The organism is Paenisporosarcina macmurdoensis, assembly GCF_042658845.1.
Classification (GTDB): Bacteria; Bacillota; Bacilli; order Bacillales_A; family Planococcaceae; genus Paenisporosarcina; species Paenisporosarcina macmurdoensis.
Map to the genome: position 1 here is coordinate 1 of NZ_JBHSRI010000002.1, position 57,671 is coordinate 57,671.

The window sequence follows — 57,671 nt, forward strand, 5'->3', positions numbered from 1 at the left end:
TCTTTTCTAACCAAACTTGTTCTTTTTCTTTTCTTTTCAAATAAAATCCCCCCAGAAAATCAAATCTGGGAGGAGTATCTCATGAATCTTCTTCTATTAGAATGTGTGCACTATTTGACGCTCACTGTTGTCCACTCAATATGATTTATTGTCCATTCAACTTGGGATTTCGTCCACTCGCGTGTTCTTTCTGTCCATTCGCTTGGAGACGGACACCATTCCTTCTGAGGAAGACACTAATTCCACTGACCAGAGTTGGATTTGAGTGGCATATTGTCATTTTTGGAGTAGGGCTAGTTTTCTCTATTATTATTCAAAAACATGCCAGAAATTGGCGGAGTTTGTTCGATTTCGTTTAGCGGTTACGCTAGTCTGCATACATAATCCGCCTATTCTATGCGGTATATGGTAAGATAAAGAGTAGTCTGAATTTAGAGAACTAGATTCTGTTATATGAAACTACATCTATTAATTTTTTCCGCTGGTCCGATTACTTCTATATAGATATAAAAATATTACTACCTGGAGGTTCTACTATTTACACAATTGGATTTGTCATAAGCCATAAGAACAATGAGAAAAGAAGAGCGATACTACCAAAAGACTTACCGAAAATAAAAGCGGTTGCACAATTATACTTTGAAGAAGGATATGGTACTGATTTAGGCTATTCTGATGAAGAATATAAAAATCATGGCGTTCATATCGTTTCTAGAGATCGTGTATTAGAATGTGACGCAATTGTCGATGTTAAATTAGGCGATGCTGATTATTTTGATAAGTTGCCACCTGGTAAACTGTTGATCGGCTGGGCACATGCAGTTCAGGACATTAAATTCACAGATGCAGTACTAGCAGGAAATCATACAGTAATTGCTTGGGAAGAAATGTTTGATGGCGGAAGATATATCTTCTATCGCAATAGAGAAATAGCTGGGGAAGCTGCTATTATCCAAGCATATCAATACTGTGGCAAGATGCCGTATGAAACCAAAGTTGCGATTCTAGGGAATGGCCATACTGCAAAAGGCGCTCTACGAATTCTCCACGGATTAGGCGCAGATGTTGACGTTTACGGTAGAAAATTGGAATCTCTATTCAGAAAAAATATGAATGACTATGATGTTCTAGTTAACTGTGTCATGTGGGATACTAGCAGAACAGATAGAATCATCTATAAAGAAGATTTGAAAAATCTGAAAAAAGGCGCGATGATCGTAGATGTAAGTTGTGATCCTAATTTAGAAATTGAGACTTCACGTCCTTCAAGCATCGACGATCCAGTCTATACGGTTGACGGAGTTGTCCATTACACGGTGGATAATACGCCTGCCATGTTCCCTCATACCGTTACAAAAGTTTTGAGCGAAGAGTTTTGTGGAATGGTAGATATGCTCTCTGAAGGCACTTGGTCGGATATGGTTCGTAACGCAATTGTCATCGATAAAGGTCATATTCTTGATAAGCATATTACAGAATTCAGAGAAGCTAGAGGCTTGTTAGTTAAATAATAAATCGCAAACCTATAGAAAGGAGCAATGTGAGATTTAATCACTTTGCTCCTTTTTTTCATTAATTTCTATTAAAAATCAAGAAATTTTTAAAACGAAATCACTATTTACTAGTAATAAAGTTGTCTTTTTAATTAACTTCGGGTCAAATGGTTTAAGTTTATGGGAGATGAGGTAAATAGAAAGAAATAGATGTAAAAAAAGAAGGAGGACGTTTCACCTATGAAACTTATTCTTCATGAAATCAGACGATTAGAACAAGATTATTACAACTGCGATATTTCTTTTATAAAAGAACTGATACTGAGTGATATCAGACTTTTAATTAAAGCAGTATATATTATTGAAGAACCAATATAAACTTACATTTACTTTTTAATAGAGAGTTAAGAAATTATCCAAGAATGACATACAGAGGTGCACCTAAGTTTTGAGGTGTTTTCTGTATGTCATTTTTGTTGCGTCTATAGGTAACTAACCGGGAATCTAGCAGCGTTCGAAAGCTTCATTTCGGACGCTATTTGTATGTAATGGACTAGAATATTTATCCATTTCACAAGAAGGTTTTAGCAAAAGTATTTAATTTAGCTGAATTCCTACATATATTTACAGAATAGATTAAACTGAAGAGAGATGATTGTGTATATGCTTTAAAGGAGAGAAAATATAATGCAGATTAATATTCATATTATCATGGGGTTAAACGAAGATTCACTTGGAACAGCGAGCTATTTACAACGATGTAATGAAGTGGTTTATATTTTTGATAGATCCATCGAAGGAGTACAAAAGCTCCAAGATTTCACTCATGTCGATCAACAATTTATCGATTCGATTGATCACACTTTATTCAAAGTATTTGTTTATGATCCGCCGTATAAAAAAGGACAACTTCTTCGAGCAAAAAAATCGTTTATGACGGAGAAGAAGGTACTTGGTGAAGATGAGCAATAAATAATAAAGGAATGAAGTATATGAATATACAGTATGAAGTGATAACGGATGAAAAGATTGAATGCTGTAGGGATATGTGCAATGAACTCATGGCCTTTCAAAAGTCGAAATCACACATAAAACCGGAACTGTTTGACAACATGAACTTTGACACACGGATGATTCCTTCCATAAAAAACGCACTAAATAATTATACTGTGGTCGTTAAAGATGATGAAGAAATAGTAGGTTATGTATATTCAAATATCTCACCAAAAGAAACCTATTCAAGTGATTTTGCCACTTTTTTTGACATGTCTTCCGTTAGCAAAAATAATGTCGGTTGTTTATCTCAATTTTATATTAAAGAAGACTACAGACAATATGGGATTGGTTCGAAGCTTTTCACTATGTCGATGGAGTGGTTGGAGCAATTTGAAGATGTAGATGATTATTTTATCTTTGTCTCAAATGGCAATGACAGCGCCTTGGAATTCTATAAACGTAAAGGTTTTTTAGAAAGCCATGACATATTGGATGGGTTTATTACTGTTTTACGGAACAAAAACCAATGACGGTGAAGAAGTTAGTACTATTTAAGATAAGTGTACATATCATGTTTCAGATTGTAATTACTTAAAAAATAGAAATTACAGAGGAGAAACATAATGAATTTGTTTTCAAAAATCCCCAATATTGCGGAGTCATTAAATCTTGATAAATTACACATGACGAAACATGGGCTTGAAGTTCGTTTAAAAGAAGAGCAGTTAGAAAGTTGGATGGTTGAGAAAATGCCATCGAATATGAAAGGTTTTACAGTTCAATTTTCAGACGACGACACATTGAAAATTAAAGGACAAATATCTAAATTAGGCATACCGGTCAAGTTTAGCATGACTCTGAAACCCGAGGCAGTTAACGGTCGTGTTGCAACTTTTCAAATTGTTGAGTTCAAACCACTGAACGCAGAGAAGTTGAAGCAGAAAGTATTAAACCGTCCTCCTTATCTTCAATATGCTGCGAATCTAGTGCATATTGATCTAAACGGACACCCAACTTTAAAGAAGGTTCCTATTGGTTCGATTAAGAGCATAACGATTGAAGAAGGCGAAATGAATATTGGATTGTCGATCAAATAAAATCTAGTATCCCATTGGTATAACATAGTTTCATAGAAGGAGCCCCTAATCATGCCTTTAGAAATCGTCAGAAACGACATAACAAAAATGGATGTAGATGCAATCGTCAATGCGGCAAACTCAGAACTTCATATGGGTGGAGGTGTTTGCGGGGCGATTTTCAGAGCCGCTGGAGCACTTGAGTTGCAGGAGGCATGCAATGAAATTGGTCATTGCGAAGTTGGAGAGTCTGTTTGGACAGATGGCTTCCAGTTACAGGCGAAAACCATTATCCATACAGTTGGTCCAATTTGGCGAGGTGGTAGCCATGACGAGGAAAAGCTTCTTCATTCCTGTTATGTACATTCGTTGGAAACAGCTACATCTCTTAACTGTGAGTCAATAGCGTTCCCACTCATTTCGTCTGGCGTTTATGGGTATCCGAAAGAGCAGGCCTTGCAAGTAGCGATTTCTGCCATCCATGAATTTTTAATGGACCATGAGATGTTGGTTTACCTGGTTGTTTTTGATAAACAATCATTCGGCTTCAGTGAAAAACTATTCAATTCCATTCATCAGTATATCGACGAGAATTATGTCGAAGAACATAACTTGAATTACTCGCGAAACCGGGCGGAGCTTCAACAAGAGATACAATCTCAGTATCATTTCGAGGAAGAGTCGTTACATGAAATAAAGAGAAAAAGTTTAGTGGATGTATTGGGACAGATTGATGAATCCTTTTCAGAGAGACTGTTTTACTATATTGATGAAAAAGGGATGACGGATGTAGCAACCTATAAAAAAGCGAATCTTGATCGCCGCCTTTTTTCAAAAATCCGCAATTCACCCGATTACACACCGCTGAAAAAAACAGCTATCGCTTTTGCCATTGCTTTGGAATTGGATTTGGATGAAACGAAGGATTTACTGGAGAAGGCTGGCTATACTTTGTCACAAAGCAGTAAATTTGATGTCATCATTCAGTACTTCATTAAAGAAGAGAACTACAATATTTATGAAATAAACGAAGCGTTGTTTGCTTTTGACCAGTTGTTGCTCGGAGCTTAATTGTCGCTTTAGAAGCGACCTTTTTGTTTTAGAAAAAGCTTATTCTTAAGTTGTAAAGGGTAGTTATCCTAGAAAACTTAAGGAGGAAAATAAAATGAATTCGAAAAGTACTGAGTTGGTTTTTATTCTAGATAAAAGCGGTTCTATGGCAGGGCTTGAGAGCGATACAATTGGTGGATTCAATGCCTTGATCACTAAGCAGAAAAAAGAACAGGGTGATGCGCGGGTCACGACGGTCCTGTTCAATCATGACTATGAGTTGCTGCATGACCGGATTTCAATTAAAGGTATCGCGCCGATTACGGATAAGGAATACGAAGTGAGTGGCACAACTGCCTTACTTGATGCGATCGGTTCGACCATCCAAAAGATCGGCAATGCTCAAAAAAGAACAAGTGAAGAAGAACGTGCAGGAAAAGTCATGTTTATCATCACCACAGATGGACATGAAAACGCCAGCTATGAATACGATTACAAAAAAATAAAGTCGATGATTGCGCATCAGAAAGACACTTACAACTGGGAGTTTGTGTTTTTAGGGGCTAACATTGATGCAGTGTCCACAGCAGAAAAATTCGGAATCGATGAAGACTTCGCAGTAAAATACCATGCCGACACTGAAGGCACCCAACTCAATTATAAAGTGTTGAATGAAACCGTCGGTTCTTTCCGGATGGGCAATAAACTGGATCGCTCGTGGAAAGCAGATATTGAAGCAGATTTTGAGCAGCGGAAGTAATGTTAGGCATAGTGGGAAGAAACAACCTTTAGTAAGATGAAATTCAACCAAGAGAGTATCGAAGTGTCACTTTGATACTCTTTTTCATTCTTTAATTTCAGTACTATTAGAGTGCGTCATTGACCCAGTAGACTTTCTGGAACTCTCAGATCAAAGAAGTTCCCCTGTTCCAACCATTTGTCCAAATACATTCAAACATGGTACGCTTTTACTAGGATGTTAATGGAAGCAGGTGAAGTGCTTTGGTAGGACGTAATGACCCTTGTACTTGCGGGAGCGGGAAGAAATACAAAAAATGTTGTGGCAAGAACAATGTTGTCGAATTGTCATCAGTTATCAATGGAGAACTTGCACGAATTTCGAATGGCTTTATAGAAAATGGACTAAGTCCTCGTGAATATGGGGAATTGGATATACGCACACGTCAGTGGCATTCGGAACTTAGAGACCTCTTTGAAGAAGAATTAATCGACGTATTAGCACTGGATAGCTATTATTATTTGGATCGAAATGAATTATGGACAAACTATTTAAAAAAACAAATTTCGAAACATCCACGGAAACAAGTCATTGACGTGCTAACGTCATGGCAACAACCGTTTCTTTTGTTCGGTCAAATAACACAAGAGTTAGAGACTGAGCTCATCGTAAAAGATGACCTGAAGGATATCACGTATTCAATTCCTGGAAAAATAACGGAGTCTCATATTGGAGAATGGATGCTAGGAATCGTCCTGCCTGATGCACGACATGGAGATTTTGGCCTTGCCGGAACAGACGGCATCATTTTCATTCCAGACGATTCCACAGGTTTAGTTGGCCAAATTCGTGCCATCATGAAATCACCTGATATGGATGTATTGAATATTTATCGACTGTTTGTTCAAATGGAACACGTATTTGACCTTACTCCTTTTCAACAACAAGTGGTGGACTTGACTCAGCAATATTTGGCAGACCATAGTTACGAGGAACAGATTGTGCTACCTATGCTATCGGCATTTTTGTTGAAAAACGAAGTCAAAGCGAAGAAACCAAGTGCAGTAGCGGCAGGTATGATTCAAGTTGCGCATGATTTTCAACTAATCGGTTCTAGTTATTCCACATTAAAAGAAGTCGGCGAATACTTCAATGTGTCGAGTGCTACCGTCTCTAAGTACCGAGAACAAGTGGGAGATTTTATGATGGCCACCATGGCTCAGGTAAACAAGGAAGACTCTGAACAACAATCGTTCCAGGTACTATCAACTGATATGGGGGCTGACCCACGGGCTACGGAAAGATTTATGTGGGAAATGGTCATGCGGTCTAAACAGCAGTCTTTTGATACGATTGAAACCTTAAATGCGCATATGAAAGAAAAAATGGATGAAGAATACGAACCTATAAATGAAGATGAGCAAGCACAGTTACTTTGCTATAAAGCGTATGAAGCTGAAACTGAAGAATTACGTATACAACTTACTAATGAAGCGGCAGCCATTCAACCTAATAATGCGGACGTGCACCTGTTATTGGCACAACAGTGTACAAATAAAGTAGAGCAAGAAAATCATTACTTGAAAGGAATCATTGCCTCCCTCAAAATGGCTGAGCTTTCTATCGAACAAGCATGGCAAAATGTCCTAAACCGACCCTATTTACGGGCTCTTTTTAGCTATGGAGCATGGCTTATGACAGAAAAAAGACATAAAGAAGCCGTGGAGAACTTTCATCATATCCTTGAGGTAAATTCAGATGATCATCAGGGCGTTCGCTGGTTGATGGCGGCTGCTTATGTAGATTTAGGATTATCTGTAGAAGCGGAACGAGTTTTGAACGAAATGGATTCAGACGATCATCAAGCTATTTTTTATTATATTGAAAGGGCTATTGATCGAAGTGAATCAGATTTAGCGAGTAACAGTGCCGACTCGAAATATGGAGAAAACTTAAATAAACATGTAAATGCTATGTTAGCAGAAGGAAAGCACCCTGGAGCATTTCCAAGAACACTTAACCTTCAATCTGGAAGTAAGGATGAAGCCAAACTGATTTATTGGTTGCTGAGTGAATTACTCTAGTTGTTTGTCATCGATAGATTTGAATTTAACGATGGACAACATTGCAGCGAAGTTGAGAAAATAGAATAATAATGTAAAAGTAGTGACCGAATATGCATTTTCGGTCGCTTTTTTAATTTAGAATGGATGTATTTACTATAGTACTATTTCTATAAATGGTTAATTTATTATATTTATCCCCCGATACACATTTCGTTTAGAGAGATAAGATAAACATTTGGTAAAGTCATTATTAATAAAAGTATTTAAAATCGATTTTTATTCTTCGGTTACGGATGGGTTAAAAAAATGCGAATGAAGGTGTCACCCACAGAAAAGGATTTTGGCTACAGCCAAAATCAGTAATAAAGGTTTTGAACTTCTTCTATATTTCATTGTAAATCGTGCCATTGCGTCCTTGTTAACGTCATAGAGGCATAGTTCAATTTGATGTGTATATCGTAAATAGACAGCAGTTTATTGTTACTAGAGAGAGCAGTATATCGTGACTAGTGAGAAAGATATCGTGACTAGTGAAATAAATATTGATAACTAATCAAAGTCACCACAAATTCGCCCAATATAGCTGACACTCTAGGCAAGCTTATCCTTTCCATCCCTTTGTCCGTTATAATAGAAGAAAGAGATTGTTTGTTACGGAAGAGGTGCTTTTGTTAGATGAAGGAATTTCAAGATTATGAAATGCTTGATGTGATTGGGGAGTTGTTTTCGGATGAAATCTCGATCGCTCTATCAGACGATGAACGATATGTGTATTACCGTCCAAGCGTCCGAGTGGATTTGAAAATAAAGGCGGGCGATTTGGTGAAATCAGGATCACTTGCTCACAAGGCGTTAAGCTCTGGACATAAGGTATCTGACTTCATCAACCGTGATGTATTTGCTGTTCCTTACCATGGCATGGCCATTCCTTTTCACCGGGATGGGAAAATCGTTGGCAGTGTGACAGCCATTTATCCTTCATTCACGGAAGGTAAGTCTGTGGTAATGGTGAAAACTCAAGACGGCTGGATGCCTGTACCCTTTACTGACGTGAAGTATTTGGAAGTGCGTGGGAAGAAAACGCATGTTGAGGCTAATGGGGTTTCGGGTTCACATCGTAATTCTCTTCAGTCTTTTGAATATGTATTGCCGCGAGAGTTGTTCGTTCGCTGCCATCGATCGTTTATCGTCAATGTGCACCATATACGTGAAGTCTTTCCAGATACGCATTCAACTCTTTTGCTGTTGATGAGTGACGGCACTAAAATTCCTGTGAGTCAATCGTACGCTAGTTATTTCCGGAAATTGCTTGATTTCTAATAGACTGTTTCAGCTAGGGGTTTACCTGTTTCAGCGGGTAAATCCCTGTTCTGTTCCTTGAAACGCTCATTACCATCTATTTTTGTTAGAATTATTAAAAAGTTATGAAATAGAGGTTGAGCGCATGGAAACAAAAATGAAACGAATCAAGCATCCGAAGTTAAAAAGTCTCGTTGTAACGCCAGAGGAAGCAGCGTCGTGGATTAATGACGGAATGACACTTGGTTTAAGCGGCTTCACAAAAGCGGGCGATGCGAAAGCGGTTCCTTTTGCGCTAATCAAGCGTGCCGAAACTGAAACATTTAAAGTAAATATTTATACAGGAGCCTCTCTTGGGTCAGATGTCGACACAGCGTTTGCTGAAGCGGGTATTGTCGGAAAACGACTGCCATTCCAAGCAGATCCAGTGATGCGTAGCAAAATAAATAATGGCGATATGCTGTTTGTTGACCAACATTTGTCCCATACAGCGGAACTTATTCGTGCTGAAGTAATTGGTCCGATTGACTTCGCTATATTGGAAGCGGTTTCAATATCTGAAGATGGCTTTATTATTCCAACGACTTCAGTTGGGAATTCAGCAATTTTCGCGGAACATGCCAAGCACATCATAGTGGAAATAAACATGGCGCAGCCAGAAATCCTTGAAGGTCTACATGATATTTATGATACTGGCAAGCAAGGTGAACGCCAACCTATCCCATTAACGAAACCAGACGATCGTATTGGGACAACAGGAATAAAAGTTGATCCTGCAAAAATTAAAGGCATCGTGTTTACTAACCAATTGGACTCACCGTCTACAATTGTGGCTCCAGACGCTGAAACTAAACAAATGGCTGACCATTTATTAGACTTTCTTCGTTTGGAAATTCGTCAAGGGAGACTGACTGAAAAGCTAGCTCCACTACAATCAGGAATTGGCTCAGTTGCTAATGCCGTGCTACACGGAATGGTTGATTCGGAATTCACGGATCTCGATATTTACTCGGAAGTGTTACAGGATTCAGTATTCGACTTGATTGATGCTGGAAAAGTAAGGTCTGCTTCATGTTGTTCCATTACATTGTCAGAGGATAAGATGGACCAGGTGTTCGGTAATTTTGAGAAATATCGTGACAAAATTATTATGCGTCCTCAAGAAATTTCCAATCACCCTGAAATTATACGTCGCCTCGGATTGATTTCTATTAATACGGCACTTGAGTTCGACATCTATGGAAATGTTAACTCCACTCACGTGTCAGGGACCAACATGATGAACGGCATCGGTGGCTCCGGCGACTTTGCTCGGAACGCACGTCTTGCGATTTTTGTCACAAAATCAATTGCAAAAGGTGGTAAGATTTCAAGTGTCGTGCCGTTTGTATCACATGTTGACCATACGGAACACGACGTTGACATCGTTGTCACTGAGCAAGGTTATGCCGATCTTCGCGGCTTAGCTCCACGAGAACGAGTACCGTTAATTATTGAAAACTGTGTGCACCCGACCTATCGAGCACAGATGTGGGAATATTACACGGAAGCGTTGGGACGTGGCGGGCAGACCCCCCACGTACTAGAAAAAGCTTTCCTTTGGCACACGAACCTTAAGCAACAAGGGACGATGCTGCAGGAAGTGGGACAATTAGTATAAAATTTAACACATCCAATCATTTTGATTGGATGTGTTTTTTATTGTGGATATCGTGAGTAGTTAGGGATATATCGTGAGTAGTGAGCAGGATATCGTGACTACACAAAATCAGCACAATTGAACATGCTTGAAATGGTGACATTTGGCCAGCCAAATGTCACGTTGCTGTGGTGAGCAGTTGAGCAAGAAGCGCGGGGGTTTATCGTGAGTAGTGAGAATTATATCGTGACTAGACTGCACGATATCGTGAGTAGTCATCACTATATCGTGACTACACAAAATCAGCACAATTGAACGTGCTTGAAATGGTGACATTTGGTCAGCCAAATGTCACGTTGCTGTGGTGAGTAGTTGAGTAAAAACGCTGCCAAAGTAAAGGTTTGAACATCATAGTTTATTTGTGTCGAAAATTGACATAAATATTACTAAAAATAGGCTAATGGATACAAGAAAATGAAATAAATTTTACCTATAATTAATTGAGTTTAAGAGAGAGGGAGTTTGTTTCAGTGAACAAGTTAATAAAATTAGTAATGGCTTTGATCGTAAGTTTATCTATAGTGTCACTTCCTACAGGGAAGGCACAAGCAGCGGGTTTTCCTGATGTTACAAGTTTTAAAAAGGAAATAGATTATTTAACCGAACAAAAAGTAATAAGTGGATTTAAAGATGGGACATTTCGTCCGTCAGTTAAACTTACGCGTGCGCAAGCAGTTGTCATGATTATGCGTGCAATTGGCATGCCTGAAACGCCAGTGGAAAACCCAGGATTTTTAGATGTAAGCACAACAACATTTGGCTATAAAGAAATTGCCTATGCAGTTAGCTTAGGTATCATTAATGGGAAAAGCCCAGAGCAATTCGATCCTGCAGGAAACATAACGCGAGCAGAAATGGCAACAATTCTAGTAAATGCCTTTGAAATGGGCGGTTTATTTCCACCAGGATTCAAAGATGTTTCAACTAAGTCATGGGCATACCCATACATCTCGTCATTAGCTGCAAACAATATTACAGTTGGCTATGATGATCAAACTTTCCGCCCCAAAAATCCGATTGACCGTGCACAATTCTCAGCATTTTTAGCACGTATTCTTAATCCTGAATTCCAACCTTCATCTCCGCTGGTAAAAGATTCTCTTGTTGATATGACAGCAGAAGCAAATATCGTTGATGTTGTGAAGAATCCGGATAAGCCTATTATTTACTTTATTGATGCGCTATCAAATTCTCTTGTTATGTTGAATTTAGAAACATACGAAGAACAGTTTGTTGACCTTAAATATCCTGCTGAAAAACTTATCATCAAAAACGGCAAGATTTTTGTCACGCAACTCCTTCAAGGAAGAAGTTCATATAACTTTATCGACATGCAAAAAGGACTTATTAATGTCTATGATGCGAATGATCTTACTTTATTAAAAGAAGTGAACGTGAATATCGATCCTTATGACATTGCTGTCGATGATTCAGAAACTCTAATCATTTCTTCGGGTTCTGGTCAACATACAGAAGTCCAAACATACAACTGGAAAACGTCTGAAGAATTATCATCTGCCTTTATTAATGATCGTAAGTTGATTGAATTGTCACCTACCATCAATAAAGTATACTCGGTAGATACTCACCACTATACGGGGAAAATAGAGTCATACACGTTGCTTGATGGGAAAATCACGAAGGACGTGATGGAACCTCGCTTCTTTGGAAATGAATTACGAGGATATATTCAATTTACTCCAGACGGCAAGTATATCTTCAATGGAAATGGAACCATATATACATCAAGTAGCCAGAAATCAAGTGATTTGTCGCCACTTGGACAATTAGCAACTCCGTTCTCAACCATAACTTTCGATTTGGCTGGCAATGGAATGTTCTTGGCTGATCGTTCAAATGAAATTATTGCCTACGACTATGAATTACTAGAACCGGTTTATTCAATGGAGACATATGGGAAAATTGATCACCTCTTCTACGTAGAAGAGACAGGTGAACTATATGCCTTCACTAAATTAAAAATGAATAACTCAGCCATAGAATATACTGCGTTAGAACGTATTTATTTAGGCGAATAAATAAAAAGTGCCCTTGCTTCCTAATGACTCACGTCATCGAGGCGGCAAGGGCTTTTTTGATCAATGGCCGTTCTTTCTAATGGCGATATCGTGACTTGGCAGCAGTATTTCGAGACTAGACAAGGATATATCGTGAATTGTGGGCTGGATATCGGACTAATAAGAGTTATATCGTGACTAGCCAGCAATATATCGTGACTAAACATATTTCTTTATCACAAAAAGCGAATGCCCTTAACGGCATATCGCTTTTTTATATTCCTACTGTGAAAAAAACTTTTTCTGCCATTGAATATAAATTCGTTTATGTGTATAATAATGAACATTAGAATTTATTGGAAATGGGAGTTGGTGAATTGAAAGCTACTATAGTAGGTGCTACAGGGTATGGTGGTTTAGAACTCATGCGAATACTAAATAATCATCCTTACATAAATATTCATTCTGTCGTATCGAACTCTTATGCCGGGAAAGACGTAAAAGATGTTTATCCTCATTTGTCAGGTGCGAACTTGCCTGTTCTCGCAGCGATGAATATGGAGAATTTAGAGGACGGAGCAGACATCGTCTTTTTCGCAACACCTTCTGGAGTCAGTAAGGAATATATTCCGCAACTTATTGAAAAAGGAATCAAGTGCATTGATTTGTCGGGAGATTTCCGGCTTACATCACCAGCTGTATATGAGCAATGGTATATGCATCCTTCCGCTTCACAAGACTATTTGAATAAAGCCGTGTATGGACTGAGTGAAATGAATGAAAAGGTAATCGAAGGAGCACAGTTGATTGCAAATCCAGGCTGTTTTCCGACGGCATCTTTGCTAGCGATGATCCCAATAGTTAAGACAGGCTGGATCGACGAGAACTCCATCATCATTGATGGCAAGACAGGGGTGTCTGGAGCTGGTCGAGGAGTATCACTCGGTACTCATTTTTCCGAAACGAATGAAAATGTAAAAGCATATAAGCTTGGCAAGCATCAGCATATTCCAGAAATGGAGCAGGTGCTGTCTGACATCGTCAGCAAACCTATTCAATTAACATTTAGCTCACATCTGGTACCCATGACGCGGGGAATCCTATGTACGATTTATATGAAATTAACTGAAACGGTAACGCTGGAGATGGTCGTTTCGATGTATAAAGAATTTTATCGAAATCGTCCGTTTGTGCGAATCCGAACTGACGGGACTTACCCATCGACGAAGGAAGTGTATGGTTCCAACTACTGTGATATTGGGTTCGCGCTAGATGTTCGAACGAATCAATTAATCATCGTTTCTGTGATTGACAATGTAATGAAAGGTGCGGCGGGTCAAGCTGTGCAAAATGTGAACATCATGATGGGCTGGACGGAAACAACCGGATTAGAGTTATCACCACTTTATCCATAAGGAGGCAAAACAATGGAGCAGACGCTTATTCATAAAAATCTTAAACTGAAAACAATAGAAGAGGGATCCATTTCATCGCCAATGGGATTCAAAGCAGGGGGTCTGCATTGCGGACTCAGAAGAAAAGCACTGGATCTAGGCTGGATTTACTCGGAAGTACCTGCAATTACCGCAGGCGTTTACACGACCAATTTATTCCAGGCTGCCCCTTTGACTGTGACAAAAGAAAGCATTGCGGTTGAACATAAAATTCAGGCCATCCTTGTGAATTCTGGTAATGCCAACGCATGCACCGGAGAGGAAGGAATGAAAAATGCTCTTGAAATGAGAGACCACTTTTCTTTATCACTCGGAATTCCACAACATTATGTTGCGGTCACTTCAACAGGTGTGATTGGCCAACAATTACCAATCGACAAAATCCATAACGGGATTAAGGAAATAGACGTAACGAACAGCCAAGAGGGTCATTTTGAGCAAGCCATTTTAACAACCGATACTACGGTAAAACATCTCGCTGTTAGCTTAGAAATTGACGGGAAAAAGGTGGTGATTGGTGGAGCTGCAAAAGGGTCTGGCATGATTCACCCAAATATGGCGACGATGCTTGGTTTTGTTACGACTGACGCAGCAATTGCACCGGATGCTTTACAGACAGCTTTGAAAGAAATCACGAATCAAAGCTTTAACATGATTACCGTAGATGGCGATACGAGTACGAATGACATGGTGTTGATTTTAGCGAATGGTCTGGCAGAGAATTATGAATTATCCCCAGCTCATCCACAATGGAATGTTTTCATTTCAGCCTTGAAAATGGTCTGTGAGGAACTTGCCAAAAAAATCGCGCGTGACGGAGAAGGAGCCACAAAGCTAATCGAGGTTGAGGTTACGGGTGCTCTTGAAAAAGAAACGGCAGAAGTGATCAGTAAGACGATCGTTGGCTCAAGTCTAGTGAAAACAGCAATCTTCGGAACAGACGCGAACTGGGGAAGAATCATTTGCGCAGTCGGTTATAGCGGGAAAATGATTGATCCATTAAAAGTTACGGTTAAAATTGGTCCAATAACAGTAGTTGAAAACGGCTTACCTCAAGATTTTAGCGAAGAACTAGCAAAACAGTATCTTCAAAACGAGCATATTAACATTATGGTCGATTTACAAGAGGGAGATGAAAGCGCAATTGCATGGGGCTGCGATTTAACGTATGACTATGTTCGAATTAATGCATCGTATCGAACTTAAAAAGGAGGCATTCAAATGGAATATCTAGTCATAAAGTGTGGTGGGAGCGTGATCGATGAGGTTCCCGCATCCTTTTATCAAGAGTTGTGTGACATACGAGCCTCTGGGAAGTACATGCCGATTATCGTCCACGGTGGTGGCAAATTAATTACCAGTCTGCTTGATCAATTAAAAATTCCTACTGTTTTTGTGGAGGGGTTGAGGGTGACTACAGATGAAATGTTGGATGTGATTGAAATGGCACTTAGTGGATACATGAATAAATCAATCACTCGTAGGATTTTACAGGCCGGCGGGCAAGCGGTTGGAGTCAGTGGGATAGATGGCTGGCTATTAGAAGCACAACAGGCCGATGTAAATCTAGGTTTTGTGGGAAATGTGAAATCAGTAAATGACACATGGCTCAAACAGCTATGCGACTTGAACTATATCCCAGTAGTATCGCCACTTGGAATGGACGAAAGTTGGCAAAGATACAATATCAATGCCGATACAGCTGCGGCCGCCATTGCAGGAAAGTTAAAATGTCCATTGGTATTAATGAGTGACATCCCTGGTATTTACGAAGAAATAAACGGTGAAAAACAAACCATACCCACGTTAACCACCGTCGAGCTTGATGTCCTCATCGACAACGGGTCAATCACTGGCGGAATGATTCCGAAAGTGAACGCTGTGAAGGATGCCCTTAATAAAGACGTGAAGGAAGTCGTCATCATGGACGGTCGACAAAAGAATGGATTAACCCTTTATTGTAATGAAGAAGTCATTGGTACCAAACTATACATAAAAGAGGAGCTGCTCCATGTCTAATCAAATGAATGTTACGGTTGATCAAACTTCGGTGATGAAAACATATGCTAGATTTCCGGTCACGATGGTGAAAGGGAAGGGCAGTTATATATGGGATGATAAAGAAGACAAATACTTGGATTTTACCTCTGGAATCGCTACTTGTAATTTAGGTCATGTTCCAGATTATGTACATGAAAAGGTGCAGGAACAGCTGTCATTATTGTGGCATTGCTCAAACCTCTATCATATCCCTTCTCAGGAAAAACTCGCCCAGCTGTTAATAGAAAACAGCTTTGACGGACAGGTTTTTTTCTGCAACAGCGGAACAGAAGCCAATGAAGCTTTGATTAAATTAGCACGTAAGCATGCAGAAATGAGCGGCAAAGATAGCCGGAAAATCATTACCTTTAAGCAATCCTTTCATGGGCGAACGCTAGCTGCCTTATCTGCAACTGGCCAAGAAAAACTGCAACAAGGTTTTGCTCCTTTAGTAGAGGGCTTTCAGCATCTGGAATTTAACAGCTTTGAAGCATTAAAAGAGTTGGAAAATATGGATGCGTGCGGAGTATTGCTAGAACTCGTCCAAGGAGAAGGCGGGGTCATTCCGGCAAATAAGGAATGGGTATTGAAGCTTGCGGAATTATGTAAGAAGAACGATTTATTATTAATGCTCGATGAAATACAGACGGGCATGGGCAGAACGGGCACATTATTTGCGTATCAACAATATAATATTGTCCCCGATATAGTGTCACTTGCAAAAGGACTTGGCTCTGGCTTTCCGATTGGCGCACTGATCGCGTCAAATGAAGTGGCTAAAGCTTTTGAACCTGGAAGTCACGGTAGCACATTTGGCGGAAATCCTTTAGCAACCAGCGCTGGACTTGCCACTGTCCAATATTTAGTCGAAAATGAAATCCCCAAAGATGCTCAACAACTTGGCATCTATTTATTCGGGAAATTGGAAGACTTACAAAAAGAATATCCTCAAATTAAAGAAGTCCGAGGTTTGGGCTTATTACTAGGCGTCGTTTTCGAAGGAAGTGCACTTGATGTAGTTAAACAGTTACTGGCTGAAAAGGTGCTGACACTCACAGCCGGAAAACATGTCTTGCGCATCCTGCCACCATTAACTGCTTCGATTGAAGAAGTGGATTTATTTGTTAAAACGTTGGGAGATATACTGGCAAGTGGAAATAATTAACTATATAGGGAGAACGGAGGAGCAAGTGACGATGTCACTCGCTCCTCTTTTTCTTATATGTAGGGTGTCACCCACAGAAAGTCATAATCAGCTATTGTTGTAAAGTTCTTCGGTCGCTAGTTCTATGTATAGGGAAAGAAGTTATTTCTTGCGTTTCAAAAAAAGGAAATAAAAAATAAAGACTCCGGTGCAATACCCGAAGTCTTTGTAATTAATTAAAAGGAAGGTGTGAGCATAATTGTCCAGCCTTCCGACCCATCTATATACTGACCAAATTCAATGCTAATTTGATACTGTTCCGCGTTCAGTAGGTTTGGTGAAAAGGAAAAAACTGATGAATCAAAGGCTTCATCCAAAGGACCTAGCGCAGCAAATGCATCAATTGGAACAGCTAATTTTTCACCAAATAATTGCTCGTATAGTATAGAATCTGTTGTGGAATAATTACCAATTGGAATAAATTGGGTTCCTATACGGTTTATGAGTGTGGCCATCTCTTCTAGCCGATTGTTTATGGTTAACTTATGGACGCCATTCTCGGTACGGTAATCATTGATTTTTTGTAGTAGTAGTTGTTCTTGTTCATCCCCTTGTTGCTCAGTGAGCCAGACAGTTTTAGGTCTTGGCATTTCTAAATAATCCTCGGGTATGAATTGTAAATTGTATTTATTAAAATCCCTGTCTAATGTACGTGCATAGAGCCCGGCGAATTCCTGGCGTGTGATGGCTGAATAGGGCTTGAAAGTTTTGTTAGGATATCCCACTGTTATCCCAGCGTTGGCTAATGCACTAATATTTTTTTGGTTCGACATGGTAGCAGGTACATCTTTGAAATTATAATCGATTCGATAAAGCGGAATGTCGTAGGCTTTAGTCAAAATGATCGCCATTTCACCTCTTGTCAAATTTCCATTTGCATCGAAGTAGCGCGATCCATCTTTAGCAATTTTACCTTGGATAACACCCATATCAACTAATTTTGCTACATATGAATAATAAGCATGCCCTTTTTTCATATCAGTAAATCCGGGATCAGGGTCATTCCCAAGTATGACGCGAAGCTCGCGAATCAACATAATAACGGTTTGAAGGCGAGTAACGGGTTCATCTACACCAAATGTTCCGTTAGTTAAGCCTTGGATAATATCCCGAGATGACAAATACGAGATTTCATCTTTAAAAGCTGAACCAACGTCCGGGAAGGTTTCTGCGGCATTTACTGACAAGGGGAGACTAAGCGATAGCGCCAAGGCGGATGCGACAACTGTCTTTTTCCAGTTTTTCATGGTAAACCTCCATTTTCTTATCGTTATTGGAATAGATAAAATTATAACACATATTCCATTAAAACCATTATTACCCAATCATTTTATTGAGGAAGGATGTTATTGCCAAAGAAAGGAAGATTTCGTGATTATTCAAGTCAGCATATTTAAAGTGCATCTTCATTTATTTAATCATTAAATTGGTATAGACAACTATACCAATGTTAGCTATAGTGAAAGTAACAATAAGAAAATAGGAGTGAATGGAAGATGTTTAACTTTTTAAAGAAAAAGGGGCAGTCTGCTCAAGATGACACGCTTCAAACAGCGAACAAAAATGGCGAGTCAGATGTAGTGCAAAAATCAATTATGACGATGGAACTTTTACAAACAGATTTTGCTATGCCGATTGACGGGAAAATCATTCCTCTTTCTGAAGTTCCGGACGAAGTGTTTGCACAAGGCATGATGGGTCAAGGTTTTGCAATTGTGCCATCAGGAAATACGCTTTATTCTCCGATTGCCGGACAAATCGTCAGCATTTTCCCAACAAAGCATGCGATTGGACTAGTAACGAATACGGGCCTCGAAATATTGATTCATGTCGGTGTGGATACGGTGAAACTAAAAGGACAAGGCTTTGACTTGCTTGCTGAAGATGGTCAGTTCATTAAACGTGGAGATGCATTATTGAAAATCGATTTGGCTTATATTGATGGGAATGCTCCTTCCTCGATTATCCCAATTATCTTCACAAACTTAACTACCCAAAAGGTGAATTTATTAAAAAATGGAGTTCAACAAAGTGGAGAGACTGGCATTTTGAATATCCAATAATCAAAAGAATCATACTAGGTTTATTTCAATTCGCGCTAATCGCTAAGGAGTGAAACGTTATGAGTAAAACAATGATGCTTTCAAATTTCACAATTGCTGATTCAACGAAAGACAGTTTCGTCGGAGACATTTATGTAGAAGATGGCAAAATTATAGAAGTTGCAGCTTCTCTAGATAGATTGGCAGATATTCACCTTCAAGATGAAGGTAGAAAGTGGTTTGTCGTTCCTGGATATATTGAGATGCACATTCATGGTGCAGCAGGTTTCGATACAATGGATGCGACGCAGCAAGCTCTAGATGGCTTAGCAAGCGCACTTCCTTGTGAAGGGACGACTAGTTTTTTGGCAACGACAATGACACAATCGGAAAGTGCGATTTCAAAAGCTTTGGTTAATGCAAGTCTGTTTCAAGCGAAAGACAATCAAGCAGAAATGCTAGGCGTTCACTTGGAAGGTCCTTTCATTTCTCCAGATCGAGCTGGCGCACAACCAATCGAACATATTCGTAAACCCTCTACTTCTCTTTTTGAGCAATGGCAAGAACAAAGTGGAAACCGTATTAAACTTGTCACCATTGCTCCTGAAACAGAGGGAGGACTAGCCTTTATCGAAGAATTAAGTAAATGTGGAGTTCTCGTATCAATCGGTCATTCGAATGCAACAGCGGAAATCGTCAGTAAAGCGGTTGAAGCGGGTGCTCGCCATGTCACACATTTATACAATCAAATGAGTCCCTTTCATCATAGAGAACCTGGTGTAGTGGGATCCAGTTTGTTAGAAGATAACTTGAGTGTTGAATTGATTGCCGATTTCATTCATAGTCATCCGAAGGCACTTGAACTTGCGTTTCGTCAAAAAAAAGCACAACGGGTTATCTTAATCACAGATGCAATGCGTGCGAAAGGGCTCCAACCAGGCACCTACGATTTAGGTGGGCAAGATGTCCATGTGAATCATAACGAAGCGCGCCTTGGTGATGGAACGCTCGCCGGAAGTGTACTGACAATGGAAAATGCAACGAAAAATATGAAATCCGCAACGGGTTGTACACTATCGGAACTGGTGGCCATGACATCGACAAACGCGGCAAAAAAACTTGGACTTTCAAATAAAGGAAGAATCGAAGCTGGAAAAGACGCGGATTTCACCATCATTGATGAAAACTGGAATGTCCAAATGACCATTTGCAGAGGCACGATAGCTTATATAAGGGAAGAAAACATATGAAAGTGATTTTAGTTAGTAATTACTCTGAGATGAGTGAAAAAGCCGCACGAATAATAGAAGAACAAATCAATAAAAACGATCATTCTATACTTGGATTTGCAACGGGTTCGACACCACTTGGGCTCTACGGGAATTTAATTGAAGGTCACAAAAAGCACGGAGTTTCCTACAAAAATGTACAATCCTTCAATTTGGATGAATATCTTGGTCTGGATAAAAATCATCCAGGAAGTTACCATACCTTTATGTATGAGAACTTATTTAAAGACATAGACATCTCGATGGAGCACATCCAAATCCCACATAGTTCGTCCCTTTCAATGGAACAAGAATGCAAACGTTACGACCAAGTAATTGATCGCATCGGCCCAATCGATCTGCAAATACTAGGAATTGGATCGAATGGTCATATCGGATTTAATGAACCAGGGTCAAATCCAAACAGTACAACCCATGTCGTCGAACTTGCAGCATCTACACGAAATGACAATACTCATTTTTTCGGTTCGCTTGAAGAAGTACCGACCCATGCCATCACAATGGGAATTAAATCGATTTTAAAAAGCAAACGAATTCTTCTATTAGCATCTGGCAAGCGCAAAGCGGAAGCTGTTAAGCGTTTGTTGAGTGGAGATATTAGCGAAATGTTTCCAGCATCGCATCTGTGGAATCATCATGATGTGACACTGATTGTCGACCAAGAAGCATACAAATTGGTAAACCAGAAAGGCTGTGAAGAAGTTGATCGATAAACAATCCACAGTACCGATGTATGTCCAAATCGAAGAACATTTAAAGCTTCGAATTCTCCAAGGTGAATTTTCAGTTGGAATAGCCATCCCTTCCGAACGTGAGTTAACGGAAATGTTTGGTGTTAGTCGCATGACGGTACGCCAGTCAATCACGAATATGGTGAATACTGGTCTACTTTATCGGGAAAAAGGACGTGGGACATTTGTAGCTTCGTCGAAAGTTGAACAGCCGCTCAGTGGACTGACGAGCTTTACAGAAGACATGCTTTCTCGAGGAATGATACCGAGCAATATCCTAGTTGGTTTTGACAAAATAATTCCCGAGCTTGATGTAGCAAACAAGCTACAGTTAAGTGAAGGGGAAAAGGTTTTTCTTGTTAAACGAATTCGCTATGCTGACGATAAACCAATGGCTATTGAAAAGACATATCTTCCTGTGAAGCTAGTTCCAACACTAGATAAAGATGCGTTAAATGGATCACTTTACGCATTTATCGAAAAGGATGAACAAATGACGATTAGTCATGCCATGCAGCGAATGGAAGCAGCCTTAGTAAATGAAGAAGATGCAGAATTTCTTCAAATTGATGTACCTTCCGCTATCATGATCATCGAACGGATTAGTTATTTAACAAACGATGTGCCGTTTGAAATTGTTCACAGTTCTTACCGAGCAGATCGTTATCAATTCCTTAGCGAAATTCAGAGATAGTTTGATGGAAAAAAGGTGAGAAAGACGGGGCTGTCACAAGGGCAGTTCCCTTTTTTACACCAAAATTCCCATTAGAAAACCCGCCAAGCGACGCGAGTGGGGAAGTTCAAAAACTTTTCTTTGCTAAACATCACGAGTAAAGACTAGATTACGGCTTTTGGCCGACGCCAAAAGCCATTTCTATTAGTGACATCCTTCGTTCTTAATTCCATAATATAACTATTACAACTAAAGTCGTGATTTTTACAACTAAAGCTCTCAAAATTACAACTAAATGCTCAATAATTACAACTAACCTAGCAAAATTTACAACTAACCATAAAAAAGTGAGAAATATCCTCTATATTGCCTGTAAATTTTGTCTGCATTCGATCAAAATCATTGCTTCATACCATAAATCATGATAACAGGGAGCTAAGTGACATGGTCACTTAACTCCCTACGCATTTTAGCGCAACTTACGATAAAGAAAAGTAAAGACACAGACTAATTTTTCAAATGTTGAACGACTTGATGTGTATCAATAATACGTTCATAAACTTCTTGTCCGCGTTTAGAGCATAAGCCTACAAATAACGCATCAATAATCGCCAGTTGTGCAATACGTGCGGTCATTGTGCCGATGCGAATATTATGTTCTTCTTCAGACATGGTTAACACCAGGTCAGCCAGTCTGCGAGCAGGGGATGGACCATTTTGAGTCAGCAAAATACAGCAAACATTTCTCTCCTTGGCAATGGATAACATATCGACTACTTCTTTAGTTTTCCCTGAGGTGGACACAACAAAGATTACATCTTTTTTAGTCGCATTAGCGGTCATAACCATTTGTAAATGACTATCATCTGAACGAAAGACATTGACGTTAATGCGAAGTAATTTTTGAGCAAAATCACGGACGACAACAGCTGAACCACCAACACCGTATACATAGACACGTTCTGCCTTGTGAAGTTGGTCGATTGATTCAGATAGCGTTTTTATAGAAATCATTTTTTCTGTATTTTGGAGAGCTTGAATGGAATTAAAGATGACTTTCTGCATAATAAGTTTCGGATCGTCGTCAAGTTGAAAGGGAGAATCCACTATTTCCGGAGTCCCCACACCTTTTGTGTGAAGCTCTTTAGCAAGTTCAAGTTTCATTACCTTAAAACTTTGGATACCGATGCGTTTACAAAAACGCATAATTGCTGCTTCGCTACTTTGACAAGCACTAGCAAGTTTTTTTGTCGACATCTCCATAACTTGGGCAGGGTTTTCCAAAACATAATTCGCGACCTTTTTCTCGGCGTGTGTGAATTGTTCCAAGTTACGCTCTATTTGTTTTAGAACTGAAAAAATAGACATCGCTTCCTCCTAAATGAACGTGATCAATTCTATTGTAATGACTCTAATTATATAGAGGCAAAATACTTTCCGCCAATTTCATTGCTTACAATTCAACTCGTGTCAGTGAAAAACACTGTCCCGCTCCAATGAATTCAAGTAGTGGCAGATCCTCATTAATAACTTGTCCCACCACATTGACTGCTTCGTTTTCTGCTAACGGATTTTTGACAATGTGTAGGTCCCCTTGATAGCGACCATAAAGTTCGTTATCAATCGTAATGGCACCTTTTACCCGAGCGATTTGATTCCTTGCTCGAAGTGGTTCTCCAAATGTTTGTGCAAATGGCCGTGCTCCTTCTGAACGAATGACATCTCGGGCAGGGTCAAAGCGGTTGCGATGATTTAGGTTAAGCAAACTATCCGTTTGACTATCTTCTATTAAAGACTGATAGCGCAATGGAATTTCATTCGTTTGAACCGCTTTAAATTGATTAACAGATGACATGCTAATGGATGGATCTCCTATGAGAATCTCATCGACAGGATGATCGTTCACAAACGAAAGGTACGATGCAAGAGGAGACAAGAAGCGGTGATCTTCAAGTGTTGGCAGACCTTTATATAACGGCCCTCTTAATTGGCCATCTCCTGGGATAAACGCAACTGTCTTTAAACCTTGCTCTTTGAACCAACGATTTTGTTTATCAAACCAAGCCGCATCTAAAGCTGTTTCAGGACGTGGATAGTAATTATGCCATACTTCTGCGTGATTTTTCACTAGTCCTAATGCAAGAAGTTCTTCCAACCATTCCGGAGTTAGGGTACTAGCGTTAAGTGCAACAGGCATACTTTTTGAGATATCGGCAATTACTGCTGATTCAATGCCATAATCCATTCGAATCCCGGTAATACCCCAATCTACTAGCGTACGAGAATCTTCCCACTGTAATCCAAGCGAAGTCATGGAATGTGTGGACATATCCACATAAAGCTTCATACTGCGAGACTGCACTTGAGATCCTAATGTTTGAAGTGCTTTTTTATACAAAGTAGAATCATCTTCAGGAATATGTAAAGAAGTAAAAATCGTGGTTCCGCCCAAGTTTGAAATGATATCGAGATAAGCTTCTTGTTCATGCTCTAGTTGTTGCCCTAAAAATACAGATGCACCAATCATGTGGTTTCCTCCTTTTGAAGATAAATGACAGGGTAAGAGTTTCCTCCTACCCTGTCATTTTAGTAATCTAAGTTTTCAGCCATTTCTTCTTTAAATCCAAATAGATAGGTGAAAATAAAACCAAATGTATACGCAATGACTAGCCCTAGGAAGTATAGGATGTACTTATTGTCTGCGATTAACGGAATAAGTGAAAGACCGGATACTCCTATTCCGGTTGCGGCTGTATTCATCAACGCTTGAAACGCTCCACCAACAGCAGCACCCATACAAGCGGTTATGAAGGGACGACCAAGTGGCAACGTTACCCCGTATAATAATGGTTCTCCTATTCCTAAGAATCCTACAGGAAGCGCTCCTTTAATCGTTGTACGCAAACGAGTGTTTTTCGTTTTTACAAAGATTGCAATAGCAGCTCCAACTTGACCTGCTCCACCCATAGCTAAAATAGTTAATATAGGTGTGATTCCAATTGAGTTGATGAATTCCATGTGAATAGGTGTTAAACCATGATGTAGTCCGACCATAACAAGAGGTAAGAAGAATCCTGCGAGAATTGCCCCCGCGAATACGCCACCTATATCTAAAACAAAAGTAATTACTTCCATGATGCCGGTTGATAACAAACCACCCACTGGTTGAATGATAAATAATGTTGCAAAACCTACTACTAATACCGTGATTAGAGGAGTTAAAATAATATCAAGTGAATTTGGTACAAATTTACGTGCTGAACGTTCTATATACACCATAAACCAGGCAGCTAAAATGACTGCGATTAAACCGCCTCGTCCAGGGACAAGTGGTTCACCAAATAAAGTAATAGTGGCAAGTGCCGGGTTAATAATAATGATCCCCGCGATGGCACCGAGTGCAGGTGTTCCACCAAATTCTTTTGCAGTGTTCCAACCAACAAGTACGCCGAGGTAAGCGAATATGCCTCCACCAAGGAATAGTAAAATCGCCATCCATGTTTCTTCTGGATTAACACCAGCATTTCGCGCAAAGTTAGCACCACCATTGATAATACCTGATGCAACTAGTGCTGGAATAAGAGGGATGAAGATATTTCCGACTCTTCTTAAACCGTTTTTAAGTGGCGTACTGTTTTTCTTTTTCACAGCTGCTTGACGATCTTCTGCTGTTAAATTTGAACTGTCGGCAACTTCTCCTACGCGAAGCCCAGTTTCTTTGCTAATTTCATCAGAAACTTTATTCACCGTACCAGGTCCTACGACAATTTGAAGTGTATCATCTTCAACAACACCCATAACCCCAGGGATTTGCTTCAGTCCTTGGAGATCAACAAGGGTTTCGTCTTTAATATTCAAACGAACTCGTGTCATGCAGTGGTTAAGTTGAAGAATATTCTCTTTACCGCCGACTTTCTCCAATATTGAATGAGCTAATTGTTGTTCCTTCTTCATCCAAATTCCCCCTTTATGAATCTACTTGATTGCTTTTCGAACAAACCCCTCTGCCGAATCTAATCGTTCACATGATTCTTCATACGTCATTCCTGTTAAGATCATTACAATCGTCACTTTGACATTTTCATTCGCTTGATTGTAATAAGTTGCTGCTTTTTCTTCGTCCACCCCAGTTGCTTGAACAATCATGTTCCTAGCGCGATGCTGAAGCTTAACGTTTGTTGCTTTTACATCAACCATTAAATTTTGATACACTTTGCCAAGCCCAATCATGACGGAAGTTGAAATCATGTTTAGCACAAGCTTTTGTGCAGTACCTGCTTTTAAGCGAGTGGAGCCTGTTAATACTTCAGCCCCTGTGTTTATCTCAATTGGATACTCAGCAGCTTTACTAATAATGGCATCCATATTACATGACAGACTTGCTGTTAGTGAACCATGTGCTCTTGCATACTCTAGTCCTGCTCGAACATACGGTGTTCTTCCACTAGCAGCAATGCCAATGACCGTATCTTTTGCGGAAAGGGAGATCGCAGCTAAATCATCGGCTGCAAGTGTTTCTGAGTCTTCAGCACCCTCAATGGCTTCAAGCAATGCTTTTTCACCGCCAGCTATAATCCCAATGACTAATGATGGATCCACTCCAAAAGTTGGTGGACATTCAGCAGCATCGAGTACTCCTAAACGACCACTTGTACCCGCTCCTATATATATAAGTCTGCCGCCAGATTTCATGCGTTCAATTGCTTTGGTTATAATTACGTCTAACTGAGGAATAACCTCATTAACAGCTTTTGGAACCGTAAGATCTTCTTCATTCATTTTTTCTAAAATCTCACGAACACTCATGCTATCTAAACCTTCAGTGCTAGAATTACGTTGTTCCGTGGATAAATTCTCTAAGTTCATAAAATCCCACCTAATCGTTACTTGATTTCTTCATAAGTATGCGCTTACAGAAATATAAAATCAATATTATTCTAATATTAAGTGAAATTTAATTTCATCATTGCTGTTTTTACTAACTGGACCATGTAGGTTTATAAATATGTACTATAATGGGAAAACTAGCACTATGAATAAGAGTTGAACGATGTAATACGAGGAGGACTCGAAATGTATATCCGAATGGAATGGATTTATAGAACACCAAAAGGGACAGAAGTGGCTTGTAGTTCAGAAGAATTACCTGCAGCACATGCTCTGCTAATTTTAGAAGACATGGAGAAATCAGGACGCCTTAAAAACTTACTGTTGATTGATAGACATGACAGCACTTGGACAGTAAAAGAGTTGAAGAACTATTTGAAAGGAATTGAAACCGACCCACATAACGTTACGGTCTATTTTGACGGTGGCTTTGACCTAACGAGTAGAAATTCGGGACTCGGTTGCGTCATTTATTACGAACAAAGCGGAAAGTCGTTCAGGTTGCGCAGGAACGTATCAGCTAACGAACACACTTCCAATAACGAGGCCGAATATGCAGCGCTTCACTTGAGTATTCAAGAGCTCGACCTTTTAGGTGTCCACCATTTGCCGGTTAAATTCATCGGAGATTCACAAGTCGTCATCAAACAAATGAAAGAAGAATGGCCAACGCTCGAGAAGGACTTATCAGGCTGGGCGGAGAGAATCGACAAAAAATTGAAAGACCTCGGCATTCAAGCGGAATATGAATTAATCCCAAGGAAGTCGAATGGAGAAGCAGATAAGTTAGCAAGCCAAGCTTTGAATGGGGTGGAGATTACGGCGAAGAGTGAAGTTGTTGAGGAATAGTGAGAGTGACTTCGGAGTGGGCTGATACTGAGCTGAAACAAAATAGAGGTATTGAAAGTTATCATAAGCAATCTTAAATTCTGTGAACTAACTCAACAAAAAATGCGAGAAAACGGACGTCAAAGCGACGTTCGTTTTTTGTGGTGATTAACTTTTTTTACTGACATCATGAAATTTCACTATGATAAGATAAAGTAACTTAAAGAGTTGAAAAGAGGAAGTGTCACCATGGAGAAAAATCAGGCTGCAATCGTAAGTAATTATTTGAATGAGGCCACTCCTACAACATATGAAATACGTAAATTAGACACCCAAAATGATACTTTAATTAAATTTCATCAATGGGCGAATAGAAAACCAATTATAGCTGCGTTTGAAGTGTCTAAACTTGGACATGACAGCTATTTTTTCTTATTCATCGATTGGCATCGGAATGACAATTATTATCTAGTTATTTACGCGCACAATAAATCAACCACAATTGCCGAGTTAAATCGAACAGTTGAAGAAGATGGTGTCACTTCACTCTCTTGGACATACAACCCTTTAAAGCGGGATGGCAAAAACGGCATTAGAAAATCGTATTACAAGCAAACTTTTGGCACTAATACTATGAAAATCCCACTACCTTCTTCAACTTTAGAGGTGGAAAGCTTTTTGGATCTATTGTTCAAGCTTTGCCATAATCGCATAAGAGCTGATCGGATAGTAGATGCTTTTGAGTTTGAATGATTTGTTTGAACGTGGTTTGTTTCTGTAATGAGGTAAACCTATTAACACTATTATTGGATTTGGTCATAAAAGCAGAAAAAGTAGGGGCTGTATAATAAGTTTCTTCTATAAAATAAGTGGAGAAAAAAATGAGTCTTTTTTCTGCATCTACATTTGTACATTGTAACCTAATAATTGTCTGTTTTGCACATGATGAACTTAGGGTTGATTGGAGTGGAAGACGGCGACTCCAGCGGGAATAGCATGAGCTGAAGACCCCACAGACGAGCTTGCTCGTCGAGGAGGCTGATGCCATGCCCGCGGAAAGCGTCCGTTTGGAACGGCAATTCAACCCTTACTTATAAAAGGAAGCTGCCCTTAGTCATGTTTTATGACTTTTAGGACAGCTCTTATTTTCAACTGTGGTTACTCTATAATGGAGATGCTAATCCCACCAAACGTTTCATCTTCCCACGATACATGAACTACTAGCACCGTGTCATGGTCTGGACTCGACCAGTAAGCGGTTAAGACATACCCTTCGTCCACTTCAACCCAATTAGAATCCACTTCATCTGCAGCCCCATAAATTTTGCTAAGCTCAGCATACATAAAGTCGAAGTAGGTTTCAATAATGTCTAAGTCTGTGACATTAAATGCGATATAGTGAAAAACAGAAATGGAAATTAATTTGTTATTTTTGAATTCATAATTCACATCTGCGAATAAGCCAAAAGCACTTACATCAGAGTAGTATAAAAAGTTCGTATCTTCACTAGAGTAAACGCCACCCGATAAGTCTTTGACTTGTTGCATTGTCATCCCTAATGAAATATTCCCTAATACAGGAGTTTGTAAGGATGGAGCTGGAATAGGGAATGAGGCTTTAATACTCGCATGTTTTTTACCACTATATTTTTTCACTAATGGGAAAAATTCTTCAGTAGCAATAGCGAAATTCAGGTTCGCACTTACACCATCCAATCCACTGCTAGTCATACCAATGAGTTGCCCACGCACATCAAACATTGCTCCACCAGAACTACCGTGATCAATATCTGCATTAGTTTGGATTAAGGAAACCCCATTTACCTTTCTAAACGAACTAATAATGCCTTCCGAGACCGTATTTTGTAAGCCTTGTGGACTGCCAATTGCGACTACCTTTTCACCCTTAGATAGTCCCTTACTTGAAGGACGGATCACAACAGTTTTTGTAGTGAATGTTTTCGTAGTTTTTAACAAGGCAACATCTTTCTTGGCATCCGATTCCACAATGCCTTTGACATCAAATTTTTGCCCATTATTAAAGGTTACGGTAGCTGTTTTCGCTCCATCTATTACATGATGGTTAGTCAAAATCAACCCATTCCCTACGACGATTCCACTTCCTTGACTTCTATCAGTATGAATGAGAACAATCTTTGAATCATTCAAATTCACAATTTCTCTTGTGTTATAAACTTTTGAAGTCGGTTTTGGAACAGGTAAATATTTTACTGAAGAAGATTTTTTGACGACATTAACGCCACTCAGCTTATAAACCCCACCAAAACTTTTTGATTCCCCAAAAATTCCATGCTCATTGCCTTTTTTTAGCTTTTTCACAAATTTCAACTTACCTTTATTCACCGAAAATAAATCAGTATCCTTTAAAATTTGTACTTTGCCGACCATTCCTTTTTGTATCTCAATTTTCCCCCACATGTTTTTCGAAGCTGCAGAAGCGGGTGAACTGGAAACGGTAAAGATTAAGAATGCAGATAACATAAAAACTATTAATTTTTTCAATGATAGCAATCCCTCTCGTTTCAATATTTTGTCTATACAATTAATACCATATATAAGTTAAAAAAGCACCACTATAAATTTAAAATTGGAAATTTTATAAATATATAGAATCATGATAGATTTGTTGTGAATTAATGGAGTTTTAATTATGGAAGCGTAACTACTGAAGAAGAGGGAGGTCACGGAAAGCAGTATTAAAGACTTCAAACAATACAGGATGCATACAATAAGTATCTTGGAATACTCACGGGAGGAAACTTTACTATGAATTTGAACATACATCTGATTATAGGAATCAACGAAGAGTCGATTCGTTTAGCAAAGCTTATGCTTCAGCAAGAAAAAACGGTTTATATATGGGATTCTGTTGTAAATGGATTTTACATACGAGAAGATTTGATATTTGTAGATAGAACATTTGTCGATGCCATAGATTACAGCCGGTTTACTGTATATACATATGAACATCCATATGTAAGTCGACAACTTCTGGGAGTGTTACATCCTCCTGAAAAAGAGAAGAAGTCCACTGATGTGGATGATGAAACAACAGAACCACTGGAGTAGTGCTATGTGAATGGCATCGATAAGAAAAAATTATATGAGTAACTACAAGAAAATGAGGTATCGATGTGGTGATATAGCCACATTGATACCTCATTTTCTATTTATGATACGATTCAGTATTGATGTAATTCTCCTTCCTGACGGAAAAATTCTCGAAAGAAAAAGTGACCATTACGCGATCAGCAAAGGAATGAAAAAACTCTTCTGGTGTTGTATGAAAGTTCTAGATCTTTTGATCCGGCGCTGTTATATGGGAGTTGAAAGTGTGAATGCACTTCAGTTACATAATCTCCAGAGTATAAAAAACCAAAGCAGGAGTGCTTTAAGAAAATGAGAAGATAGTATGAATAATTTTTGGGAGCCAATATTACTGAGAATATCAAAAGCGACCGAGAACTTAAACTTTCTGCGCTTTTCAATTTAAGGATATAAGGAAGTTTATTAAGTTATTGTCGAAATTTGTCGCAGGATAATATTGGTAATTATGTAATCTATATAGTACGATTGATTGTAATATCAATACATATAAAGGACCTTTAAATCAAGATAAATAGTTCTAAAGAATTACGAAAACCGCTTTATTAACTTCATTTACAAATAAAATTGGGTAGGTGACTTAATGCAAGAAACGCCAAATATACAGAACGGAATGACGTTGGTTGAGATATTGGCAGCGATTCTAATCATGTCATTAGTACTAATAACGTTCATGGCGTTATTTATACAATCTGCAAAGTATACTGCGCATAATCGAGAGACTTTGACTTCGGTAGAGATTGCTGAAAATATTATTGGAAAAGTTAGATTAAGTGATGACTTAACAGGCCTTGGTCTTCTCAAAAAAGAAAATATAGAAGTGACTGCGAAAGATGCGTTTAATGATGTTGATGATGTTGATGACAAAATAGAAGTAGTAAATGGGGGGGACTCCAATTACAATGTCTTCTTAACAATAGTTAATTCAAAAGTGAAGTTACCCACATTAAAAAGAATCAAAGTCGAAGTGAATTCTAAGAATCCCTCAGTAAAAAACTCGAAGCCATTTGAGACTGAAATATTTATCGAGGTGAGTTCATGAACTCTCAAAAAGGAATAACGTTAGTTGAATTGCTTGCAGCACTTGCCTTAGTAGGTATGCTAGTAATCTTGATTTTCTCTGTAATGAGCCAAGGAATGAAAGCTTCTGAACGCAATACCACAACACAAAGATTGCAGCAGGAAGCTAATCTCATTGTCGAAAAATTGCGCAACGAACATTTATTAGACTCACAGCAAGCTGGTTATACCCCGATTTTTGAATTAGAGATTGTCGATGATAATCTTCAAATTAAGAATGGAGAAATTTTATCTTCGGGTTATGAATATGAATTTTTGGATGCAGTTACCCCTAGTACGGTTGACCCTAAAAAAATGATCATTAATCGAAGTAAGAATCAGGGATTTAAAATGGAAATAAAATCAGGTGATCACATCTATATTATAGAAACTGCCTTTAGCAAGTTATAGGGGGGAACTCGTACATGGACCAATTAAAGAATCAAAAAGGATACATTTTATTAATCGTTTTGATGCTAATTATAGTATTTTCAGTATTAGGACTAAGTTTGTTATCACTCAATATTACGTCTGCCAAACAATTTAATAACAAAGAAAAAACTGTTCAAGCAAGACATACTGCAGAGATGGGAGCATTGCATTACAAAGCGTACATTGCAGAAGAATGGAAAAATCTTAAAAATAAAAATAAGTCTGTAATAAATGTGTTTAATGGGTTTAATCAGGGTCAACGAAAACAAATTAAAGCAGAATATTTAGAAAAACTTAACGTTAATAACAATAAGTTTTGTGACACTATTAAAGCATATTCTTTAGAGACCTCTGAATATACTGCAACAAATATGACAACTGATTGTTCTCCCGCTATTTCAGATAATTTAGAATGGGAGTTTAATGTAACCATTCAGAATAAGCCAACCGTAAAAAATGATAAAGTTGTGAAACTCTCAGCCACTGTGAAAATGAATGCCCCTTTTTACGAAGTGAAAGATGATTGGATTGGGACACCTGTTAATACGGGTAAAAATAAAAAGAAAAATAAAGATACATATGGAAAATACAAAACGTTGTCCGTCATAAATGAAGATGTATTAATGGACGATTTTTCATCAGATACGAAAGAATGGATTCAGTTTAACAAAAGTGTCTATGCTAAAAATTCTTTTAACATGAAACCAATGTCATGTGCAATAGTTAAAGGGGACTTCAGGGTAGATGGAAGTATATTATTCTATAGTAAAGCAACAATTTTTATTTATGGTGATGCTGATTTACCATCTAGTTTAGATTACCATAATAATCATGGTGGTATTTTTGTTGCTGGGAGAGTGTCCATCACTGGAGTTCTCCAACCTACTAATCCTTATATGGGAATCGATCCAAAGGTAAACCCAGGAAATTGCGCAGTGCCAAATGATTTTGTCATTAAGGAACCCTCAGCCATTGCAAATGAGCCCGTTTTGACTGTTATCTATAATTAATAAATTCTATCATTTCAAAATATTAACTTTAACTAACAATCACTGTATGTTAAATAGAAACACTTGAAGCGACCGAAATTGAATCTTCGGTCGCCTTCTTTTACACTGTGATTTTTATGAAAAGTGCATATTTTGAATGTTTTGTTTGAACGTTTTGCTATGAGAGTTAACCTGCTCGAAAGTGAATACATATGCAAAGTTGCAGCCTTCGCAAGCGAAGCCAATTTGTTTTTTTGTGAATGGATGTTGAAAGTACACTTCATCAAACCCACATACATGGCATTCCATTGTATGAAAATGTTCACGAGGACCAATTATCTCATCAAGAAAAAATTCAAAATCAAAATTCAAAATAAACACCTCGAATTTCTTTTCAAATAATATAGCAAATAGATGATAAAAAAATAGCCATAATTTGTAGGAGTTTCACAAAAAGGTTTCGACATATGAATTTAGATTTATGTACGGTTTCTTACCCTTTTGTCGAATGAGCGTATAAAAAATAGAGGTAACCAGCTAAGGTTTCACTATCTAAAAAAGCTTTTGGTCAGCACCAAAAGCTTAAGAAAGATTGTATACGATAAAAGCAGTCTATTTCCATTTATCCAATCTCCAATTTTGGCATATTCTTTCAATCAGTAAAGTATCATTCCATATGTCCCATGGCGATAATTTTATTTGTTCATCTGTTAACTCATAAAAAGTCTGCCTCTGCCACGAGTCATAATCTACAATTTGCCAATATACACCGCCACCATTAGAATCATCAAAGCAATCTCTGAATTTATCAGGAATTACAAAACCAATGGGCAAGTCATAGTTACCAATTACTCTTAGTATTTTCTTTTTAATTGCTGCTTTCACTGGAAAGTGAATTAAATACTCCTCTTTTCCATGAACTAATTCAGATAAATTTTGTGGTTGCTCTTCATAAATCCCTGGAAGAACTCTTATTAATTCCACAAGGTCGGGATTATTAAATACATGTTGTAAATATGCTTTACCTTTGGGTGTATCAATTTCAAAAACATCCCCGACTAATAATCGCTTCAATACTTAACGCCCCTTATAGTTAATTAACTTTAAAAATTGGTATTCTCTTAAAACCTGCCTAGCACATATCGGGTTTGTTTCAGCAATACTATTAATTCTGTTGTCTCAGTAAGGTTCTTTATTTTATTTCTCGATAGTCATTCACTCGTTCGGTTTTTGCGCGACAAACTGGATTACATGAGACAAGCCATGATGTAATTCTCCTTCGTGACGGAAAACTTCACCCATGAAAAAGTGAACAATACGCCAGTCAGCAAAGGGATGCAAAAACTCTTGTGGTTTGTATAAAAGTTCTAGATCTTTTGGTCCGCCACTGTTATACGGGAGTTGATAGTATGAATACACTTCAGTTACAAAATATCCTCCAGGTTTAACGGCATCTTTTACCCCTTGTAGTGTTTTCATTCGCAATTCAGAGGGGAAATGGCCAAAGACGCAGACAATTTCATCCCACATTTCTTTGCTCCAGTTAGCCTCGTTTAAATCGACAAGTTCCGTATGAACAGACTGACCACGTTCTTTTGCTAGCTTTTTTGTTTTTAATAGCCCTGACTCCGCGAAATCCCATGCTGTCACATTCATCCCTTGTTCAGCTAGAAAAACAGCATTACGACCTTCACCTTCAGCAATGGCTAAAGCATCACCTGATAATGCCAACTTTTTCTGAATATCTGCTAAAAAGACGTTAGGCTCCGTTCCATAAATAAAATGATCAGTTTGAAATCGAGTATTCCAATGGTTCATTGAGTATCCACCCTTTCAATGAGAATTATTATGCTTCTGATGGTACATTATACTGCTAATTGAATGGAAAAATAAAATAATGGTTTTTTATACTTAATTAATCCTAGTAAGAAAGATTAAATTGGACCACACATGAATATAGATTACCCGAATTGACAGATTAATTCACTCCTATCTGTCATACTGTATGAAGAACCTAAAATTTGTAATAATTGGAGGCATTGGATGTATAAAAATGTATTAATACCCCTATTTCTAATGTTGGTTATGTTTTGTTTGCCTGCCTGTTCCGAGTTAGACGATACAGGTTCGCCACAAGGTAGCGAACCTGATATTCAAGAAGTTGTTCCTGAGGATCAAGAAACTCAGCGTGATAAAGACGACGAAGAGACAGTTCCTGTTGTGGACGAGGTGCCAGAAACGTTACCCGATTCTGAAATTAGAGTAATTATGGATAAGTTTAAGCAGATAGAAGAGATTATTAAAGAGACAAATAGCAAGATGACATTTTCTATGGAAGAAAGAACTCAACCAGAAGTGATGACAGCTAAACTTCAAGAAAACTTACCGGAGAGTATTAAGGAACTGGTATCTAGCGAAATGCTTAATAATGAATTACCGGAATTGATTCAGTATTGGTATTCCACGAGTGGGGAAGATGGATTTTTCCCTGAAATCTCGTTGGATGCACGGATGGAAGTTATTGAAAATACGCCACTATTAATAAAGGTAAAAACATTTCAATTGAAAGACTTTTATCAACACCATGGAAATGTCTATATAACAGCAGTGAACGAAAATGGTGAGTGGTTAATTGATGGCGGTTACGAATGGGTAGATGCAGACAAAGAACCTCTAAACTTGTCAAAAGAGGAATTACTTATCCATGAAGAAATTTTTAATGAATCCGAAATCGAGTTTATTGCTGAAGAAACCATAACTAGTATATTGAATGACGGCACTTCGAAAACTGCAAATGCGATCATCATTAAAATTGTTAAAGATAATACGCTTAAAGGCCGGTTTACGGATACAGGAGTATTTGTGAATGAGCTACCTGAAAAGTTTAAAGCATCTGAATAATTTTTTTGAAGAGGTTTGTCACTAAATGACAAACCTCTTTTTGTCTATAAATAAAAAAATGTTAATCAGGGAAAGGTTGAAAAACTTTTAATAATTGCATGGAGTCCATCATATGGTAGTTAAGAGGAGTGAGAGATATTCATACGTCTTGGTATCGTGGCGTAGCGTCTTTTGGTGGAAAACCGAAAGTGTTTGTTTTACCCCCACCGATTTGGTGGCAGATGCAACCACCGTATTGTCCCGAATTCACACCAGAAGCGGCTTTTGTTCACGGGTCCGTTTGGCCATTTTTAGTTGATGGATATTCTAAAGAGGAAGGTATCTCATGAGCGAAGATCAGCGGAAATTGTTACTGTCCCTTCAAATTGCTGATTTTAATGTAATTGAATGGGTGCTGTATATGCATACGCATCCAGATGATCTTGCGGGGTGTCAAAAGCAAAAAGAAGCAATGAAAATCGCAGCAAAAACCAGGAAATCTTATGTAGCTCTTTATGGTCCTTTAACGATTCTTACCCCTATTTCTTGTACTAAAAAAAGCGAGACGCCTTGGCCATGGCAGGTTTGAAAGGATGGGGATAGTCGATGTGGGTATATGATAAAAAGCTGCAATATCCAGTAGAAGTCCGCGATACAAATCCAACATTAGCAAAATATTTAATGGAACAATACGGAGGAGCAGATGGCGAATTGGCCGCTGCATTAAGGTATATGAATCAACGTTATACCGTGCCTGATAAAGTAATTGGATTATTAACAGATATTTCAACAGAAGAGTTCAGTCATTTAGAAATGATTGCAACGATGATTTACAAATTGACCAAAGATGCGACACCAGATCAATTAGAAGTTGCGGGATTAGGCGCTCATTTTGTGAGTCACGGCCATGCACTCTTTTATAACAATGCGGCAGGGGTTCCATTTACCGCGACATATATTCAGGCAAAAGGAGATCCCATCGCAGACTTATATGAAGATATTGCAGCTGAAGAAAAAGCACGTGCTACGTATCAATGGCTAATCGATATCTCGGATGATCCTTATATTAACGATTCATTACGCTTTTTACGTGAGCGTGAAAATGTCCATTCCATGCGTTTTAGAGAAGCAGTGGAAATGTTAAAAGAAGATCAAGTACAGAAGAAGATTTTTTAAGCGCCGAGCACTTTGGCGCTTTTTTGCGTTGGGAGGAAGTTTTTTTAAAATGTGACCTAGAAAAAAGGCTGATTCTAGGTTCAAGAGGATGTCTTTTTGAGAAGATGAATTTTAATTGTGATTCTAGGAAGTCGAGTTGTAAAAATGCGTGAATTAGTTGTGATTTTGAAGTATTTAGATAAAAATCATCGGTTAGTTCTAATATAAAATCAGAACTAAAGGTTTTTGAGGATAAAATAGCGGGCATCATTTTATGATTCTAAATACGTCCCATGCCTGACATTAAAGTCAATCTGCTCGGCTCTTTCATTATATCAATTGAAACATGAATTGACATATCGAGAATTATCGATTAGTATTCAATTATGGAAAACCAAATCGAGATTTTCAAAGTGTTAGCGAATGAAACGAGATTAGATATGTTGAAGTGGTTGAAAGATCCCATGAATCATTTTGATAAGACAACTGCACATCTTGCGAAAAATATCAGTGAAAAAGGGGGCGTATGTGTAGGTGACATCCAAGAGAAAGCAAATATGTCACAATCTACTGTTTCGCATTATTTAACGATGATGCAGAGGGTTGGTCTTTTAGAATCAGAGCGTCATGGGAAATGGACATACTACCGTCGAAATGATGAACGCATACAAGAAATTGCCGAATTCATAAAAGAGGAGCTTTAAGCTCTCTTTTTTTATTTTAATCATATCGATGATACTCGAAGTATAGATATGAAAGGAGGAAGCCATATGAAAATTTGGGTTTATATCATTGCATTAGTAGCAGGCCTATCGCTAAGTGTAGAAGGCGCCATATATGGTGAACTTGGTAAATCAATAGGCAAGCTAGAGAGTAGCTTTTATAACTTTTTCGTTGGGACCATTATCATTGCGATTGTCCTATTATTTCTAGGGAAAGGGTCCCTGTCCTACACATTTAAAGCACCAAAATGGCAGCTAACGGGTGGGTTACTTGGCATTATTTATCTAACCATTCTTGTCATCAGCATTCCCATTGTCGGCGTCGGTCTAGCAATGATAAGCGTCATCGTAGGACAAATGGCGATGAGTATGATCATCGAGCATAATGGATGGTTAGGCAGTCGTACATCAAAACTTAATAAGGAAAAACTAGCAGCTGTTACGTTGATGGCTGTATCATTGCTTCTCATCTTTTAATTAGTATTGGAGGTCATTTCTTGTCTATTATTATATTATTGTCCTCTGTTATAGGAGGTGTTTTTTTAAGTGCACAATCATCAATCAATGGAGCTTTCAGTAAGAATGCGGGTACTTATGAAAGTACATTCCTAACATTTATCACAGGAGCGTTGATACTCGCCGTTGTCATATTGTTTTTTGGTACCGGTGATTTACTTGCCATATTAGACGCACCCAAGTGGCAATTAAGTGCAGTATGGTTTGGCGTCGGTTACTTGTTTTTGACCATTATAGCGGTCCCAAAAATCGGAATAATTGCAACCAGTATATCGACAGTCATCGGACAGCTATCGATGGGCATGTTAATCGATCACTTTGGCTGGTTTGGCGGCGTACAAGTCTCGTTTGACTTAAACCGTTTCATAGCTATCATATTAATGTTGATTGCACTGCGCTTAATATATATTGCAAATATGAAAACTCGCTCACAGGTAGATAATCCATCAATTGAATCCTGATAAAGAAGTGCGGTGTGATGAGTGCCAAATATCGATATTTTCAGAACGAAGAGTGTTACTCACAGAAAAGGATTTTGGCTAGAGCCAAAATCAGTAATAAAGATTTCAAGCGATTAGAGTTAGCGATAATTAGTGAATCAAGCGGAAATCGCCATATTTTGAAGAGAAAAGTTCTTGAATGGTCAAATACCGCTAGCGCTTGTCCGAACGAAGGGTGTCTCTAATAGAAAAGGCTTTTGACTTTAGCAAAAAGCACTAATAAAATTCTTAAACAATATAGTCATGAAAAAGACAGCTGAGATTGTATCTTCAGCTGTCTTTTTCATGACAATTAATACTTACATTTAAGCTTATAGAGTTCTTCCGTTTCTAAAACTATGGAGTTTGAATAGCAGTGTTTGCATTTGCGTCATTTGAACTTCCTTTTTTCTGTAACACTTTTAGTCCTGATCCCATGTCAGATGCAAGAACGTAATTTCGATCTACAAAGACTCCCCAGATGTTTGATTTACTAGGAATGTATGAACCCGTTTCAACTGGGTTCGATGCATCTGTAATATCCACTACGCGAACTCCACCGGAATAGTGCGATAGGTAAAGTGTGTTTCCGTGTACTTTCGGGTCATGTACAGTCGACCCACCTGGCACTTTTCCTGTGAAATCAGTCTTGAAGGTACTAAGAAGTTTTGGTGCTGTTTTGTCTTTAATATCATAGAGCATTGTGTAGCCGTAAGATGTTTCGAATCCGTCTCTAACTGGACCAAAAACTTCACGTGTTTCAACGAGTACGTTACCACCTTTTGCAAGATCCATGGAATGTGCTGAACCTTGTACAGTAGAAGCAAAGTCTGTTCTTCCTAAGTAAACAGGGTTTTTAGCGTCACTAATATCAAGGATAATCGTCCCTAAATCCCAATAAGAAAGGTAAGCAGTGGTACCGTTTCCGTCAGTTTTTACACTGTGTGCAAAAGCTGTTCTCTTAATACCTTCTTCATCAGTCCAGTTATAGCCATCGTAATTTTCATCGCTAACTTCTGGAATATAATCACGTGGGTCAAATTCATAAATAGTTTCTGGGTTCGCAGGATTGGTTACATCGACAAATGAAACATCCATATTTTCACCATGTGAGTAGTAATCTGCATAGCAATCAGCTGTTAAGACATAAATGTTATTATCTTGAACCGTTAAATACAGTTCATGTGTACCACGTGCAGGAGAAGGAGACTCCCAAAAACCTAATTTTTTCGGTTCTTTTGGATTCGTCACATCATATAGCAGGAATCCGCCTTTCGTGTCCGGATTGAAGCGATCCAGTTGTTGAACACTGACAACTGCTAAATCACCTTTGAAATCAGGCGTGTCAACAGTTTTGACAATTACTTTTTCTTGCCAAGTCCCTTCAACCGAACCAAAGGATGAGACTTCCACAGGATTAGAAGGATCTTTCATGTCAAATACGCGGACACCGCCAGCGCCGCCATTTGCTGAGTGTGTTCCTAGATATGCGAATCCTTTATGAGCATACACGTCTGCAGTTGAGTTTTTGACTCCTTCTTTAAGTTCTTTCAAAGGAACCGCTGCAACTTCTTGCAGATTCCCTACGTTTTTACTGCCTTCCAATAATGGAACGACCAACTCACTACCAGCAAGATTTTCACCTTTTTCTACCGAGCCACCCAGTTCGTCATGGGCATAAACCGTTGATTCTGTAACAGAAAAAGTTAAAGCTCCTGCCAAAGCAGTTCGAATCCAAAAAGCACTCTTCATCAAATTTCCTCCTCCTAATATGTTAGTCTCTATTTCGGATATTAAGTAACCCGAAATAGTATAATTGTATTTTACAGAATATTTGGAAATATTTATATCATTCTTTATTACTAATTAACAATATATGACAATGTTCCTGGTATTGCTTAAGAAAAAAGAGGTTGAGCCTATTTTTTGAGGTTTTTTTCATGTTGAATATTTTTATTGGCGGATTTTATAGTCATAATGTCATGGTTATCAGAAAACTAGGTGTTCAATATGAAGGAAAGTTCATGAATCTCCCGCAGCGATTGCTCAGTTGGAAAAATCGAGCTCCAAGTTGGAATCGAAATGTTCCGAACGAAGGGTTATCTAACAGAAAAGGTTTTGACGAAGTATTTAAGAAATAAAGAAATGCAATAAATTTATGTTTCCAGTGGTTCTAACAAAATATTTACAGCATACACAACCTTATATTTCACTAGGTAAATGTAATTAAATTTCCAGTTTTCGATACTTTTTGTTGTGGAATCATTTATAGTTTAGGTGGAAGGTCTAGGATAATTTGGAATTAATAAATGGGGGTTTTAAATTGAGGAAATGGAATATGAAAATGGCTATATCTGCATTAGCCTTGTCACTTGTTCTACCACTGTCTGCACAAGCTGCAGGAAGTTTTTCGGATGTAGGGCCACGTTTTGAGAAACAAATTAACTATTTAGCAGAGCGAAATCTTGTAAAAGGTTATTCAAACGGAACATTTAGAGTGAATGCTCCTATTACGAGAGCAGAAGCTGTGACAATAATTGTCCGTGAGCTTCCTGTTTCCTATGAAGGTGCACCTGATCCAGGGTTTACAGATTATAAAATGGGAGATGGCTTTTATACGTCAGTAGCTCAAGCGGTAGAATATGGCTTTATCCAAGGGAAGATTGCTAAGGATGGATCACGCTATTTCGATCCGAACGGTTTCCTAACAAGGTCAGAAATGGCAATCATTTTGACTAAGGCATATGACATTCCTTTAGATCGCTTTGATGTGCGATATAAGGATGTTCCTCCAACCATCCCTTCTAATAAAGCCATTAGCGCTTTATCACATGGAGGCATCTCATATGGTTATGAAGATTGGACATACAAACCATATGCATCAATCACTCGTCAAGAATTTGCCGCGTTTTTTGCAAGAACTTTAAATAAGGAATTCAACAGAATGTCGCTTGAATTCGTTCAATATGATGACGTAACTTTTCAAAGAGTGAAAACTGTATGGTTAGATGAAGATGAATTGAACAAAAAAGCAGAAGAATTGGTCATTTTGATTAACGAGGCTCGAGTGAAAAAGGGGTTGTATGCACTTAAGTTGAACGACCGATTATCTGAGATGGCAAGCATTAAAACAAGGATATTTGCAAAATATCCATCAGAGTATAGTGACAAGTTTTACCCTTATGAAGATTTCTATGAACATTTATATGGGGAACAGGTAACCGGGGAAATGCAAGAACGTTTTACATCTGGATCAGTTGAATATGCCTTCTCTAGAGTTTCAGATGAAGCGATAAATGAAGTGTCTATGTATACGCCAGAACAAAAGGAAATCGGAATTGGCATGGCTCAGTTAATTAATGGATCTTATCAGTGGTTAGTTATTGTTAAGAATTAAAAATGCATAATCGAGTAGAATAATTTCAGATAAACTCAAAAAAGTAGCAGCCGAATTTGTATCTTCGGCTGCTATTTTACGTGTTCAGAATTTGAGAGATTGTAAATACGACATTGTACCCGGTTATCCAAATGACTAGTAACATCATCCAGTAACTAAACTATTAACCTCCATTAAAAGAAGTAAATTCATTTTAAGTGTGCTTTATCCTAGTAAAGAGGAATTCTATGGAAAATAATAAAAACGTTCATATGAAAGTAGTACTTTAGGTTGGTCTGGTTGTGAAAATTCTATAATTAATTGTAAAAATGATCTTTTAGTTGGAAACAAAAACGCATTAGATGTGGTCTTCACCACTGATATATTCGTTTATAATAGTAAGTAGTTTACTAATATTCAGATTAGCAAGCGTTATATATGGAGAGGGGATATGAACATGAAAAGATTCGTTTATGGAGTAATGTCTATAGCTCTAGTATTTTCTGCTTACGGGAATGACGCGGCTTATGCTGATAGTAATGAAACAAAGCAAATGTTGGTTGTTTTTGATGAGGAACTAAGTACAACGGAAATCGATAATACGGTAGAGGATGCAGGCGGTGAAGTGAGTGAGACTTACAATGAGGTGTCTATTGCAAAAGTTGAGATAACGGAAAATTCGTTGCAGGAACTTCTTGATGATCCATCGGTAAAGTATGTCGAGGAAGATATTATCATTAAACAAAGCGCACAGGTGGAAGACTACGGGATTGAGTTGGCCAATATACCAGTTGCTTGGAGTTCTGGTTTTACAGGCAAGGGAGTAAAAGTAGCGGTTATTGATTCAGGTATTGCACTTCATAGTGATTTGTTGGTTGCTGGAGGCGTTTCGACGGTCGACTATACTTCTTCCTACAGGGATGATCAAGGTCATGGAACCCATGTTGCTGGAATTATTGCTGCTCGTAATAATAGTTTTGGCGTAAAAGGGGTTGCCTACGAAACGGAACTTTATTCGGTAAAAGCATTTAATCAAGACGGCCAGGCTTTTTTATCTGATTTGATTCAAGGTATTGACTGGTCGATATCGAACGACATGGACATCATCAACTTAAGCGCAGGGACACAAGATGATTCCTTTGCATTTCGCTCGGTGATTGAAAAGGCTTATTCAAGTGGATTGTTAATTGTGGCCGCTGCTGGAAATGACGGAGCTCCAGAGGGATTAGATGATACGGTAGATTTTCCTGCCCGCTATGCGTCTGTTATAGGGGTAGGTGCAGTAGATCGCTTTTCCAATCGAGCTTCCTTTTCATCAACAGGACCAGCCGTAGAAATAGCAGCTCCTGGTGTAAGAATTTTAAGTACATATCTTGGAAATGAGTATGCATACTTGAGCGGAACTTCGATGGCTACTCCATTTGTAACCGGTGAACTTGCATTATTGAAGCAAGCGTATCCACAACTTACGAATAAAGAGCTTCGTCGGGTACTAATTGAGCTTACGCAGGATCTTGGAGCGGTTGGGAGAGATACACTTTTTGGATATGGTCTAATGCAGGCTTCATCCTTAACAGAGGCAATCGATTTTGAAGTAGCTAATCCGGTGACGGGTATTACATTAAGCGCGAATAATCTAACTGGAATACCTGGGGATACTAAAAATGTGGTTGCATTCGCTAATTATAAGAATGGACAAGTTCAAAATGTAACGAGCATCGCCAAATGGTCTTCTGCCAACACGGCGGTTGCTAGTGTCACAAATGGGCAAGTGGAATTGAAGGGCTTTGGTAGTACGACTATAACGGTAACTTACGATGGACAAACGTCGGTTATCGTCGTGAATGTTCCAGAACCTCAACAAAATACAAATCCAGTAGTTAAACTAGAAGTGAACAATACCTCGCTATTAGGAAAACCTGGTGACATTATTAATGTTGAAGCATCGGCTACATTCAAAGACGGTAAAGTTCAAGACGTGACGAACGAAGCAATATGGACTTCTGCCAACACAGCAGTTGCGGTTGCAACAGCAGGAAGCATAGAGTTAAAAGGCTACGGCAGCACGACTTTAACAGTAATGTATGAGGATCAATCGACGATGGTTGTCGTCAATAGTCCGGATCCACAATCAAACTTAGGTGGAAGTAAGTTTCAAGACGTCACGTCTTTTTATGCTTCAGCTGTTGAGTATCTAGTACAAAATCAAATTACAAGTGGTTTATCAGAAACTGAATTTGGCATTACAAAGGATATTATACGAGCAGATGCAGCCATCTGGTTAGCAAAAGAACTGAATTTAAATACACAAACTGCTCGGGCATCTGGCTTTGCTGATGTGCCAGACCGAGCTGTTGGAGCAGTGAACGCACTAAAAGAAGCGGGAATAATTGGAGGGAAAACCACGACAAGCTTTGGGGCATATGATCCGTTAACACGAGGAGAAGTCGCGATTATCTTACAACGAGCGTATCAACTTTCTGCAAACGGCAGTACATCTTCATTTACAGATGTATCTCCTCGTTACAAAGAAGCAGTTGATGCTCTAGTCGCCAATAATATAACGAATGGTATTACGACTACACAATTTGGTGTTTCTCGAAATATTACACGCGGTCAATTAGCGGTGTTTATTTATCGATTATCGATGGAGTAATTTATCGGAATATAGGAATACTTGAAATGTGAACTGACACAAAAGCCTTCGAGCTATTGTGTCAGTTTTTTTGTTGATTAAAATAAATATAGTACTTCGCTTTGGTTGGATATTAACTTAACTATATTTCCAGTAAACAGAATCAATTTCATAATTAATAAAACCAGATGTAAACACGAACATTTTAAGACACAGATTCTGTAGATTTCCGTTGCAACGCACTTCCATGTTTCGAAGTGAGAGTAGCGATGCAGAAACGGGTGGACGCTTTCTACGGGGTCACACCGAGACGCACTTTTCCCGAAGGAGTCCCCGCACGTCACTCCAATCAAATGACCTAAATTCTTAACAAATTCTAAGGAATACACTACAAATATTCGTGTATCAATCATCAAAAGATACTATGAAAGTGACTCGACAAACTTTTTTTAAAAATCTTTGTATTCAACCTATTGCCAAAACTTTCTGTTATATGCTAGTATACTAGTGTATTGGAAGCGATTACATCACAATTAAAAGGGGAGATCGAGAATGAAAAAAGCAGTGGGATTAGGGGTTGCAGCTTTATTATCAATGTTTGTTATGACTGGTTGTAGTGAAGGAGAAAGCGCTTCAGAGGGAGATAAAGAAACTTTTACACTTAAAATGTCCACTCAAATGGCTGATGGACATCCGATGGTTGAAGGGTTCAATGAATTAAGTGAAATTCTAGATGAAAAGTCAGATGGTAGATTAAAAATGGAAGTCTACCCAAGTGCACAACTTGGATCTGATGAAGACGTAATTGAACAAGCAATCCAAGGGGTAAATGTTGCTGTTCTTACTGATGGCGGACGGATGGGGAACTACGTTGAAGATATCGGAATCATTGGAGCACCATATCTAACAGACAATTATGAAGATGTACTAAAAATTACCCAAGGAGACACATTTAAGTCATGGGAAAAAGAATTAGCGGATGAAAATGATATCCGAGTGCTTTCATTTAATTGGTATGATGGAGCACGTCACTTCTTAACTAATGAACCAATTGAAACACCAGAAGACTTAGACGGACTCCGAATTCGTACACCTGGAGCACCAGTTTGGTCTGAATCAATTAAGGCAATGGGAGCAACACCAATCGCAATGCCTTGGACAGAAGTTTACACAGCAATCCAACAAGGTGCGATTGATGGAGCAGAAGCACAACATACCTCTACTTATTCATCTCGTATATATGAAGTTGTAAAATACGTTAACAAAACGAGCCATTTCCAACTTATCAACGGAATCATTGTAGGGGAAAAATGGTTTGAAACATTACCAGAAGACTTACAAGAATTATTACTTGTTGAAACGAAAGCTGTAGCTGAAGAAAATGCGAAGATGATTGCTGGAATGTCTGAAGAATATGAAGAAAAAATGAAGGCAGAAGGCATGGAAATTAATGAAGTTGACGTGGATGCTTTTAAAGAAGCGGCAGATAAGGCTTATGAAATTTTAGGGCTTACAGAACTTCGTGAGCAAATTAATGAGGAAATAAAGTAATAAAAAGAGGGTGATATCATGAAAAAAATCTACGGATACTTTTGTAAACTAGAAGAAATCGCGGTTGTAGTTTTCTTGATTACGGTGACTTTTCTTGTGTTTATATCTGCTGTACTTCGAAGCTTCGATTATCCATTAAACTGGGCAATCGATTTGTCACTCTTGCTATTTGCTTGGATCGTTTTTCTGGGGGCCGATATGGCCCTCCGAAATACGGAACTTGTCAGTGTAGACATGTTTTTAACGAAATTCCCACAGGTGGTTCAAAAATATATTCTTCTTCTTTGGAACATCATTATTATACTCTTCCTTGGATTTCTCGCGTGGTACGGTGTTCCGCTAGCACTTGAGAGTTCAAAAAGGCTGTTTCAAACACTTGGCATTAGTTATTCATGGGCAACCATTAGTGTACCAATTGGTGCCATACTCATGCTCATAACAACTGCTATCAAACTCACAAAGGCAATGAAATAGGAGGATACCATGTTATTAGTCTTAGTTATATTCCTTGTCCTGTTACTCATGGGAATGCCTGTCGCTTTCACAATCGGTATTTCGGGCCTTGTGTTCTTTCTGACAACACCGGATATCCCGCTGTCCATTGCGGTCCAGCGCATACTCGTTCCTTCACAATCATTTACAATGCTTGCGATTCCACTATTTATCTTTGCGGGTAATCTAATGAACAGCACTGGAATTACCAAACGCTTAATTCGACTTGCTGATGTTTTGACTGGTCATATGTATGGAAATCTAGCACAAGTCAGTGTTGTCCTTAGTACATTGATGGGTGGGGTATCGGGATCTGCAGTTGCTGATGCGGCAATGCAATCGCGAATCTTAGGTCCAGACATGATCAAGAAAGGATATAATCGTGCGTATGGTGCTTCCATTAACGGTATTTCCTCTTTAATCACTGCAACTATCCCACCAAGTATGGGATTGATTATTTATGGTGCAGTTGGAGAAGTATCCATTGGTCGACTATTTGCTGGGGGGATCTTACCAGGTTTCCTAATGATGATTGCGCTAATGATTGCTGTTTCATATACAGCTCGAAAAAAACAATATTTACCTGAACGTACTACATATCCGAACATCAAAGAAGTCTTAGTAGCATTAAAAGATGGAATTTGGGCATTGATTTTCCCGATTATACTTATCGTCGGAATCAGATATGGGATCTTTACACCGTCGGAATCTGGTGCATTTGCTGCTGTATATGCCATATTTGTCGGTGTTGTTATTTATCGAGATTTAACTTGGAGTAGCTTTATAGAAACGGTTCGTAGTAGTGCTATCGACATCGGTGCCATCATGCTTATCATCTCCGTATCGGGAATCTTTGGGTACGGCATTGTGTATGATCGCGTAGCACAGAGTCTTTCAGAACTTGTAATAGGAATTTCTGAAAACCCATATATTCTTTTTGGAATCATCATTTTGGTTTTAGCCATTTCAGGAATGTTTGTAGAAACTACTGTCATAGCCTTATTATTAACTCCTATTTTTGTACCTATCGTCACTAGTGTTGGTATCGATCCAGTGCATTTTGGTCTAGTAATGATGACAGTAACCACACTAGGCATTATGACACCACCGCTTGGCGTATCGTTATTTACGGTTTCGCAGATTATGGGAACATCTCCACAAGAAACAGTTAAAGAATCAGTCCCATTTTACATTGCTGTTTTAGCAGTCATTGCAGTTATGGTATTCTTACCTGACTTAATCTTATTTTTACCGAACTTGATATTTGGAGAATAAAAGGGGACGAATTATATGAACATGCTACTAAAAAAGGATGCCAATACACGAAGGCAATATGTTTATAACTACTTATATGAAAATATTATTGATTTAACTTATAAACCTGGAACTAGTCTCTCCGAGAATGAAATAGCTGCTCAGCTCGGAGTTAGTAGGACACCAGTAAGAGAAGCACTTATTCAACTATCAAAAGAAGACTTGGTGGAAATAATTCCGCAAATCGGGACATTTGTCTCTTTAATTGATCCTAATCTTGTAGAAGAATCTAGGTTTATGCGTGAAACACTTGAAATCGGTGTAATTAAATTGGCAGCTGAAAACATTACTGAAAAAACATTACTTCAACTGGAAAATAGCATCAAGATGCAGCAAATCGTTATAGGAGATTCTGATTATAAGGAGTTCTTGCATCAAGATGATGCGTTTCATCAACTCATTTTTCAGAGTTTGGATAAAGAACGGACATGGCAGACCATTGATCAAATGAATGCACAATTCAAACGTGTGCGTATTCTACGTTTGCTCACTACGGGAAGATCTAGATGGGAAGATATTCTTCATGAACATGAAAAAATTGTCTTGTGTTTGAGAAATAAAGATGTTCAGCTAGCGCAAAGTACTATGAAAGATCACTTAACTAAAGGTATTGTCCACATGGATGAGTTAAAAGAATTACATCCTGATTATTTCAAGAAAATATAAAAGCATGTGAGGATGGAAGGAGTCAAGTTCATGAAAAAGGCTTACGGAGTTCTCACTTTGGGAGATGCAATGATTGCCTTTCAACCAGCCCAAACTGGGCCACTACGATTTGTATCGGAATTTTCACGTAAGGTTGGAGGCGCTGAACTTAATTTTGCAATTGGCTGTGCACGATTAGGATTAAATCCTCGATGGATTAGTCGACTTGGTGGGGATGAGTTTGGACGCGTCATTTATAATTTTGCACGTGGTGAGGGTGTGGATGTCTCATCAGTTGAGTTCGTTGAAGGATATCCTACATCTTTATATTTTAAGGAAGTTAAGGAAGACGGATCAGGCAGTAGCTTTTACTACCGTTACAAATCGCCGATTACTACTTTAACTCCCGATGAAATTACAGAAGAACTTTTTGATAATATCTCAATCGTTCATTTGACAGGTGTATTTTTAGCTATTGCAACTTCACACTTAGCAGTGACCAAAAAGGTCATTGAAATTGCGAAGAAAAAAGGAATTCCCATTTCATTTGATCCTAACATTCGTTTGAAGTTGTGGACAAAAGAACAAGCGAGTACTACCATTCGTGATTTGTTGAAAGATGTTGATATTTTACTAACTGGTGTTGATGAACTTGAGCTGTTATTAGGTGATATCGATCAAGAATCTATTGAATCGTACGCGCATACGTACAATATCAAACAGATCGTTTTGAAAGATGGAGCGAGTGGTTCTAAATTATATATAGGAAACAAGTGGTTTACAAAAGAGGCTTTTGATGTACAACCAGTGGATACAGTAGGAGCCGGAGATGGATTCGATAGTGGATTTATTTTTGCATACTTAAATGGTTTCACACCAGAAGAATCATTAAATTTTGCCAATGCAGTGGGCGCGATGGTTACAACTGTATCTGGAGATAATGAAGGATTACCTTATTTGAATGTTGTTGAAGCCTATATTCGTCAAGACAAAATTATCGAACGATAAACTATAGTGTTAGGAGTTGTCACATGCAGAAATTTGAAATTCTCTCTACGATTAAAGAAGAAAAAATTGTTGCTGTCATCCGTGGAAAGGACAGTGATGAAGCAACATCGATATCTTTAGCAGCTATCGAAGGTGGCATTCGAATCATTGAACTTACCTATACAACTCCATTCGTAGAGAAAGTTTTTAAGGATTTAGAAAATGAAGATGTGCTAATAGGCGCAGGTTCTGTATTAGATCCAGAGACAGCTAGGCACGCTCTTTTAAATGGGGCAAAATTTATTGTCAGCCCGTTTTTTAATAAAGACGTTGCGACAATGTGTAATCGATATGGAATACCCTATCTACCTGGATGCATGACTGTGAAAGAAATGGCAGAGGCATTGGAAGCGGGATGTGATATTTTGAAACTGTTTCCAGCAAATGATTTTGAACCATCCATTATCGGTTCAATCCGAGGCCCGATTCCTAATGTGAACATTATGCCAACAGGTGGAGTGAACTTATCGAATATGTCTGGTTGGTTATCAGCTGGTGCGATTGCAGTTGGAATTGGTAGCGATTTGAATAACGCGTATAACTCAGGATCACATGAGTTAGTTGTAGAAGTTACTAAAAAATACGTAGAAAAACTAAAGGAGAACACATGAATATTACATTCCGTTGGTACGGGAAAGATAATGATTCCGTATCATTAGAGCATATTAAACAAATACCTGGTGTAAAGGGAATTGTATGGGGGCTGCATGATAAACCAGTTGGCGAAGTATGGGAAGTGGGAGAAATCCAATCTGAAGTGAAACACATACAATCTTATGGATTTCATACTGACGTGGTAGAAAGCGTTAATATCCATGAATCAATCAAACTTGGAAATGCAGAAGCTGCTTCGTACATAGAGAATTACAAGCAAACGATCCGAAACTTATCACAAGTTGGAGTAAAAGTCATTTGTTACAATTTCATGCCTGTTTTCGATTGGACTAGAACCGAAATGTATCATCCACTTGATGATGGTTCGACGGCTTTATTTTTTGAAAAGGCAAAAGTTGAGAACATGGATCCACAAAAATTGATTTCGATGGTTGCTGAATCATCTGAGTATACATTACCCGGTTGGGAACCAGAAAAACTGGATCGCATTGCAGAACTTTTTGAAGAATATAAAGAAGTGGATACAGAACAATTGTGGCGTAATCTCGAAACATTCTTAACGGAAATATTACCAGTTGCAGAAGAGTGCAATATCAAGATGGCTATCCATCCGGATGATCCACCATGGTCCATTTTTGGCTTACCTCGAATTATGAATAAGGCGGAGAGCTATGAGCGGTTATTAAAGATTTCCAATTCCCCATCAAATTGCCTTACTTTTTGCTCTGGATCGATGGGTGCTTCTCCAACAAATGATATGGTGGAAATTGCAGAGAAATACGCAGATCGTTCTCCATTTGCCCATATTCGAAACGTGAAAATTTTCGATAATGGCGATTTTGTGGAGACATCACATTACACGCAAGAAGGCTCAATTGATATCAAAAATGTAGTCAGAGCATTCCATCAACAAAATTACACAGGTTATGTACGACCAGATCATGGACGTCATATTTTCGGTGAAGTTTGTCGTCCTGGGTACGGCTTATACGACCGTGCACTTGGTGTCATGTACTTACTAGGTCTTTGGGATGCATATGAAAATGAAAAAGTGGGTGCTCAGTGATGATACCTTTACATCAAAATTTGAAAGGTAGAGTGGCTGTTGTCACTGGTGGGAGTGGAGTACTTTGCTCTACCATGTCGAAGGAACTTGCCCGCCAAGGTATGAAAGTTGCCATTCTAAATCGCACGAAAAGCACGGGCGAATTACTGGTCAAAGAAATTATTTCTACAGGTGGAATTGCTATTTCATTATCAGCAGACGTTCTAGATCGTAGTTCATTAGAATTAGCAAAAGAAGTTATTTTGAATGAATTCGGCAGTATTGATCTATTGGTCAATGGAGCTGGAGGAAATCATCCCGATGCGATTACTGACTTTGAAGTTTTCGAATCTGGTCAACAAGGAAAGTCCTTTTTTGAAATGGATGAGAAAGGGTTCTTCCAAGTCTTTTCAGTCAACTTCACTGGAACTTTCCTACCTAGTCAAGTGTTTGGGAGAGAATTATTGAAAAGCAACTCGCCAGCAATTATTAATTTGTCATCAATGAGTGCATATGCTCCGATGACGAAGGTACCTGCATATAGCGCAGCAAAGGCTTCAATTAATAACTTTACTCAATGGATGGCAGTCCATTTTGCCGAAGCTGGTTTGCGTGTCAATGCGATTGCCCCTGGGTTCTTTTTGACAACACAGAATCGGGATTTATTATTGAATGAAGATGGTTCATACACGTTAAGGTCAAATAAGATTATCGCTGGTACACCAATGCGAAAATTTGGTGAACCGGAACAGTTGTTAGGAACGATGTTATTCTTGGCAGATGAATCTTATTCTTCTTTTGTTTCGGGTATAACTGTTCCCGTAGATGGCGGTTTTTTGGCCTATTCAGGAGTGTAATAACCGTTTTAACTAGTAAATTAAATAGAAATGCAAAAGCAGCCGAAGTTGTATCTTCGGCTGCTTTTTACATTCGTTTCCATGATAAAGAATGCTGAAAATTCATCGAATATATTGAGAATGGATTCGCACTGCTCTTCTCGATTCTATGAGCGACCATGTCACTTTTGATGTAAAAAGAGCTAATTTTGTGTTAGCTAAAGTTTATAATTTTCAATAAAGTTTAGGGAGGCTCTCTATCGGTAATACTATTATATAAATATAGTAGTGATGATTTTTAGTAATTCCAAGCGAGTCTTGGAAAAGAAATAGGAAGTGTACAGATTGAAGAAGTTGAAGATTTTGTTCGTCCTATCTTTAGTGATTAACTTGTTGTTAATCGGAGTAGGAAGTTTTATCGTAAATAAACAAGGCGGGATGGCCGCTGTTAAATCATACTTTTCATCAGACCAATATACGGACTATTATCTTCATAAGAAGCGGTTATTCGAGTCTTTTGATTATGACAAAGTGGATAAAGTATTTCTTGGAGATAGCATCACGGATCATGGAGAGTTACAAACTTATTTCCCAGGTGAGGTCGTCGTGAATCGAGGAATTGTAGATGATGAAACGAAAGGTGTATTGAATCGAATCGATGAAGTGGTGAAGCGTAATCCAAAAGAAGTGTACATTTTGATTGGAATTAATGACATTGGTGAAGAAGTGGATTTGGACGTATACCAAAAGAATATGGAAAAAATCATTCAATCTTTTGATACTAAGAAAACCAAAGTGATTGTACAGTCCATTCTACCTGTTAATAATAAAGAGTTTCGAAATACGATTTCTAATGACACAGTTGATCAATTCAATGAGGCTCTTCAAAAGCTGGCCGAGGAAAATGGTGTACAGTATGTAAATTTGAATCAACATTTTGAAACTGCTGACGGTCAATTAAAAAAAGAGTTCACAGTTGACGGAGTTCACTTAAGTGATGAAGGCTATGATATGTGGATGGAGAATCTATAAGGAATTAACCAGTGGCAATGATGCTGCTGGTTTTTTGTGTTTTCATTATTTAGAACGAATCATCCAAGTTTTGAAATTGACGGAAATTTCTTACTTATTGAACTGAAATAGATTAAGATAATAGTTACTTAGTTTATTCTCGCGAGTTTAGGAAGGAGAATCTAGATGGATGAGGCTTTTATATATGTAGAGGGCAGTGAAATTATCATAAATACACGTGCACTACAAGTTGCTAATTCTCGAAAAGAAGAACCTTTTTTAATTAATGAGCAAAAAATTTCGATAGATAAAGTTGATTTAGGTAGCGACTTCATAAAATACATTCCTTGTTCAACAAATAAATTGGTGTACAGGGTTACAATTGAAAATTTTAAAGTAAATAGTGACCTTTCCTTTCAGTTAATATGTGGCGAAGATGAATACTTTTTTGCCATACAAGATGATTTTCTCCAGTTGCTGGACGATGAAATTGTAAATCTGGCAGAGTTGTTAAATCAATATTCTCCGAGAATCGAAATCCTTGGTCATTCCACTAAGGAGAATGAGGTTGAGGCGAAGATCACCAAGCAACAGATGGATTCTTTGTTATTTCAAGCAATTGCAGAAAATCAAAGTCTATCCACTACTGCCGTTGAAAATCAACAAAGTTTTTATATTGTGTTAAATAAGTTTAGTAAGAAACCGAGCGAGCTCGGTCTTTTTAAGTTACTACCAGATGGCAAGTCTTCATTTCGAAAAGTAAAAGCGTCTGAAGAGAGTGGGCAGCTCGATAGCGAAAAGCCAATTGCTATAATAGTTCACGGGTTAGTATCCAGTATTAATGATTCCTACTTTGGTTTGTTTGAGTATCTTCAAAAAGGGCATGAAGTTTATGGGTTTGAGTACCTTACTGTCGATGAGAAGATAAGTGATAGCGGAGAATTATTAGCAAGAGAATTAGCTCTGTTGAAGAAAAAGTATCCCGGTAAAGAAATATTGATGTTTTCACATAGTATGGGTGGATTAGTAAGTCGTTCGGCAAAAAGTACACATGGAGCACCTATAGATAAATTAGTAATGGCTGGCACTCCTAATAATGGGTCTATCTTAATGAGCATACCGATTTTGGCGAGATTATGTTTAGTCGTAAATGGAGCATTTGGGAATGGTCGGATTTCAATAAAAAGTGAAGATTTTTGGAGTTTGATGAGATTAAAAAAATTAAGAGGATTCGAAGATCTTGCGAATGAATCCGGTTTTGTTACGGAGCTAAATTCCACTGATACTTTAGATTCGAATAAGAAGTATTTTGCTATAACAGGAAAGTACTTGGGTCTTTCACATGATTTTTTAGTTGATGTTGATAATATGATTACCATTAACGAAATAAAAATGCCGCACATTTCCACGGATTGGAATCATTTTAATTACTTTGAAGGAGAGGCAATAGAGAATTATCTAGGACAAGCTATTGGCTATTTAAAGTAAGAATTAATTAATTCTGTCGATTTCCGTTACGGGCGGACGCTTTCCGCGGGCATGGCCTCAGCCTCCTCGACGAGCAAGCTCGCCTGCGGGGTCTTCAGCTCATGCTATTCCCGCTGGAGTCGCCGCCCTACACTCCAATCAAATTAGCGGAATTCTAAACAAATTCACAAGAATACACTTCAAATTCAGGAGCACATAATTTTGATGCCGATGCCCTTACTATCTAATACTATTAAAGACTATGTTCAAGATTGTAATAGATAACGAATTACATATGAAATAGTGCATTTGAGACTAAGGGAAATGTATGGCAATCGAAAGTTAGTTATAACTTAACTTACACTTTAATGAAAAACGGGATCGGTCCCTTATTCAATACAATTTACTTGATATTGAAGAAAATTCAAAAGAGTACATTTGCGCCTAGCATGCCGCAAGAGCGTGAAGAATGAGACCCACAAGTATGTGGTTTTCATACTTGTTGGCTCATGCGGAACGTGCGGCCAGCACAAATGTACGCTACACATCAGTGTAGTTTAAAGAACCAAATAAAAAGCAACAAGCGACCGAATGTGGATCTTTCGGTCGCTTAATTTCTATTATAAATGCTCATGCTTATTTTCAAGGGGATCCACAGTATATGCATCCTTTGAATGTAGAGCAGACGTCAGGAAAAATACAAAGGTTCCGAACAGTATTCCCAAGCACATAACCAGTCCAAGAGTGACAGTTAAATAGTGTGACATATGTACCGCCTCCTTTTTGAAGTATATGCGAGGGGACGGCTCATAATTTATAAAAGGTTAGCTGACATATGTGAGTGAAATGGAAAAAACACTCAATATATCAACTAACCTTTTTATTCGTTGCTTAACCTACTTCTGCAAAGATGCAGAAGTGCGATCAATTGTCTATCTTTTGTAAAAAGGACTTGATCGCACTTCCAAACATCTTTGAAAACATGTGCAATGACTTCTTCAGCATGACGTTCGTCTTGAAGATTGCCATAGATGATGTTCCATAACCATAGATTGTGATTGTCGTACATGCATTCAAGTGCTTCTTTTCTTTGGGAAATTGAATATTCATGGTGTTGACTCACTCTTGCGTTCACACTCCAATACCTTAAAAGAAAGCTTCCATTTTTATAGAATACGAATGCGAGCAGAATTTAGATTAGTAATCAGCGAAATTTGTCGAAAAGAATGTAAAACGTGATGTTATTCACATGACCTACTTATGACTGTAAAAGCAACTTATTGGAATTGGGCGAATGGGAAAATAGCGTGGTTGAATAGGAATAAATGGCGTATGAAAAGGAATAAACACTTTGTAAAAGGGAATAAAACAGTAACGAGTGGGAACAAACCATAAAAATTCTCCACACCAGCAGGAGCGAAGCGAAAACGAACAAATTAGCCCCCACTCACTTTGTTCGGGGGTGTTTTTGTGGAATAAAATGGGTGAAAGGGAATAAACACAGAATGAAAGGGAGTAAAGTGGTCGCGAAAGGGAATAAATACATCGCGAAAGGGAATAAAACAGTCACGAGAGGGATTAAATCAAATTGAAAGGGAATAAACAACATACTCTACCTACAAACCCCGAACCCAATCCCAATCACATTTTTCCACGCGCAAATGCACTATTTTATTTGTTCTTCACTATGAACTGCATTATCTAAAATGTTAAAAGATAAAGAACACAAAAAGCTGCCGAAATTGTATCTTCGGCAGCAATTCTTGATTTCATATGCATCTTTTCAATCATATCGCTATGAATCAGCAGGCTGTCACCCATAGCGATATTTAAATCAAACGCATTAAACCCAAACTTCAATAAGGTTTTGTCCATCCGTTAATACTCTATTTAAATCATCTTTCGCAATCTTCACGCCACCTTGACGATAACGGTTTTGAAGACGCTCATAAGCTACTTCTTTTCCATTAATAGCTAAAGCACTTTGTTGACCAGAAAGATGATAACGAATGGTTACTGGTTTGCCATAAACAACAAATGAACATTCCAAACCATCTAAAGAAGCAGGGAGGACTGGATCAATTTCTAAATGTTCGGCTTGCTGGCGAATGCCAAGTCCATTTGAAATTAATTGGTTCATGTAAATTCCGGGTCCACTTGAATAAATGCGCCATCCACCTTTTACAGAAACTTGTCCGGTTCTTAACTCGCTGAAGCGTTCTTGTGCTTCATAGCGGGTTTTGAAGTTGCCGTCTGAACTGCTAAAGTATGCATTGCTTTGTCGTTTTTCAGCATTCGATACGACTTTCGTAATGCCGATTGGATTGATGGTTTCAAGACCTTTCCATACTTCTTCTTTACGCCCAAGTTTCGCCATAGCTTCCACAAAACGAATATGAGCATGTACATATTGAAGGCCAATTTCACGTCCGAAGTTGGACGCTTGTTCTGCACGCTTAAAGTGTTTACTTACACCGCCATCGTAATTTGCAGGTCGATTCATCAATCGAACGCCATCTGGGCAGTAGAAATGTTCTTTTATTAAAGCTTCATGACTAGCTGCTTCTTCAGGCGTCAATAGTTCACTGATCATGCCTCGTGTCATCGGCAATAAACGATAGGTAATGCCTGTCTTACTATCACTTGGGTGAACCATGTTCTCTGGGTTTTCAAGGTCTTCAAAGTAAAGGAAACC

General features: G+C 38.4%; 56 protein-coding genes (1 of these 56 running past the window's edge). 44 read left to right on the plus strand and 12 right to left on the minus strand.

From position 1 onward, the window contains the following. The first annotated feature begins 557 nt into the window (after nucleotides 1-557). The 14 genes from ACFPYN_RS00015 to ACFPYN_RS00080 all read left to right on the plus strand — a co-directional run bounded on the left by ACFPYN_RS00015 (nucleotide 558) and on the right by ACFPYN_RS00080 (nucleotide 17,095). Nucleotides 558-1,511, plus strand: coding sequence for a N(5)-(carboxyethyl)ornithine synthase (locus ACFPYN_RS00015; protein WP_377732619.1), 954 nt, complete (start codon nucleotides 558-560; stop codon nucleotides 1,509-1,511). 669 nt (nucleotides 1,512-2,180) lie between these two features. Beyond that, entirely contained in the window at nucleotides 2,181-2,465 is a 285-nt protein-coding gene (locus ACFPYN_RS00020; protein ID WP_377731815.1) for a hypothetical protein, read from the plus strand. Nucleotides 2,466-2,485: 20 nt separating this feature from the next. Continuing rightward, nucleotides 2,486-3,019, plus strand: coding sequence for a GNAT family N-acetyltransferase (locus tag ACFPYN_RS00025; RefSeq protein ID WP_377731816.1), 534 nt, complete (start codon nucleotides 2,486-2,488; stop codon nucleotides 3,017-3,019). Nucleotides 3,020-3,112: 93 nt separating this feature from the next. Beyond that, nucleotides 3,113-3,586: a hypothetical protein gene (locus ACFPYN_RS00030; RefSeq protein ID WP_377731817.1), complete on the plus strand. Its 474-nt coding sequence runs from the start codon at nucleotides 3,113-3,115 to the stop codon at nucleotides 3,584-3,586. Between the two features lie 51 nt (nucleotides 3,587-3,637). After that, the gene (locus ACFPYN_RS00035) at nucleotides 3,638-4,636 is read left to right on the plus strand and encodes a macro domain-containing protein (RefSeq protein ID WP_377731818.1); all 999 of its coding nucleotides are present in this window, start codon (nucleotides 3,638-3,640) and stop codon (nucleotides 4,634-4,636) included. Between the two features lie 94 nt (nucleotides 4,637-4,730). Continuing rightward, complete coding sequence (locus tag ACFPYN_RS00040; RefSeq protein WP_377731819.1) at nucleotides 4,731-5,375, plus strand: vWA domain-containing protein; 645 nt, start codon at nucleotides 4,731-4,733, stop codon at nucleotides 5,373-5,375. 242 nt (nucleotides 5,376-5,617) lie between these two features. Further along, nucleotides 5,618-7,438: a tetratricopeptide repeat protein gene (locus ACFPYN_RS00045; protein ID WP_377731820.1), complete on the plus strand. Its 1,821-nt coding sequence runs from the start codon at nucleotides 5,618-5,620 to the stop codon at nucleotides 7,436-7,438. A gap of 657 nt (nucleotides 7,439-8,095) precedes the next feature. Next, entirely contained in the window at nucleotides 8,096-8,740 is a 645-nt protein-coding gene (locus ACFPYN_RS00050; protein WP_377731821.1) for a LytTR family transcriptional regulator DNA-binding domain-containing protein, read from the plus strand. A 124-nt stretch (nucleotides 8,741-8,864) separates the two neighbouring features. Beyond that, the gene (locus tag ACFPYN_RS00055) at nucleotides 8,865-10,379 is read left to right on the plus strand and encodes an acetyl-CoA hydrolase/transferase family protein (RefSeq protein WP_377731822.1); all 1,515 of its coding nucleotides are present in this window, start codon (nucleotides 8,865-8,867) and stop codon (nucleotides 10,377-10,379) included. Between the two features lie 509 nt (nucleotides 10,380-10,888). Beyond that, the gene (locus ACFPYN_RS00060; protein WP_377731823.1) at nucleotides 10,889-12,457 is read left to right on the plus strand and encodes an S-layer homology domain-containing protein; all 1,569 of its coding nucleotides are present in this window, start codon (nucleotides 10,889-10,891) and stop codon (nucleotides 12,455-12,457) included. A gap of 356 nt (nucleotides 12,458-12,813) precedes the next feature. Next, the gene (gene argC / locus ACFPYN_RS00065; RefSeq protein WP_377731824.1) at nucleotides 12,814-13,851 is read left to right on the plus strand and encodes an N-acetyl-gamma-glutamyl-phosphate reductase; all 1,038 of its coding nucleotides are present in this window, start codon (nucleotides 12,814-12,816) and stop codon (nucleotides 13,849-13,851) included. 12 nt (nucleotides 13,852-13,863) lie between these two features. Further along, nucleotides 13,864-15,096: a bifunctional ornithine acetyltransferase/N-acetylglutamate synthase gene (argJ, locus tag ACFPYN_RS00070; RefSeq protein ID WP_377731825.1), complete on the plus strand. Its 1,233-nt coding sequence runs from the start codon at nucleotides 13,864-13,866 to the stop codon at nucleotides 15,094-15,096. A 15-nt stretch (nucleotides 15,097-15,111) separates the two neighbouring features. After that, the gene (gene argB / locus ACFPYN_RS00075) at nucleotides 15,112-15,909 is read left to right on the plus strand and encodes an acetylglutamate kinase (protein ID WP_377731826.1); all 798 of its coding nucleotides are present in this window, start codon (nucleotides 15,112-15,114) and stop codon (nucleotides 15,907-15,909) included. Continuing rightward, nucleotides 15,902-17,095, plus strand: coding sequence for an aspartate aminotransferase family protein (locus ACFPYN_RS00080; RefSeq protein WP_377731827.1), 1,194 nt, complete (start codon nucleotides 15,902-15,904; stop codon nucleotides 17,093-17,095). The genes argB and ACFPYN_RS00080 overlap by 8 nt, the downstream gene beginning before the upstream one ends. A 215-nt stretch (nucleotides 17,096-17,310) precedes the next feature. Here the strand turns inward: ACFPYN_RS00080 and ACFPYN_RS00085 are convergent, their stop codons facing one another. Then, nucleotides 17,311-18,381, minus strand: a complete 1,071-nt coding sequence (locus tag ACFPYN_RS00085) for an S-layer homology domain-containing protein (protein ID WP_377731828.1) — start codon at nucleotides 18,379-18,381, stop codon at nucleotides 17,311-17,313. A 249-nt stretch (nucleotides 18,382-18,630) separates the two neighbouring features. On the opposite strand from ACFPYN_RS00085, the gene ACFPYN_RS00090 reads away from it, so the two are divergent. Genes ACFPYN_RS00090 through ACFPYN_RS00105 form a run of 4 tightly spaced genes read left to right on the plus strand, consistent with a single transcriptional unit; the run spans nucleotide 18,631 to nucleotide 21,890 of the window. Next, entirely contained in the window at nucleotides 18,631-19,197 is a 567-nt protein-coding gene (locus ACFPYN_RS00090; protein ID WP_377731829.1) for a PTS sugar transporter subunit IIA, read from the plus strand. Nucleotides 19,198-19,256: 59 nt separating this feature from the next. Continuing rightward, nucleotides 19,257-20,426, plus strand: coding sequence for an N-acetylglucosamine-6-phosphate deacetylase (nagA, locus tag ACFPYN_RS00095; RefSeq protein ID WP_377731830.1), 1,170 nt, complete (start codon nucleotides 19,257-19,259; stop codon nucleotides 20,424-20,426). Continuing rightward, complete coding sequence (nagB, locus tag ACFPYN_RS00100) at nucleotides 20,423-21,178, plus strand: glucosamine-6-phosphate deaminase (RefSeq protein WP_377731831.1); 756 nt, start codon at nucleotides 20,423-20,425, stop codon at nucleotides 21,176-21,178. The genes nagA and nagB overlap by 4 nt, the downstream gene beginning before the upstream one ends. Beyond that, a complete protein-coding gene (locus ACFPYN_RS00105) occupies nucleotides 21,168-21,890 on the plus strand; it encodes a GntR family transcriptional regulator (RefSeq protein WP_377731832.1) in 723 nt (240 codons plus the stop codon). The genes nagB and ACFPYN_RS00105 overlap by 11 nt, the downstream gene beginning before the upstream one ends. A 486-nt stretch (nucleotides 21,891-22,376) precedes the next feature. On the opposite strand, the gene ACFPYN_RS00110 is transcribed toward ACFPYN_RS00105, so the two are convergent. The 4 genes from ACFPYN_RS00110 to murQ all read right to left on the minus strand — a co-directional run bounded on the left by ACFPYN_RS00110 (nucleotide 22,377) and on the right by murQ (nucleotide 26,735). Beyond that, nucleotides 22,377-23,237, minus strand: coding sequence for a MurR/RpiR family transcriptional regulator (locus tag ACFPYN_RS00110; protein WP_377731833.1), 861 nt, complete (start codon nucleotides 23,235-23,237; stop codon nucleotides 22,377-22,379). Nucleotides 23,238-23,322: 85 nt separating this feature from the next. Beyond that, on the minus strand, nucleotides 23,323-24,396 hold the full coding sequence (locus ACFPYN_RS00115) for a MupG family TIM beta-alpha barrel fold protein (protein WP_377731834.1): 1,074 nt from the start codon (nucleotides 24,394-24,396) through the stop codon (nucleotides 23,323-23,325). Nucleotides 24,397-24,455: 59 nt separating this feature from the next. Continuing rightward, on the minus strand, nucleotides 24,456-25,823 hold the full coding sequence (locus ACFPYN_RS00120; protein WP_377731835.1) for a PTS transporter subunit EIIC: 1,368 nt from the start codon (nucleotides 25,821-25,823) through the stop codon (nucleotides 24,456-24,458). Nucleotides 25,824-25,844: 21 nt separating this feature from the next. Beyond that, entirely contained in the window at nucleotides 25,845-26,735 is an 891-nt protein-coding gene (gene murQ, locus ACFPYN_RS00125; RefSeq protein WP_377731836.1) for an N-acetylmuramic acid 6-phosphate etherase, read from the minus strand. Between the two features lie 207 nt (nucleotides 26,736-26,942). On the opposite strand from murQ, the gene ACFPYN_RS00130 reads away from it, so the two are divergent. After that, nucleotides 26,943-27,605, plus strand: a complete 663-nt coding sequence (locus ACFPYN_RS00130; protein WP_377731837.1) for a reverse transcriptase-like protein — start codon at nucleotides 26,943-26,945, stop codon at nucleotides 27,603-27,605. Nucleotides 27,606-27,833: 228 nt separating this feature from the next. Next, nucleotides 27,834-28,337, plus strand: a complete 504-nt coding sequence (locus ACFPYN_RS00135; RefSeq protein WP_377731838.1) for a hypothetical protein — start codon at nucleotides 27,834-27,836, stop codon at nucleotides 28,335-28,337. Nucleotides 28,338-28,742: 405 nt separating this feature from the next. On the opposite strand, the gene ACFPYN_RS00140 is transcribed toward ACFPYN_RS00135, so the two are convergent. After that, on the minus strand, nucleotides 28,743-30,107 hold the full coding sequence (locus ACFPYN_RS00140) for a S1C family serine protease (protein WP_377731839.1): 1,365 nt from the start codon (nucleotides 30,105-30,107) through the stop codon (nucleotides 28,743-28,745). Between the two features lie 264 nt (nucleotides 30,108-30,371). Here ACFPYN_RS00140 and ACFPYN_RS00145 point away from each other — a divergent pair, with 264 nt between their 5' ends. From ACFPYN_RS00145 to ACFPYN_RS00160, 4 genes are all read left to right on the plus strand, one after another. Further along, the gene (locus ACFPYN_RS00145; protein WP_377731840.1) at nucleotides 30,372-30,674 is read left to right on the plus strand and encodes a hypothetical protein; all 303 of its coding nucleotides are present in this window, start codon (nucleotides 30,372-30,374) and stop codon (nucleotides 30,672-30,674) included. Between the two features lie 619 nt (nucleotides 30,675-31,293). After that, nucleotides 31,294-31,752, plus strand: a complete 459-nt coding sequence (locus tag ACFPYN_RS00150) for a type IV pilus modification PilV family protein (RefSeq protein ID WP_377731841.1) — start codon at nucleotides 31,294-31,296, stop codon at nucleotides 31,750-31,752. Further along, nucleotides 31,749-32,180, plus strand: a complete 432-nt coding sequence (locus ACFPYN_RS00155; RefSeq protein WP_377731842.1) for a PilW family protein — start codon at nucleotides 31,749-31,751, stop codon at nucleotides 32,178-32,180. The genes ACFPYN_RS00150 and ACFPYN_RS00155 overlap by 4 nt, the downstream gene beginning before the upstream one ends. Before the next feature lie 14 nt (nucleotides 32,181-32,194). After that, nucleotides 32,195-33,211 carry a hypothetical protein gene (locus ACFPYN_RS00160; RefSeq protein WP_377731843.1) on the plus strand — a complete coding sequence of 339 codons (1,017 nt, stop codon included), beginning with the start codon at nucleotides 32,195-32,197 and terminating at the stop codon, nucleotides 33,209-33,211. Nucleotides 33,212-33,802: 591 nt separating this feature from the next. Here ACFPYN_RS00160 and ACFPYN_RS00165 read toward each other — a convergent pair. Further along, nucleotides 33,803-34,264 (minus strand): hypothetical protein, encoded by a 462-nt coding sequence (locus ACFPYN_RS00165; RefSeq protein WP_377731844.1) that lies wholly within the window; start codon nucleotides 34,262-34,264, stop codon nucleotides 33,803-33,805. A gap of 141 nt (nucleotides 34,265-34,405) precedes the next feature. Further along, complete coding sequence (locus tag ACFPYN_RS00170; RefSeq protein ID WP_377731845.1) at nucleotides 34,406-35,008, minus strand: class I SAM-dependent methyltransferase; 603 nt, start codon at nucleotides 35,006-35,008, stop codon at nucleotides 34,406-34,408. Nucleotides 35,009-35,233: 225 nt separating this feature from the next. Here ACFPYN_RS00170 and ACFPYN_RS00175 point away from each other — a divergent pair, with 225 nt between their 5' ends. The 7 genes from ACFPYN_RS00175 to ACFPYN_RS00205 all read left to right on the plus strand — a co-directional run bounded on the left by ACFPYN_RS00175 (nucleotide 35,234) and on the right by ACFPYN_RS00205 (nucleotide 38,924). Next, nucleotides 35,234-36,091 carry a hypothetical protein gene (locus ACFPYN_RS00175; protein ID WP_377731846.1) on the plus strand — a complete coding sequence of 286 codons (858 nt, stop codon included), beginning with the start codon at nucleotides 35,234-35,236 and terminating at the stop codon, nucleotides 36,089-36,091. Between the two features lie 128 nt (nucleotides 36,092-36,219). Beyond that, a complete protein-coding gene (locus tag ACFPYN_RS00180) occupies nucleotides 36,220-36,420 on the plus strand; it encodes a hypothetical protein (protein ID WP_377731847.1) in 201 nt (66 codons plus the stop codon). After that, entirely contained in the window at nucleotides 36,417-36,659 is a 243-nt protein-coding gene (locus ACFPYN_RS00185; protein ID WP_377731848.1) for a spore coat protein CotJB, read from the plus strand. Before ACFPYN_RS00180 ends, ACFPYN_RS00185 begins: the two co-directional genes overlap by 4 nt. Before the next feature lie 17 nt (nucleotides 36,660-36,676). Then, nucleotides 36,677-37,246 carry a manganese catalase family protein gene (locus ACFPYN_RS00190; protein WP_377731849.1) on the plus strand — a complete coding sequence of 190 codons (570 nt, stop codon included), beginning with the start codon at nucleotides 36,677-36,679 and terminating at the stop codon, nucleotides 37,244-37,246. Between the two features lie 365 nt (nucleotides 37,247-37,611). Then, nucleotides 37,612-37,929 (plus strand): ArsR/SmtB family transcription factor, encoded by a 318-nt coding sequence (locus tag ACFPYN_RS00195; RefSeq protein WP_377731850.1) that lies wholly within the window; start codon nucleotides 37,612-37,614, stop codon nucleotides 37,927-37,929. Between the two features lie 66 nt (nucleotides 37,930-37,995). Continuing rightward, nucleotides 37,996-38,424 carry a DMT family transporter gene (locus ACFPYN_RS00200; protein WP_377731851.1) on the plus strand — a complete coding sequence of 143 codons (429 nt, stop codon included), beginning with the start codon at nucleotides 37,996-37,998 and terminating at the stop codon, nucleotides 38,422-38,424. Nucleotides 38,425-38,444: 20 nt separating this feature from the next. After that, nucleotides 38,445-38,924: a DMT family transporter gene (locus ACFPYN_RS00205; protein WP_377731852.1), complete on the plus strand. Its 480-nt coding sequence runs from the start codon at nucleotides 38,445-38,447 to the stop codon at nucleotides 38,922-38,924. Between the two features lie 375 nt (nucleotides 38,925-39,299). Here ACFPYN_RS00205 and ACFPYN_RS00210 read toward each other — a convergent pair whose 3' ends face one another. Continuing rightward, nucleotides 39,300-40,694, minus strand: a complete 1,395-nt coding sequence (locus tag ACFPYN_RS00210; RefSeq protein ID WP_377731854.1) for an LVIVD repeat-containing protein — start codon at nucleotides 40,692-40,694, stop codon at nucleotides 39,300-39,302. Between the two features lie 188 nt (nucleotides 40,695-40,882). Here ACFPYN_RS00210 and ACFPYN_RS00215 point away from each other — a divergent pair, with 188 nt between their 5' ends. The 13 genes from ACFPYN_RS00215 (at nucleotide 40,883) to ACFPYN_RS00275 (ending at nucleotide 54,997) form a co-directional block, all read left to right on the plus strand. After that, nucleotides 40,883-41,083 (plus strand): hypothetical protein, encoded by a 201-nt coding sequence (locus ACFPYN_RS00215; protein WP_377731855.1) that lies wholly within the window; start codon nucleotides 40,883-40,885, stop codon nucleotides 41,081-41,083. Between the two features lie 182 nt (nucleotides 41,084-41,265). Beyond that, complete coding sequence (locus ACFPYN_RS00220) at nucleotides 41,266-42,339, plus strand: S-layer homology domain-containing protein (RefSeq protein WP_377731856.1); 1,074 nt, start codon at nucleotides 41,266-41,268, stop codon at nucleotides 42,337-42,339. A 436-nt stretch (nucleotides 42,340-42,775) separates the two neighbouring features. Then, the gene (locus ACFPYN_RS00225) at nucleotides 42,776-44,974 is read left to right on the plus strand and encodes a S8 family serine peptidase (protein WP_377731857.1); all 2,199 of its coding nucleotides are present in this window, start codon (nucleotides 42,776-42,778) and stop codon (nucleotides 44,972-44,974) included. A gap of 531 nt (nucleotides 44,975-45,505) precedes the next feature. After that, complete coding sequence (locus ACFPYN_RS00230) at nucleotides 45,506-46,504, plus strand: C4-dicarboxylate TRAP transporter substrate-binding protein (RefSeq protein ID WP_377731858.1); 999 nt, start codon at nucleotides 45,506-45,508, stop codon at nucleotides 46,502-46,504. An 18-nt stretch (nucleotides 46,505-46,522) separates the two neighbouring features. Next, nucleotides 46,523-46,978 (plus strand): TRAP transporter small permease, encoded by a 456-nt coding sequence (locus ACFPYN_RS00235; protein ID WP_377731859.1) that lies wholly within the window; start codon nucleotides 46,523-46,525, stop codon nucleotides 46,976-46,978. Nucleotides 46,979-46,987: 9 nt separating this feature from the next. Continuing rightward, nucleotides 46,988-48,271, plus strand: a complete 1,284-nt coding sequence (locus ACFPYN_RS00240) for a TRAP transporter large permease (protein WP_377731860.1) — start codon at nucleotides 46,988-46,990, stop codon at nucleotides 48,269-48,271. 15 nt (nucleotides 48,272-48,286) lie between these two features. Continuing rightward, nucleotides 48,287-48,976 (plus strand): GntR family transcriptional regulator, encoded by a 690-nt coding sequence (locus tag ACFPYN_RS00245; protein ID WP_377731862.1) that lies wholly within the window; start codon nucleotides 48,287-48,289, stop codon nucleotides 48,974-48,976. Nucleotides 48,977-49,006: 30 nt separating this feature from the next. Then, a complete protein-coding gene (locus tag ACFPYN_RS00250) occupies nucleotides 49,007-49,963 on the plus strand; it encodes a sugar kinase (RefSeq protein WP_377731864.1) in 957 nt (318 codons plus the stop codon). A gap of 23 nt (nucleotides 49,964-49,986) precedes the next feature. Next, nucleotides 49,987-50,613, plus strand: a complete 627-nt coding sequence (locus tag ACFPYN_RS00255; RefSeq protein ID WP_377731865.1) for a bifunctional 2-keto-4-hydroxyglutarate aldolase/2-keto-3-deoxy-6-phosphogluconate aldolase — start codon at nucleotides 49,987-49,989, stop codon at nucleotides 50,611-50,613. Further along, nucleotides 50,610-51,683 (plus strand): mannonate dehydratase, encoded by a 1,074-nt coding sequence (gene uxuA, locus ACFPYN_RS00260; RefSeq protein ID WP_377731866.1) that lies wholly within the window; start codon nucleotides 50,610-50,612, stop codon nucleotides 51,681-51,683. Before ACFPYN_RS00255 ends, uxuA begins: the two co-directional genes overlap by 4 nt. Then, nucleotides 51,683-52,519: an SDR family oxidoreductase gene (locus ACFPYN_RS00265; protein ID WP_377731868.1), complete on the plus strand. Its 837-nt coding sequence runs from the start codon at nucleotides 51,683-51,685 to the stop codon at nucleotides 52,517-52,519. The genes uxuA and ACFPYN_RS00265 overlap by 1 nt, the downstream gene beginning before the upstream one ends. A gap of 315 nt (nucleotides 52,520-52,834) precedes the next feature. Then, on the plus strand, nucleotides 52,835-53,530 hold the full coding sequence (locus ACFPYN_RS00270; RefSeq protein ID WP_377731869.1) for a GDSL-type esterase/lipase family protein: 696 nt from the start codon (nucleotides 52,835-52,837) through the stop codon (nucleotides 53,528-53,530). A gap of 165 nt (nucleotides 53,531-53,695) precedes the next feature. Next, nucleotides 53,696-54,997 (plus strand): lipase family alpha/beta hydrolase, encoded by a 1,302-nt coding sequence (locus tag ACFPYN_RS00275; RefSeq protein ID WP_377731870.1) that lies wholly within the window; start codon nucleotides 53,696-53,698, stop codon nucleotides 54,995-54,997. Nucleotides 54,998-55,856: 859 nt separating this feature from the next. Here ACFPYN_RS00275 and ACFPYN_RS00280 read toward each other — a convergent pair. The 3 genes from ACFPYN_RS00280 to ACFPYN_RS00290 all read right to left on the minus strand — a co-directional run. Further along, nucleotides 55,857-56,111 (minus strand): hypothetical protein, encoded by a 255-nt coding sequence (locus ACFPYN_RS00280; protein WP_377731871.1) that lies wholly within the window; start codon nucleotides 56,109-56,111, stop codon nucleotides 55,857-55,859. Between the two features lie 566 nt (nucleotides 56,112-56,677). Continuing rightward, the gene (locus tag ACFPYN_RS00285) at nucleotides 56,678-56,851 is read right to left on the minus strand and encodes a hypothetical protein (protein ID WP_377731872.1); all 174 of its coding nucleotides are present in this window, start codon (nucleotides 56,849-56,851) and stop codon (nucleotides 56,678-56,680) included. Beyond that, on the minus strand, nucleotides 56,820-57,671 hold the end of the coding sequence (locus ACFPYN_RS00290) for a GH36-type glycosyl hydrolase domain-containing protein (RefSeq protein ID WP_377731873.1). The gene runs 2,460 nt beyond the window's last position; 852 of the gene's 3,312 nt are visible here — the last part of the coding sequence; its start codon lies beyond the right edge, outside the window — the gene reads right to left on this strand; it ends in the stop codon at nucleotides 56,820-56,822. Before ACFPYN_RS00290 ends, ACFPYN_RS00285 begins: the two co-directional genes overlap by 32 nt.

Bases quoted from the DNA above. Each gene is read 5' to 3' on its own strand.
- ACFPYN_RS00020 (WP_377731815.1), top strand. From the start codon at position 2,181: ATGCAGATTAATATTCATATTATCATGGGGTTAAACGAAGATTCACTT.
- ACFPYN_RS00025 (WP_377731816.1), top strand. From the start codon at position 2,486: ATGAATATACAGTATGAAGTGATAACGGATGAAAAGATTGAATGCTGT.
- ACFPYN_RS00030 (WP_377731817.1), top strand. From the start codon at position 3,113: ATGAATTTGTTTTCAAAAATCCCCAATATTGCGGAGTCATTAAATCTT.
- ACFPYN_RS00035 (WP_377731818.1), top strand. From the start codon at position 3,638: ATGCCTTTAGAAATCGTCAGAAACGACATAACAAAAATGGATGTAGAT.
- ACFPYN_RS00040 (WP_377731819.1), top strand. From the start codon at position 4,731: ATGAATTCGAAAAGTACTGAGTTGGTTTTTATTCTAGATAAAAGCGGT.
- ACFPYN_RS00050 (WP_377731821.1), top strand. From the start codon at position 8,096: ATGAAGGAATTTCAAGATTATGAAATGCTTGATGTGATTGGGGAGTTG.
- ACFPYN_RS00055 (WP_377731822.1), top strand. From the start codon at position 8,865: ATGGAAACAAAAATGAAACGAATCAAGCATCCGAAGTTAAAAAGTCTC.
- argJ (WP_377731825.1), top strand. From the start codon at position 13,864: ATGGAGCAGACGCTTATTCATAAAAATCTTAAACTGAAAACAATAGAA.
- argB (WP_377731826.1), top strand. From the start codon at position 15,112: ATGGAATATCTAGTCATAAAGTGTGGTGGGAGCGTGATCGATGAGGTT.
- ACFPYN_RS00080 (WP_377731827.1), top strand. From the start codon at position 15,902: ATGTCTAATCAAATGAATGTTACGGTTGATCAAACTTCGGTGATGAAA.
- ACFPYN_RS00085 (WP_377731828.1), bottom strand. From the start codon at position 18,381: ATGAAAAACTGGAAAAAGACAGTTGTCGCATCCGCCTTGGCGCTATCG.
- ACFPYN_RS00090 (WP_377731829.1), top strand. From the start codon at position 18,631: ATGTTTAACTTTTTAAAGAAAAAGGGGCAGTCTGCTCAAGATGACACG.
- nagA (WP_377731830.1), top strand. From the start codon at position 19,257: ATGAGTAAAACAATGATGCTTTCAAATTTCACAATTGCTGATTCAACG.
- nagB (WP_377731831.1), top strand. From the start codon at position 20,423: ATGAAAGTGATTTTAGTTAGTAATTACTCTGAGATGAGTGAAAAAGCC.
- ACFPYN_RS00110 (WP_377731833.1), bottom strand. From the start codon at position 23,237: ATGTCTATTTTTTCAGTTCTAAAACAAATAGAGCGTAACTTGGAACAA.
- ACFPYN_RS00115 (WP_377731834.1), bottom strand. From the start codon at position 24,396: ATGATTGGTGCATCTGTATTTTTAGGGCAACAACTAGAGCATGAACAA.
- ACFPYN_RS00120 (WP_377731835.1), bottom strand. From the start codon at position 25,823: ATGAAGAAGGAACAACAATTAGCTCATTCAATATTGGAGAAAGTCGGC.
- murQ (WP_377731836.1), bottom strand. From the start codon at position 26,735: ATGAACTTAGAGAATTTATCCACGGAACAACGTAATTCTAGCACTGAA.
- ACFPYN_RS00130 (WP_377731837.1), top strand. From the start codon at position 26,943: ATGTATATCCGAATGGAATGGATTTATAGAACACCAAAAGGGACAGAA.
- ACFPYN_RS00135 (WP_377731838.1), top strand. From the start codon at position 27,834: ATGGAGAAAAATCAGGCTGCAATCGTAAGTAATTATTTGAATGAGGCC.
- ACFPYN_RS00145 (WP_377731840.1), top strand. From the start codon at position 30,372: ATGAATTTGAACATACATCTGATTATAGGAATCAACGAAGAGTCGATT.
- ACFPYN_RS00150 (WP_377731841.1), top strand. From the start codon at position 31,294: ATGCAAGAAACGCCAAATATACAGAACGGAATGACGTTGGTTGAGATA.
- ACFPYN_RS00155 (WP_377731842.1), top strand. From the start codon at position 31,749: ATGAACTCTCAAAAAGGAATAACGTTAGTTGAATTGCTTGCAGCACTT.
- ACFPYN_RS00160 (WP_377731843.1), top strand. From the start codon at position 32,195: ATGGACCAATTAAAGAATCAAAAAGGATACATTTTATTAATCGTTTTG.
- ACFPYN_RS00170 (WP_377731845.1), bottom strand. From the start codon at position 35,008: ATGAACCATTGGAATACTCGATTTCAAACTGATCATTTTATTTATGGA.
- ACFPYN_RS00175 (WP_377731846.1), top strand. From the start codon at position 35,234: ATGTATAAAAATGTATTAATACCCCTATTTCTAATGTTGGTTATGTTT.
- ACFPYN_RS00185 (WP_377731848.1), top strand. From the start codon at position 36,417: ATGAGCGAAGATCAGCGGAAATTGTTACTGTCCCTTCAAATTGCTGAT.
- ACFPYN_RS00190 (WP_377731849.1), top strand. From the start codon at position 36,677: ATGTGGGTATATGATAAAAAGCTGCAATATCCAGTAGAAGTCCGCGAT.
- ACFPYN_RS00195 (WP_377731850.1), top strand. From the start codon at position 37,612: ATGGAAAACCAAATCGAGATTTTCAAAGTGTTAGCGAATGAAACGAGA.
- ACFPYN_RS00200 (WP_377731851.1), top strand. From the start codon at position 37,996: ATGAAAATTTGGGTTTATATCATTGCATTAGTAGCAGGCCTATCGCTA.
- ACFPYN_RS00210 (WP_377731854.1), bottom strand. From the start codon at position 40,694: ATGAAGAGTGCTTTTTGGATTCGAACTGCTTTGGCAGGAGCTTTAACT.
- ACFPYN_RS00215 (WP_377731855.1), top strand. From the start codon at position 40,883: ATGTTGAATATTTTTATTGGCGGATTTTATAGTCATAATGTCATGGTT.
- ACFPYN_RS00225 (WP_377731857.1), top strand. From the start codon at position 42,776: ATGAAAAGATTCGTTTATGGAGTAATGTCTATAGCTCTAGTATTTTCT.
- ACFPYN_RS00230 (WP_377731858.1), top strand. From the start codon at position 45,506: ATGAAAAAAGCAGTGGGATTAGGGGTTGCAGCTTTATTATCAATGTTT.
- ACFPYN_RS00235 (WP_377731859.1), top strand. From the start codon at position 46,523: ATGAAAAAAATCTACGGATACTTTTGTAAACTAGAAGAAATCGCGGTT.
- ACFPYN_RS00240 (WP_377731860.1), top strand. From the start codon at position 46,988: ATGTTATTAGTCTTAGTTATATTCCTTGTCCTGTTACTCATGGGAATG.
- ACFPYN_RS00245 (WP_377731862.1), top strand. From the start codon at position 48,287: ATGAACATGCTACTAAAAAAGGATGCCAATACACGAAGGCAATATGTT.
- ACFPYN_RS00250 (WP_377731864.1), top strand. From the start codon at position 49,007: ATGAAAAAGGCTTACGGAGTTCTCACTTTGGGAGATGCAATGATTGCC.
- ACFPYN_RS00255 (WP_377731865.1), top strand. From the start codon at position 49,987: ATGCAGAAATTTGAAATTCTCTCTACGATTAAAGAAGAAAAAATTGTT.
- uxuA (WP_377731866.1), top strand. From the start codon at position 50,610: ATGAATATTACATTCCGTTGGTACGGGAAAGATAATGATTCCGTATCA.
- ACFPYN_RS00265 (WP_377731868.1), top strand. From the start codon at position 51,683: ATGATACCTTTACATCAAAATTTGAAAGGTAGAGTGGCTGTTGTCACT.
- ACFPYN_RS00275 (WP_377731870.1), top strand. From the start codon at position 53,696: ATGGATGAGGCTTTTATATATGTAGAGGGCAGTGAAATTATCATAAAT.
- ACFPYN_RS00285 (WP_377731872.1), bottom strand. From the start codon at position 56,851: ATGGACAAAACCTTATTGAAGTTTGGGTTTAATGCGTTTGATTTAAAT.